The sequence below is a fragment of the Nonomuraea basaltis genome (assembly GCF_005893125.1).
Classification (GTDB): Bacteria; Actinomycetota; Actinomycetes; order Streptosporangiales; family Streptosporangiaceae; genus Nonomuraea; species Nonomuraea basaltis.
The window spans coordinates 1-57,042 of sequence record NZ_VCJS01000015.1 but is presented as its reverse complement, the minus strand read 5'-3'; the positions used below and the strand labels follow the sequence as shown (position 1 = coordinate 57,042).

The 57,042-nt window shown below is 70.3% G+C and carries 50 protein-coding genes (1 of these 50 only partly in view); 21 read left to right on the top strand and 29 right to left on the bottom strand.

The window, feature by feature from the left end; translation table 11 throughout:
* The 6 genes from EJK15_RS09645 to EJK15_RS76210 all read right to left on the bottom strand — a co-directional run.
* Positions 1-567: the 5' portion of a hypothetical protein gene (locus EJK15_RS09645; protein WP_138710033.1), read on the bottom strand. The gene continues 606 nt to the left of window position 1, outside the view; the window shows 567 of its 1,173 coding nt (coding positions 1-567); the start codon lies at positions 565-567; the stop codon falls past the left edge of the window.
* 172 nt (positions 568-739) lie between these two features.
* Positions 740-2,113: a glycoside hydrolase family 16 protein gene (locus EJK15_RS09640; RefSeq protein WP_138710032.1), complete on the bottom strand. Its 1,374-nt coding sequence runs from the start codon at positions 2,111-2,113 to the stop codon at positions 740-742.
* A 216-nt stretch (positions 2,114-2,329) separates the two neighbouring features.
* Positions 2,330-3,040: a hypothetical protein gene (locus EJK15_RS09635; protein ID WP_138710031.1), complete on the bottom strand. Its 711-nt coding sequence runs from the start codon at positions 3,038-3,040 to the stop codon at positions 2,330-2,332.
* 119 nt (positions 3,041-3,159) lie between these two features.
* Positions 3,160-4,101: a hypothetical protein gene (locus tag EJK15_RS09630; RefSeq protein ID WP_138710030.1), complete on the bottom strand. Its 942-nt coding sequence runs from the start codon at positions 4,099-4,101 to the stop codon at positions 3,160-3,162.
* A gap of 321 nt (positions 4,102-4,422) precedes the next feature.
* Entirely contained in the window at positions 4,423-5,142 is a 720-nt protein-coding gene (locus tag EJK15_RS76215; protein WP_138710029.1) for a DUF5941 domain-containing protein, read from the bottom strand.
* Positions 5,139-6,650, bottom strand: a complete 1,512-nt coding sequence (locus tag EJK15_RS76210) for a CDP-alcohol phosphatidyltransferase family protein (RefSeq protein WP_138710028.1) — start codon at positions 6,648-6,650, stop codon at positions 5,139-5,141. The genes EJK15_RS76215 and EJK15_RS76210 overlap by 4 nt, the downstream gene beginning before the upstream one ends.
* 151 nt (positions 6,651-6,801) lie before the next feature.
* Between EJK15_RS76210 and recO the strand changes: the two genes are divergently transcribed.
* Both recO and EJK15_RS09610 read left to right on the top strand, forming a co-directional pair.
* Entirely contained in the window at positions 6,802-7,536 is a 735-nt protein-coding gene (recO, locus tag EJK15_RS09615) for a DNA repair protein RecO (protein ID WP_138710027.1), read from the top strand.
* Positions 7,479-8,306: an isoprenyl transferase gene (locus tag EJK15_RS09610; protein ID WP_240776866.1), complete on the top strand. Its 828-nt coding sequence runs from the start codon at positions 7,479-7,481 to the stop codon at positions 8,304-8,306. Before recO ends, EJK15_RS09610 begins: the two co-directional genes overlap by 58 nt.
* Before the next feature lie 109 nt (positions 8,307-8,415).
* Here EJK15_RS09610 and EJK15_RS09605 read toward each other — a convergent pair whose 3' ends face one another.
* The 8 genes from EJK15_RS09605 to EJK15_RS09570 form a co-directional block, all read right to left on the bottom strand.
* Positions 8,416-10,167 carry a type I restriction enzyme HsdR N-terminal domain-containing protein gene (locus tag EJK15_RS09605; RefSeq protein WP_138710025.1) on the bottom strand — a complete coding sequence of 584 codons (1,752 nt, stop codon included), beginning with the start codon at positions 10,165-10,167 and terminating at the stop codon, positions 8,416-8,418.
* Positions 10,168-10,440: 273 nt separating this feature from the next.
* A complete protein-coding gene (locus tag EJK15_RS09600) occupies positions 10,441-11,187 on the bottom strand; it encodes an SDR family NAD(P)-dependent oxidoreductase (protein ID WP_138710024.1) in 747 nt (248 codons plus the stop codon).
* Positions 11,184-12,143 (bottom strand): fumarylacetoacetate hydrolase family protein, encoded by a 960-nt coding sequence (locus EJK15_RS09595; protein ID WP_138710023.1) that lies wholly within the window; start codon positions 12,141-12,143, stop codon positions 11,184-11,186. Before EJK15_RS09595 ends, EJK15_RS09600 begins: the two co-directional genes overlap by 4 nt.
* Before the next feature lie 26 nt (positions 12,144-12,169).
* Entirely contained in the window at positions 12,170-13,108 is a 939-nt protein-coding gene (locus EJK15_RS09590; RefSeq protein ID WP_138710022.1) for a VOC family protein, read from the bottom strand.
* Positions 13,109-13,123: 15 nt separating this feature from the next.
* A complete protein-coding gene (locus tag EJK15_RS09585; RefSeq protein WP_240776865.1) occupies positions 13,124-14,128 on the bottom strand; it encodes an amidohydrolase family protein in 1,005 nt (334 codons plus the stop codon).
* The gene (locus tag EJK15_RS09580; RefSeq protein WP_138710021.1) at positions 14,125-15,249 is read right to left on the bottom strand and encodes an FAD-dependent oxidoreductase; all 1,125 of its coding nucleotides are present in this window, start codon (positions 15,247-15,249) and stop codon (positions 14,125-14,127) included. The genes EJK15_RS09585 and EJK15_RS09580 overlap by 4 nt, the downstream gene beginning before the upstream one ends.
* Positions 15,250-15,272: 23 nt before the next feature.
* On the bottom strand, positions 15,273-16,235 hold the full coding sequence (locus EJK15_RS09575; protein WP_138710020.1) for a cyclase family protein: 963 nt from the start codon (positions 16,233-16,235) through the stop codon (positions 15,273-15,275).
* On the bottom strand, positions 16,232-17,224 hold the full coding sequence (locus EJK15_RS09570; protein WP_138710019.1) for a fumarylacetoacetate hydrolase family protein: 993 nt from the start codon (positions 17,222-17,224) through the stop codon (positions 16,232-16,234). Before EJK15_RS09570 ends, EJK15_RS09575 begins: the two co-directional genes overlap by 4 nt.
* A 134-nt stretch (positions 17,225-17,358) precedes the next feature.
* Between EJK15_RS09570 and EJK15_RS09565 the strand changes: the two genes are divergently transcribed.
* Both EJK15_RS09565 and EJK15_RS09560 read left to right on the top strand, forming a co-directional pair.
* Positions 17,359-18,282, top strand: coding sequence for a LysR family transcriptional regulator (locus EJK15_RS09565; protein ID WP_138710018.1), 924 nt, complete (start codon positions 17,359-17,361; stop codon positions 18,280-18,282).
* Positions 18,283-18,538: 256 nt separating this feature from the next.
* Positions 18,539-19,798 (top strand): MFS transporter, encoded by a 1,260-nt coding sequence (locus EJK15_RS09560; protein WP_138710017.1) that lies wholly within the window; start codon positions 18,539-18,541, stop codon positions 19,796-19,798.
* Positions 19,799-19,817: 19 nt separating this feature from the next.
* Here the strand turns inward: EJK15_RS09560 and EJK15_RS09555 are convergent, their stop codons facing one another.
* Entirely contained in the window at positions 19,818-20,366 is a 549-nt protein-coding gene (locus EJK15_RS09555) for a CGNR zinc finger domain-containing protein (protein WP_171074200.1), read from the bottom strand.
* Between the two features lie 92 nt (positions 20,367-20,458).
* Here EJK15_RS09555 and EJK15_RS09550 point away from each other — a divergent pair, with 92 nt between their 5' ends.
* Positions 20,459-21,358 carry a DMT family transporter gene (locus EJK15_RS09550; protein WP_240776864.1) on the top strand — a complete coding sequence of 300 codons (900 nt, stop codon included), beginning with the start codon at positions 20,459-20,461 and terminating at the stop codon, positions 21,356-21,358.
* Here EJK15_RS09550 and EJK15_RS09545 read toward each other — a convergent pair.
* From EJK15_RS09545 to EJK15_RS09505, 9 genes are all read right to left on the bottom strand, one after another.
* On the bottom strand, positions 21,295-21,687 hold the full coding sequence (locus EJK15_RS09545; RefSeq protein WP_138710015.1) for a Fur family transcriptional regulator: 393 nt from the start codon (positions 21,685-21,687) through the stop codon (positions 21,295-21,297). The genes EJK15_RS09550 and EJK15_RS09545 overlap by 64 nt on opposite strands.
* A complete protein-coding gene (locus EJK15_RS09540) occupies positions 21,684-22,556 on the bottom strand; it encodes a metal ABC transporter permease (RefSeq protein ID WP_240776869.1) in 873 nt (290 codons plus the stop codon). Before EJK15_RS09540 ends, EJK15_RS09545 begins: the two co-directional genes overlap by 4 nt.
* A complete protein-coding gene (locus EJK15_RS09535; protein ID WP_138710013.1) occupies positions 22,556-23,335 on the bottom strand; it encodes a metal ABC transporter ATP-binding protein in 780 nt (259 codons plus the stop codon). Before EJK15_RS09535 ends, EJK15_RS09540 begins: the two co-directional genes overlap by 1 nt.
* A complete protein-coding gene (locus EJK15_RS09530; protein ID WP_240776863.1) occupies positions 23,332-24,285 on the bottom strand; it encodes a metal ABC transporter substrate-binding protein in 954 nt (317 codons plus the stop codon). The genes EJK15_RS09535 and EJK15_RS09530 overlap by 4 nt, the downstream gene beginning before the upstream one ends.
* A 166-nt stretch (positions 24,286-24,451) precedes the next feature.
* Positions 24,452-25,318 carry a formate dehydrogenase accessory sulfurtransferase FdhD gene (gene fdhD / locus EJK15_RS09525; RefSeq protein ID WP_138710012.1) on the bottom strand — a complete coding sequence of 289 codons (867 nt, stop codon included), beginning with the start codon at positions 25,316-25,318 and terminating at the stop codon, positions 24,452-24,454.
* Positions 25,311-26,153, bottom strand: a complete 843-nt coding sequence (locus EJK15_RS09520; RefSeq protein ID WP_138710011.1) for a 2Fe-2S iron-sulfur cluster-binding protein — start codon at positions 26,151-26,153, stop codon at positions 25,311-25,313. Before EJK15_RS09520 ends, fdhD begins: the two co-directional genes overlap by 8 nt.
* The gene (locus EJK15_RS09515) at positions 26,150-27,979 is read right to left on the bottom strand and encodes an NAD(P)H-dependent oxidoreductase subunit E (protein ID WP_138710010.1); all 1,830 of its coding nucleotides are present in this window, start codon (positions 27,977-27,979) and stop codon (positions 26,150-26,152) included. Before EJK15_RS09515 ends, EJK15_RS09520 begins: the two co-directional genes overlap by 4 nt.
* A gap of 4 nt (positions 27,980-27,983) precedes the next feature.
* The gene (locus EJK15_RS09510) at positions 27,984-29,885 is read right to left on the bottom strand and encodes a molybdopterin oxidoreductase family protein (RefSeq protein WP_138710009.1); all 1,902 of its coding nucleotides are present in this window, start codon (positions 29,883-29,885) and stop codon (positions 27,984-27,986) included.
* Between the two features lie 38 nt (positions 29,886-29,923).
* On the bottom strand, positions 29,924-30,901 hold the full coding sequence (locus EJK15_RS09505) for a 2-dehydropantoate 2-reductase (RefSeq protein ID WP_138710008.1): 978 nt from the start codon (positions 30,899-30,901) through the stop codon (positions 29,924-29,926).
* 171 nt (positions 30,902-31,072) lie between these two features.
* On the opposite strand from EJK15_RS09505, the gene EJK15_RS09500 reads away from it, so the two are divergent.
* From EJK15_RS09500 to EJK15_RS09470, 7 genes are all read left to right on the top strand, one after another.
* Positions 31,073-32,413 (top strand): molybdopterin molybdotransferase MoeA, encoded by a 1,341-nt coding sequence (locus tag EJK15_RS09500; protein WP_138710007.1) that lies wholly within the window; start codon positions 31,073-31,075, stop codon positions 32,411-32,413.
* A gap of 79 nt (positions 32,414-32,492) precedes the next feature.
* Positions 32,493-34,166 carry a thiamine pyrophosphate-binding protein gene (locus EJK15_RS09495; protein WP_138710006.1) on the top strand — a complete coding sequence of 558 codons (1,674 nt, stop codon included), beginning with the start codon at positions 32,493-32,495 and terminating at the stop codon, positions 34,164-34,166.
* A gap of 12 nt (positions 34,167-34,178) precedes the next feature.
* Entirely contained in the window at positions 34,179-35,402 is a 1,224-nt protein-coding gene (gene frc / locus EJK15_RS09490; protein WP_138710005.1) for a formyl-CoA transferase, read from the top strand.
* Positions 35,403-35,470: 68 nt separating this feature from the next.
* Positions 35,471-37,588, top strand: a complete 2,118-nt coding sequence (locus tag EJK15_RS09485) for an acetate--CoA ligase family protein (protein WP_138710004.1) — start codon at positions 35,471-35,473, stop codon at positions 37,586-37,588.
* Between the two features lie 219 nt (positions 37,589-37,807).
* Complete coding sequence (locus tag EJK15_RS09480; protein WP_206060747.1) at positions 37,808-39,307, top strand: Nramp family divalent metal transporter; 1,500 nt, start codon at positions 37,808-37,810, stop codon at positions 39,305-39,307.
* Entirely contained in the window at positions 39,307-39,795 is a 489-nt protein-coding gene (locus EJK15_RS09475; RefSeq protein ID WP_138710003.1) for a hypothetical protein, read from the top strand. Before EJK15_RS09480 ends, EJK15_RS09475 begins: the two co-directional genes overlap by 1 nt.
* Positions 39,792-40,769 carry a TerC family protein gene (locus tag EJK15_RS09470; RefSeq protein WP_138710002.1) on the top strand — a complete coding sequence of 326 codons (978 nt, stop codon included), beginning with the start codon at positions 39,792-39,794 and terminating at the stop codon, positions 40,767-40,769. The genes EJK15_RS09475 and EJK15_RS09470 overlap by 4 nt, the downstream gene beginning before the upstream one ends.
* A gap of 125 nt (positions 40,770-40,894) precedes the next feature.
* Here the strand turns inward: EJK15_RS09470 and EJK15_RS70355 are convergent, their stop codons facing one another.
* The 3 genes from EJK15_RS70355 to EJK15_RS09460 all read right to left on the bottom strand — a co-directional run bounded on the left by EJK15_RS70355 (position 40,895) and on the right by EJK15_RS09460 (position 43,458).
* A complete protein-coding gene (locus EJK15_RS70355; RefSeq protein WP_171074199.1) occupies positions 40,895-41,071 on the bottom strand; it encodes a hypothetical protein in 177 nt (58 codons plus the stop codon).
* A gap of 90 nt (positions 41,072-41,161) precedes the next feature.
* Positions 41,162-41,905, bottom strand: coding sequence for a GntR family transcriptional regulator (locus EJK15_RS09465; protein WP_138710001.1), 744 nt, complete (start codon positions 41,903-41,905; stop codon positions 41,162-41,164).
* 89 nt (positions 41,906-41,994) lie between these two features.
* Positions 41,995-43,458, bottom strand: coding sequence for an MFS transporter (locus EJK15_RS09460; RefSeq protein WP_138710000.1), 1,464 nt, complete (start codon positions 43,456-43,458; stop codon positions 41,995-41,997).
* An 89-nt stretch (positions 43,459-43,547) separates the two neighbouring features.
* On the opposite strand from EJK15_RS09460, the gene sucC reads away from it, so the two are divergent.
* Genes sucC through EJK15_RS09430 form a run of 6 tightly spaced genes read left to right on the top strand, consistent with a single transcriptional unit; the run spans position 43,548 to position 50,465 of the window.
* Entirely contained in the window at positions 43,548-44,696 is a 1,149-nt protein-coding gene (sucC, locus tag EJK15_RS09455) for an ADP-forming succinate--CoA ligase subunit beta (RefSeq protein WP_138709999.1), read from the top strand.
* Position 44,697: 1 nt separating this feature from the next.
* The gene (gene sucD, locus EJK15_RS09450) at positions 44,698-45,585 is read left to right on the top strand and encodes a succinate--CoA ligase subunit alpha (protein ID WP_138709998.1); all 888 of its coding nucleotides are present in this window, start codon (positions 44,698-44,700) and stop codon (positions 45,583-45,585) included.
* A complete protein-coding gene (locus EJK15_RS09445; RefSeq protein ID WP_138709997.1) occupies positions 45,582-46,349 on the top strand; it encodes a hydroxypyruvate isomerase family protein in 768 nt (255 codons plus the stop codon). The genes sucD and EJK15_RS09445 overlap by 4 nt, the downstream gene beginning before the upstream one ends.
* On the top strand, positions 46,346-47,206 hold the full coding sequence (locus tag EJK15_RS09440; protein WP_138709996.1) for an NAD(P)-dependent oxidoreductase: 861 nt from the start codon (positions 46,346-46,348) through the stop codon (positions 47,204-47,206). The genes EJK15_RS09445 and EJK15_RS09440 overlap by 4 nt, the downstream gene beginning before the upstream one ends.
* The gene (gcl, locus tag EJK15_RS09435; protein WP_138709995.1) at positions 47,203-48,924 is read left to right on the top strand and encodes a glyoxylate carboligase; all 1,722 of its coding nucleotides are present in this window, start codon (positions 47,203-47,205) and stop codon (positions 48,922-48,924) included. Before EJK15_RS09440 ends, gcl begins: the two co-directional genes overlap by 4 nt.
* An 11-nt stretch (positions 48,925-48,935) precedes the next feature.
* On the top strand, positions 48,936-50,465 hold the full coding sequence (locus EJK15_RS09430; RefSeq protein WP_138709994.1) for an aldehyde dehydrogenase family protein: 1,530 nt from the start codon (positions 48,936-48,938) through the stop codon (positions 50,463-50,465).
* Here the strand turns inward: EJK15_RS09430 and EJK15_RS09425 are convergent.
* The gene (locus EJK15_RS09425) at positions 50,462-50,806 is read right to left on the bottom strand and encodes a DUF6703 family protein (protein ID WP_138709993.1); all 345 of its coding nucleotides are present in this window, start codon (positions 50,804-50,806) and stop codon (positions 50,462-50,464) included. The two genes, EJK15_RS09430 and EJK15_RS09425, sit on opposite strands and share 4 nt — an antisense overlap.
* A gap of 58 nt (positions 50,807-50,864) precedes the next feature.
* Here EJK15_RS09425 and EJK15_RS09420 point away from each other — a divergent pair, with 58 nt between their 5' ends.
* From EJK15_RS09420 to EJK15_RS09410, 3 genes are all read left to right on the top strand, one after another.
* Positions 50,865-51,152, top strand: coding sequence for an antibiotic biosynthesis monooxygenase family protein (locus tag EJK15_RS09420; protein WP_138709992.1), 288 nt, complete (start codon positions 50,865-50,867; stop codon positions 51,150-51,152).
* Positions 51,153-51,251: 99 nt separating this feature from the next.
* The gene (locus EJK15_RS09415; RefSeq protein ID WP_138709991.1) at positions 51,252-52,637 is read left to right on the top strand and encodes a glycine--tRNA ligase; all 1,386 of its coding nucleotides are present in this window, start codon (positions 51,252-51,254) and stop codon (positions 52,635-52,637) included.
* 420 nt (positions 52,638-53,057) lie between these two features.
* Positions 53,058-56,171, top strand: coding sequence for a M14 family metallopeptidase (locus tag EJK15_RS09410; protein WP_138709990.1), 3,114 nt, complete (start codon positions 53,058-53,060; stop codon positions 56,169-56,171).
* Between the two features lie 132 nt (positions 56,172-56,303).
* On the opposite strand, the gene EJK15_RS09405 is transcribed toward EJK15_RS09410, so the two are convergent.
* The coding region (locus EJK15_RS09405) for a dienelactone hydrolase family protein (protein WP_138709989.1) at positions 56,304-57,042 on the bottom strand (739 nt) is incomplete at its 5' end.

The following is a 57,042-nucleotide window of genomic DNA, read 5'->3' as shown; positions in this document are numbered from 1 at the left end:
GGTCATCGCGACGCTGTCGCCCCAGCTCAGGATCACCTGGTAGAGGATCGGGACCTCGACGATCAGCAGGAGCAGCAGGAGGAGCGCGGCGGGCAGCCAGCGGCGGATGAGCGGCCAGTGGCTGCCGGAGATCGCGATCGAGCTGGGCCGGCCGTCGCCGGGCCGCTTGCTCGGCTGCTCCAGCTCCGTGACGCGGCGCTGGCTGTCATCGAGGGCCTTGCGCGCCTCCCCGAACGCGCGCTGCGACTCCGCGAGCCTGATCTTCTGGGCCTCGAACTCGGCCCGCGCCTGCTGGATCTCCTGCTCGGTACGCTCGTCCAGCTCGGCTAACTCGGCCAGCCGCTCGTCCTCCAGCTCGTGGAAGCGCGGCACGCTGCCGGTCTGGAGCGTCAGCGTGTCGATCTGCCCGTCGGCCGCGTGCGCGCGGCCCAGCTCGCGCTCCTCACGGCGCCGACGCGGCCAGTCGGGCAGGTGGTAGAGGTCGCCGTCGTACGCGACGGCAGGCGTGATGCGGGTGACCTGGCCAGGCTCGAGAGGTTCGTCCTGCTTCCGGCGAATGAAGCGCATCCGGCCTCCAACGAGGGTCCTGCCTTCGATGCTAAACGCCTGGATGCTCCGACGGCCCGCTGCACGGCCCCAACCTGTTCCCGGTCGAGGTTCCCCGAGCCTCTTCGAGACCCTCTGACCGGAGTCCCGCTCGGTGCGGGACGGGACTCCGGCGGGCTCAGGAGGTCGAGCCTCAGGAGAAGGAGAACCAGTTGACGTTGACGAAGTCGGCGGGCTGGCCGCTGCTGAAGGTCAGGTACACCGTGTGCGTGCCGGTCACCCCCAAGATGTTGGCGGGCACCGTGCGCCAGCTCTGCCACCCGCCCGTGTTGGCGACGGCGAAGTCGCCGATGGGCGCGGCAGTGGGGCTGTCCAGCCTGACCTGCACCAGACCGCTCACGCCGGCCGCCGCCCCGGAGGCCACCCTGGCCCTGAACTGCGTGGCCGCCGCCGTGCCGAAGTTCACCCCGTCGTAGCGGAGCCAGTCGCCGTTGGAGATGGCGCCGACGTTCTGCCCGCCGCCCGTGTCGGTGGTCGTCTCGACGATGGTGCCCGACTGGGCCTGGTGGCGCTCGGCCTGGATGGTGGAGCGGGCGTCGACGCCACCAGGGGGATTGGTGGGGCCGGTGCCGCTCTGCCACACCGCCACGTAGTCCACCATCATGGGTCGTCCGGGCACGGTCGCCGCCGTCGGCGTCGGGCCGGCCAGGGCGTCGGGGAACGCGCCGCCCATCGCCACGTTCAGCAGCAGGAAGTAGCCGGCGTGGCCGGTCATGTTGTTCCAGGTGGTGGCGTCGAACTGGGACTGGTTCACGCCGTGGAACTGCTGGCCGTCCACGTACCACCGCAACTGGTTGGGGCTCACGCTGCGGTCCCACTCGAAGCGGTACGTGTGGTAGGCCGACTGGCAGGTGGAGCCGGGGCAGGCGCGGCTGGCGCCGAGGCCGGTCGTCTCGTTGCACGGCCCACCCGGGTTGACGCCGCAGTGCAGCACGCCCCAGACGGAGTTGATGCCGTTGACGTTCTCCATGATGTCGAACTCGCCGATGCCCGGCCAGTTCCAGTAGTTCCCCCGGTACGGCGAGCCGAGCGCCCAGAACGCCGGCCAGTAGCCCAGCGCCGCGTTGCCGGTCACGTTCGGCATCTGGATGCGGCCCTCGATGCGCAGGATGCGCCCGTCGGCGGGCTTGAAGTCGGCGCGCCTGGTCTCGATGCGGGCCGAGGTCCACTCTCCCGAGCCGCTGCGCAGGGGCGTGATGCGCAGGTTGCCCGAGCCGTCGAGGCTGAGGTTGGAGGTGCTGGAGGTGTAGTTCTGGACCTCGCCGGTGCCCCAGTTGGCCGGGCCGCCCGGGTACGAGTGCCCCGTGTCGATGATCCAGTTGGCCGACGAAGGAAGGGCGCCCGCGCCGCCGTTGAAGTCGTCGGACCAGACCAGCGACCATCCGGACGGGGTGGGCGGGACGGCGGCCGAGGCGCTGACGGCCGCCTTGACCAGCAGGCCCGTGAGTGCCATGAGCACCACGGCCACTGCCGCCAGGCGGCGCCGGTGCCGGATCGTTGTCGTCATTCGTCGCTCCAGGGGGGTGCGGGAGGCGTCGTTTTGAAGAGAGCGCTCTCTCACGTGATGTGAACACGGCGCTTACTTCCTGTCAATATTGCGCACGACGCGCTTGACGCGGCAGTGAGGCCGCCGGTAGGCGGAGTGAGAGAGCGCTCTCGAACTGGGCTGCGGCGGCATGACCGTGGTGGCGCCGCGCGACGTGGCCGCCGCCGTGCCCGCTTCCTACAGCAGGTCAACCGTGGCCGCACCCGCTGACTCGAAGGCCTCCCGCCAGAAGCCTTCGAGCAGGGGGAACCGGTCGGGGCTCGACGTCTTCTCCCGCAGGAAGCCATGGACGACCACCGAGTACCCGGTCATGTCGGGCAGGAGCCGTGCGTCCCGCAGCTCCTTGATCTTCTGCTTGCGGGCGCCCTCGCTCAGGTCCAGCTTGTTGATGTTCAGGTCGCCCCGGTTGTTGATCAGGTCGCTGAACACGATGATCTGGTGCGCCTTGTCCGGCTGCCGCTGCGCGCTGAGCTGCTTGACCAGGTAGCGCAGGGCGCCCAGCACGTCCGAGCCCTCGCCTTCCGCCGGGCAGTCGAACAGCTGGAGCGCTCGCGGCAGCACCTCCGTGATGCGGTGGGCCCTGACGCGGTCCTCGACGACGGGGTTGTCGTTGGGGTTCTCGGCCTGGGTGGCGGCGATGGACACCGGGTCCTGGCGGCACGCGCTGCTCTCCGAGCTGCCCGTGACGGCCGCGAAACCGATCCAGTCACAGCCCTGGGCGAAGGCGGGCAGCTTGGAGGTGACGTCGTTCCTGGAGGTGGCGGGGTCGGCGTAGCTGGTCGAGTCCACGATCACGCCGCAGACGCCCCTGGCCTCCGTGCCACACGCCGTCACACCGGCGATGACCAGGAGGAGCGCCGCCACGACGGCCAATGCCCGGCGGGCCATCCCCGGCCGCCTCCATGCGCCTGAGGTCTCCCGCCTTCGTGCGCCCAAGGCCTGCCGACTCCGCGCGCCCGAGGCCGCGCGCCGCCCATGAGCGCCCTCGCCGCCACCGTCCTCTGTCATCACGCGTCCTCCTGTCCGCGGCCCGAGCTGGGACCGTCCGAGCCATGACCGTTCGCGGGGCCAGGCTCACCGTCCGGCGCGGTGCCAGGCGTGTCGTTCAGGCCGGGGGCGTCGTGTGAGGAGGGAGGGTCGTTCTGCGCATCATCGGGCGCATGGTCGTCCGATGCGTCGTCGGGGGCGGGGGAGAGCTGGCGGCGGGACTCGCTCGTCAGCTGGCGCGGCATGACCTCCGCGCGCCACACCTCAATGCGATCCTCCACCTCGCGCAGGATCCGCCCGATCTCTTCCCGTCCCGAGATCGCCGTGGACGTGTCGCCGGTGGCCGTAATCGCGATGACCTCGCCCTTCCACAGGGACGGGATCTCCTCCTTGCGCGGATGGGCCTGCAGCACGCCGCCCTTGTACGCGGCGATGAGCTGCTCGGCCCTGGCGTGCACCGCCTCCACCTCGTGATCGCGCTCGATCAGCGCGCTCTCCCACTCCTGGGTGAGGTGCTCGATGCGGGCCCTGGCCCGCTGCACGTTGGTGTTGGCCTCCTCGACCACGCCCCGCCGCCGCGCCTCCGCCCGGCGCGCCCTGGACTCCGCGATCGAGATGAACGCGTCCGGTGACCGGCCGTCCTCCCCGGGGGGGACGTGCCCGTTCGCCTGGGCGGCCGACTCCGGCCGGGTGTCGATCCTGCCTAATTCCCGCAGGATCAGCTCCCGCGCCCCCGCGGCCTGCTCCAGCAGCGCCGTACGGGTGACCGCGAGCCGCCGGTCGACCTCGGTGATCTGCTCGCGGGCCCGGGCACGGATCTCCGTCACGTACGCGGGCTGAAACTCCGGATCCGTGAACTCGCCCAGGGGGTGCTGGCGGGCGTCCCGCATTCCCTGCCGGCGCGCCTCCTCCCGCTCGGCCAGCGGATCGCCCCGCTTGAACAGCCGCGACAAGAACGCCATCCGCGTGTCTCCTGGCTCCGGCCGGACCGGAACCCGGCCCGAGTCTCCCTGAACCCCAGACTAATCGGCCTCTTCCGCTTGTGGCGGTCATGCCGGGTCAGGATGACCCGGGCTGTCAGGGCCGCCCGTCCGACCACGTCGCCGGCCCACGGGGCGCCGTGACGGCGGCCCACCGGTGAAGGGTCAGACAGCGTCTCCCTGGAGGGCCGTCAGCCCGTACGGCGGGTGGCGGTTCGCCGGCGGAGCCGTACAGGATGGGCTGGAAACACGTGCGGCGCCGCACGAAAGGCGGCGCCGCACAATGCAATGAGAAAAGAAGGGTCAGCCCTTTTCCGCCTCGCCCGTGGCTTGTTCGAGCGCGTCCTCGGGGGATGCCTCGAGGTCCTGCTCGGCGTCGGCGCCCGCCTGGGCGGAGGCCTTGTCGAGGCGGACCCAGCTGGTCACGCTCTCCACCGCGAACAGCACGAACAGGTACGCCGTCAGCACCGCCAGCACGGGTGTCACGATGCCGAGCGCCGCGCCGACGCCGATGATCAGCAGTCGCAACTCCCAGCCGAGCCCCGCCTGGAACACCCAGGCGGGCGGCCAGACGCTCTGCCGCGTCCGGTAAACGGTGTCGTAGGTGTGGTAGCCCACGACGTACACCAGCACGAACAGCAGCCACTTCGGCGCGCCGGCCGCGAGGCCGATCGCGATCATGGTGAGGAACTCGGTGGCGCGCAGCAGCGGCGGAGTCAGCCAGTCGAAGCGGCCGAGGTGATTGCGGGGCCCTGTGGGCAGGATGAGCAGCACCGCGATCGCCACGGGCAGGAGCAGGAGCAGACCGCGATCGGGTAGCCCGATGGCCGTGACGGCGATGACGCCCAGGAGGGCGGCGAGCGTGGCGGGCATGGGCGGCAGGCCCGGGCCCAGCCGGCCGGCCAGCACGTGGGCGAGTGGGCCGTCGTCGCGGTAGGCGAGCAGGCGGGCGGTCTGGATGCGGCGGCGTTCCTCGTCGGGGTCCGGCGTGGGGGTGGCCATGGCCTGCGGTTGCGTGATCATACGAGCGACCTCATGAGGCGTCCGGTGAGGGTGTAGGCGGCGGCGACGGAGCCCCAGATCACCAGCGTGAGGAAGGTGATCCGGGCGTCGAAGAGGGCGGCGGTGATCGCGATGGCCGCGAACCGCTCGCCGATGGGGAAGACGATCATCTTGCGCGCCCAGTGGACGGCACGGAACCTGCCCGCCCTGGTCCACATCTTGAGCAGGCCGCGAACGCCCTGGCTGCGCTCCACCTTGCGGCGGACGAGCGCCTGGCGCAGATCGCGGTCGTCGGGCGCGTCCAGTGGCAGCGTGGGCAGCTGCGCCGGCGGCTTGCGGCGGTTGGCGACGCCGAAGGAGAAGTCGAGCAGGTGACGCACCGACTGCAGGCCGAGCGCCGCGAGCGCCAGGATCCAGATGTCGTCGCCGTTGCCGGAGACCACCCAGCCGACGGCCAGGCCGGCGAAGACCACGTATTCCTTGAACCGGTCGAACGTGGCGTCCAGCCAGGCGCCCAGCACTCCGAACTTGCGGGCATAGCGGGCGACCTGCCCGTCGACGCAGTCGAAGACGAAGGCGAAGTAGATCAGCACGCCGCCCAGCACCATCCACGGACGGTCGCCGGTGGCGAAGCAGGCGGCGGCGGCCACGCCCAGCGCGATCGAGATCAGCGTCACCTGGTTGGGCGTCAGCCCGCGCCGGGCCGCCCAGCGGGCGATGAAGCGGGAGTAGGTGGAGACGAAGTATGTGGTGAAGAAGCCGTCGGCGCCCTTGACCGCGTTGTTGAGCCGGGCGCGGTCCTCGTCCATGCCGGCCATCTCGGCGCCCGCCTCGTTGGCCTCCTCCTGGGTGGTGACCCGGCGGTAGAACAGGTCGCGGCGGCCCCGGATGCCGACCGACACGCCGCCCCGCACCAGGCCGAACACGATGAGCTGAACGAGGTCGTCGTCCTCGCCGAACGTGTCGGCCATGGCGGCCAGCTCGCGGCAGGTCTGCGCCAGCACGGGCGCGTTGCGCGCGCTGAGGTGCAGCGGGCCGAGCAGCACCGCGTTGGGCTTGGTCACGGCGTGCCGCGCGGTGCCCACCGACACCACACGCGACTTGCCGGCGCGGGCGCGTACGGGCAGTCCCTCTAGCCGGTTGCCGCCGATCTCGGGATCGGCCTCGTCGATCGGGACGCTGTCCTCCTGAGCCTCCTCGGTCGTCGTCTCCGGACGCGGCTCCTTCGCGATGAGCCCCAGCGCACCGCGCTTGGTCTTGGTGATCTGGTAGATCAGCTCGTCGTGAACGACCGAGTTCTCCGGGATGATGAGCAGGCTCTCCGTTGCGGAATCTGCGACGTCGGCCAGGGATCGTAGAGCGGTGGCCACGTCGCCTGACGCGATCGTGGCGGGCCGTGGATCCAGGGAAGTGAGCTGGCTGCGCAGCCGCTCGGCCACGGAGGGCTCGCCGGGTAGCGCGGCCAGCTTCAGGCCGGTCGGAGAGGTGTCGGGGCCGGGCGACGCGCCCAGCAGGACCACGCGGGTCATGACTCCCTTTCGAGGCGGTAGCGGGGGGTTGAACAACGGGTAATGCGGGGACAGACCGCAAAGTCTAGTGAGGATCACGCAAAGTCGCGTCAACAGAGCATGCCCGTAACGCCGATCCCGCTGGTATACAACGTGGCCGTAAGATGTCCTAGTGAGTCTCTACCGTGACGAAGGCGTAGTTCTGCGTACGCAGAAGCTCGGCGAGGCCGACCGCATCGTCACCGTCCTGGCCAAGCGCACCGGCAAGGTGCGGGCCGTCGCGAAGGGCGTGCGCAGGACCACGTCGCGCTTCGGGGCCAGGCTGGAGCCGTTCACGCACGTCGACCTGCAGTTCCACGCCGGCCGCACGCTCGACGTCGTCACGCAGGCGGAGACGATCAGGCCCTACGGCGAGGCGCTGGCCGCCGACTATCCCCGCTACACGGCGGGCAGTGCGATGCTGGAGACGGCCGACCGGCTGACGCACGGGGAGAAGGAGCCGGCGCTGCGGCAGTTCCTGCTGCTGGTGGGCGGGTTGCGCACGCTCGCCGACCGGGGTCACGAGGCCAGGCTGGTGCTGGACGCCTACTTCCTGCGCTCGCTGGCCGTGGCCGGCTACGCGCCCGCGCTGGACACGTGCGCCAAGTGCCAGGCGCCGGCGATCAGGGCGTTCGCCATCGTCGCCGGAGGCGTGGTGTGCGGGGCGTGCAAGCCGGCGGGCTCGGCGGTGCCGGCGGGGGAGACGATCGGGCTCATGACGGCGCTGCTGCGCGGCGACTGGGCCGTCGCCGACGCCTCGGAGCCGCGCCATCGCAACGAGTGCAGCGGGCTCGTCGCGGCGTATCTCCAATGGCACCTCGAACACGGAATACGCTCTCTCCGACACGTCGAAAGGGAGCCCGTGTGAACGTACGACCTCCGTCCCCGCATCCGTCCGGCGCGACGCCGCCGCCGATCCCGCGCGATCTGGTGCCCCGGCACGTGGCCGTCATCATGGACGGCAACGGCCGCTGGGCCAAGGCCCGCGGCCTGCCGCGCACCGAGGGGCACAAGGCAGGCGAGTCGTCGCTGTTCGACGTCATCGAAGGGGCGCTGGAACTGGGCGTCCCCTATCTGAGCGCGTACGCGTTCTCGACGGAGAACTGGAAGCGCTCGCCCGACGAGGTGCGCTTTCTCATGGGGTTCAACCGCGACGTGATCAGGCGGCGGCGCGACGAGCTCAACGCCATGGGCGTGCGGGTGCGCTGGGCGGGCAAGCCGGGGCGGCTGTGGAAGAGCGTCATCTCGGAGCTGCAGACCGCCGAGGAGATGACCGTCTCCAACCGCAAGCTGACGCTGCAGTTCTGCGTCAACTACGGCGGGCAGGCCGAGATCGTCCAGGCGGCGGTCAGGCTGGCCGAGGACATCGCGGCCGGCCGGGTCAAGCCGTCCAAGGTCAACGAGAAGGTGTTCGCCCGCTACCTGGACGAGCCGGAGATCCCTGAGGTCGACCTGTTCGTGCGGTCGTCGGGGGAGCAGCGGTTCTCGAACTTCCTGCTGTGGCAGTCGGCCTACGCGGAGATGGTGTTCCTGGACCGGCTGTGGCCGGACTTCGACCGCAGGGACCTGTGGGAGGCGTGCGAGATCTACGCCAAGCGCGACAGGCGCTACGGCGGGGCGATCCCGAACAAGGTATAGCCGCCCACCGCTGCTCACCAGCCGGGGACGATCCAGTTGCCGGCCTGGCATTTCACGGTCAAAGGAGTGGGGGAGAAGTTCGCTTGGGTGGCCGTGGACCCCGGCTAGTTCAGACCACCACCGCGGCTGCCGGGGCGACAGTTCCGTGCACTCGCCGGAGGTATTCCACGGCGTGTTCCGTGGCGGGGTCGTGGTTCACCCGATCCCGGTAGAAGTGCAGACGGTCCTCGCAGTCGTCGATGATCTCGCACCAAGTGCGTGCCCAAATGCGGACGCCGCCTTCCCATTCCGCGATGCACCCGGGCGGGCGGTTGGGCGCCTTGGCGTCACGCCTGACGATTTCGTCCATCTCCGTGGAGACGACCCAGAAGTCCCAGGAAACGCGAGCATCCCGAAACTGGGGATCGCTGACAATCGCTTCTGCGTAGCTCTTGATCTGGGCGACCTCTGTTTGACCGATCCTTACCTTGGGAGCCTTGAGCTCGACCACCAGATGCTCCCGGCCGGAGTTTCCTCGGTGAGCGCGTCCCATCAGCAAATCGACGATTCCCTTCCGGCCGTCCTCGCGGCGTACTGGATTGAGCCGACCGTTGTCCGGCACACGGCCCAGCTCTTCGAGATGACGGATTAGCACCGTATCCAGGCTCTGATCGCTGACCATCAGCGCGTAAGCGTCGCCGAAGATCCACGTCTCCTGCTCAAGAATCTTGTGCAGTTCGCTCCGCTCCTTCACCGTCTGGCTGATCTCCGGTTCGAAGACGAGCTTCTTCAGTGCGGCGAGGAAATCGAGTCGATCGCTGACCTGCCCCGTAGCTTTGATCCCCTCGGAAAGGCTGGTTCGCTGAAGGATGCGTTTCAGCTCCTCCTGCTCCGATTGAGGCAGCCGGAACAACTCGTCCAGCACCGGGTACAGCCCGCTCGGATCGTGCGAGATGATCTCCCGGAGCAGCCGCAGGGTCGTCTTCTTACTTTGCGGCACGCCGGGAAGCCGCCGGGCGATGGTCGTGGCTACCTCGTCGAACATCTGACGTTCTACGGCGTGCGCAGGCAGGATAGGTTCGCCGGGATAGGGATAGACGCCTTCGCTCTTCCATTCCTGGATCAGCCTGGCTCGGCGTTCTTGGTCACGTCTCTTGAAATGCCCGCGCAGCGCTTCCCGTGCTGACTCCAGGAGCTCCGCGGTCTCGTCCATTTCCACCAACGGCAGGTTGCCCCGCTGCTCAACGAACCCGTCCCACAGCAGGTACGCGGTGAAGTGGTAACCAGGTGCCTGTATGCCAGGGGACGCTTCGTCCAGGACCACACCGTTCGCATCGCAGAGAGCCAGCACGCGGCCAACGTTCTTGGGCCATTCGATGACACGCAGCAGTGGCTCTGCGAGCCCTGTCGGGTCCGGCCAGCGCACGATGTATTCGGCCATGTCCGTCCATACGGTGGCTGGGTCGAGGGCTATCCCCTGATAAACGATCTGCACATCGGGATTGGCCGCCAGGAATGGCGCGAATATCGAGGCGAGTTGTTGGGCGGTGTCGTCATGGACGAGGCGGCCGACGAAATCAGCCGGTACCGATGCCTCGACCCGAGTGCCGCTCGGCTCGGTCACGTACTCGGGATCGGAGATGTCAAAATCAGCGGGCCGGTCCACCGCTCCGCTGATGACCGTGCGCTCGGCCCGCTCGTCGATCGCCTCAGCGACCGTGATCCAGCGAACCTGCTCTCCCAGCGCGAAAGCGCGAAGCCTGCCCTGCCCGCTGCGGCCGTGCAGACCGCGCTTCAGGTGCGGCGAGAACTTGGCGGTGGTCTTCCACGAGCCCCCCAGGCCACCGAAGAAGCCCGGGCACGAGGCCACGCGCGATGTCATGGTTTTCAGCCTTTATTGCTGTATTGATAGTTAGGGTTCTTGACCGCTCTCCGCTTCCATGGCGCCGGATCCCCAACGCGTGACCCTCGGATCAGAAGAACGTCACTGGACGGTCGATCAGGCGGTGCCAGGGGTGACGGCCGTCACCGTCCTGGGACTCACGTACGCCCCGAAGTGATGACAGGGCGATGAGTTCCGTGGTGCGGCGGAGTCTTCATCGTGACGATGCCATGCGGCTCCGCCGACCTCACGGCGGCGCGGCCGCGAGCCGTCTTATGAGGGCTCCGGACGCAGCGCGTCGGAGACGGACTTGACGCCGCCGTGCGCGGTGAGGCCGCCGTCCACCGGGATCTCGGCTCCGGTGATGAAGGACGCCTCGTCGGAGAGAAGGAAGACGACGAGCGGGACGACCTCGTCCACCGTGCCCGTGCGGCTGAGCGGGGTCTCGCGGACGTTCGCCGCGCGGAAGGCGGGGTGGGCGGAAGCGGTCATCTCGGTCTCGATGAAGCCGGGATGAATCGTGTTCACGCGGATGCCGCGCCGGCCCAGCTCCGTGGCCGCGCTCTTGGACAGGCCGCGCAGCGCCCATTTGCTGGCCGTGTACGCCACCGGGTAGTGGCCGGTGAGCGCGGCGGACGAGCCGACGTTCACGATGGACGAGCCGGGCGGCATCAGCGGGACGAGGTGCTGGATGCCGAGGAGGGGGCCGGTGACGTTCACGGCATGGACGCGGTCGAAGTCCTCCGCCCGTACGTCGCCGAGACGGGCGCGCCAGGTGATGCCCGCGTTGTTGACCAGGCCGTGAACCTGGCCGTACGACTCCCGCAGTTCGGCGGCCAGCCCGGCCCAGTCCTCCTCTCTGGTGACGTCCAGTCGGCGGCAGGCGCCCTGCGGTTCCACGTCGGTGGCGATCACGTGCGCCCCCTCGCGGATCAGGGCCGCGGCCTCGGCGGCACCCTGACCGCGGGCCGCACCGGTGACGACCACGACCTTGCCGAGCAGCCTCTTCGGGGCGCTCATGGCCGCTCCCGGGTCCGGCGGCGGGCCGGTGGGATCGGAACCGGGGCGGCACCCGGGACCACGGTGTTGGACGTGGTGCCGATGCCCTCGACGGTGAGGGTGACCGTGTCGCCGGGTTTCAGCGGCGGGAGGCCTTCGCGCCCGCGTACGCCCCACAGCTCCGCCAGGCACCCGCCGTTGCCGCACGTGCCAGAACCGAGCACGTCACCGGGACGCACCCAGGTGCCCCGTGAGGCGTACGCGGTCATCTCCTCGAATGTCCAGCTCATGTTGGACAGCAGGTCCTCGCCGACCACCTCGCCGTTGATCGAGGCGGTGAGCGCCAGCCGCAGGAAGCCGTCGGCGTCGCGGTACGGCTCCAGCTCGTCGGCGGTGACGAAGTACGGGCCGAGGGTGGTCGCGGTGTCCTTGCCCTTGCACGGGCCGAGGTTGACCCGCATCTCGCGGGACTGCAGGTCGCGCGCGGACCAGTCGTTGAAGATCGTGTAGCCGGCGATGTAGTCGCGGGCCTGCCCGGGGGTGAGGTCGCGACCCTCGCGGCCGATGACGGCGGCGACTTCGAGCTCGAAGTCGAGGACCTGGCTGCCCGGCGGGACGGGCACGTCGTCGTACGGGCCTATGACCGCGTACGGGTTGGTGAAGTAGTAGGTCGGGGCGTCGTACCAGGCCTCGGGCACCTCGGCGGACTTGTCGATCGAGCGGCGAACGCCCTCGACGTGCTCCTCGAAGGTGACGAAGTCCCGGATCGTCGGCGGGTCCAGCGGCGGCAGCAGCCGCACGCCGGCGACGGCAGGACCGCGGGGCGCGTCGAGCGCGCCGGTGGCGGCCTCGTGCAGGTGGCCGGTGTGGAGCAGGTCGACGAGCGAGTCCTCGCCCGGGATCGGGTACAGGTGTCCGTCGTCCGCGACGACGGCGACCTGCCGGCGTCCGTGGTGTGTGTAACGGGCGATGCGCATGGCGGGGCTCCAGGTTGCCGAGGGAATCAGACCGGCGGAGCGACGAACACACCGCGGTCGACGTCGTTGAAGGACTCCTTGGCGACCAGTTCGTTCATCGGGTTGGCGGTGCCCCACTGGTCGGTGACCTCGGGCTGGGAGAAGTCGTAGACGTGCGGGTGCCAGGTGTCCTCGTCGAGCACTTCCAGCTCCGTCGTGTACTCGACGGTGTTGCCGTGCGGGTCGAGGAAGTACGTGAAGGTGTTGTCGCCCGCCAGATGACGGCCGGGGCCCCAGATCTTGCGGTAACCGGCGCGGATGACGCGGCCGGAGCCGCGCATGTACTCGTCGATGCCGCGCATCTCGAACGAGACGTGGTGCAGGGCGGTGTGCGGTCCCTTGGCGATCGCCATCGAGTGATGCTGGTCGCTGATGCGCATGAAGTGCATCGCCTCGCCCATCCTGGGATGCATGAGGGTGTCGGAGAGGCGGAAGCCGAGGTGACGCTCGTACCACTCCCGGGTGCGGTTGAGATCGGGGGAGTTGAGCACGACGTGCGAAAGCTTGACCGGGATCGACTCCTTCTCCTCGATCTTGCGGTGCCGCCGGACCTCGACGTCCGCGGAGACCTCGATGGTGCGGCCGTCGACGTCGAAGAAGCGGAAGCCGTAGCCGCCGCCTGGGGTGTCCATCTTGCCCGGTCGCGAGATCAGCTGGACGCCGTCCGAGAGGAGCCGATCGGCGAGGGTGTCCACGTCGGCCGGGCTCGCGGCCCCGTACGACACCAGGTCGAGGCGCTTCTCGTCCGCCCTGCGCAGCCGCACGACGTACTGCTCCGGTGAGCCCTCGGCGGCCAGGAACGCGATGCCGGAGTCCTCGGCGACCTTCGTCAGGCCCCAGACGCCGCCGTAGAAGCCGAGCTGCTTGTCGTAGTCGGGCACGGCGAGGTCCACGTGGCGGAGATGGGTGAGCAGGCGTTCGGACATGGTGGGAGATCCTTGTCAGGTGAGGCGCAGCAACGTCGTCGCGTTGCCGCCGCGTACGGCGTGGAAGTCGGCATCGGACAGGCCCGCGGCGCGCAGCGCGCCCAGCGGGTCGTCGGTGCCCATGTCGAAGGGGAAGTCGGAGCCCAGTAGCACCCGCTGGGGGCCCGCGACGCGCAGCAGCTCGCGCAGGACGTGCGGGTCGTGGACGAGCGAGTCGAACCACAGGCGCGTCAGGTAGCTGCTGGGCAGGTGCGCGCAGCCGGCGCGGGCGTCGGTGCGCGACCGCCAGGCGTGGTCGGAGCGGCCGATGTGGGTGGGCAGATAGCCGCCGCCGTGCGCGGCGACGATCCTCAGCCCCGGGTGGCGGTCCAGCACTCCGGAGAAGATCAGCTGGGAGAGTGCCACCGCGTTCTCAGCCGGCTGGCCGACCGTGTTGGACAGGTACCAGCGGTCGAGCCGTTCGTCGAGGGTGCAGCCGAAGGGGTGCAGGAAGACGATCGCACCGGTCTCCTCGGCGTGCGTCCAGAAGGGTTCGTACGCCGGGTCGGACAGCTCCCTGCCGGGCGCGTGGCTGGAGATCTCGACACCCCGCAGTCCGAGGCCGAGGGCGTGGTCCAAGGCCTTGACCGCGAGTCCCGGATGCTGGAGAGGAACCAGGCCGAGGCCGAGCAGCCGGTCGGGGGCTTCGGCGGTGTGCGCGGCGGTCCCGGCGTTGGCCAGTTCCCAAATCGAGCGGGCCAGGTCCTCGTCGGCCCAGTAGTGGTAGTGCGACGGCGAGGGGGAGATCAGCTGGACGTCCACCCCGGCCGCGTCCATCGCGGCGAGCCGGGCTTGCGCGTCGATGAGCCGCGGGATGCGCTCGCGGATCATCACGGCGTTGACCGCCAGCGCGTCGGGTCCGTTGCGGCGCGCGTCCAGCGCGCGGGCGGCGGCCAGTCCCGGCCGGTCGGCGACCGCCTGGTCGACCTCGGGCAGCAGGACATGTGCGTGCACGTCGACCGTGGGGGCGTCCAGGGTCACGGCAACTCCTTGAGCGCGGCCATGGTGGCGCCCATGAGCCCGGGCACGTCACCGCGTACCCCGTCGAGCAGCCACTGCCCGAGTTGGACGGAGGCGTCGACCACCATCCGGACCCGGTCGATCCGCCGCGCGTGGTAGCTCAGGAACAGCTCCTCGTCCCAGGCGGTCCCGCTGCTCAGCAACTGGGCCAGCACCCACGCGTCCTCCAGGGACATCGCCGCGCCCTGGGCGAGGGTGGGCGGGCAGCAGTGCGCGGCGTCCCCGACGAGCACGACCCGGCCCCGATGCCAGGGTCCCTCGACCAGCATCCGGGTGAACCGGGTGTAGTTCACCTGAGCCGGGTCGTCGATCGACTCCCGGATCTCGTTCCAGGCGCCGCCGTAGCCCTCGGCGAGGGTCCGCATCTCCTTGGCGTAGCGGTCGGGCGGGATGCCGGCGCGGTCGCGGTCGGGCTCGACCAGGTAGGCGTACAACGTGTCCTTGCTGGTCGGCGTGTAGCCGGCGATGAAGCAGGAGCCGCCGTAGGCGAGGTCGCTGCGCTCCACGCCGGCCGGGCGGGGCGCGGGGATCCGCCAGATGGACATGCCGGTCGGCTCGGGCTTGCCGCCGATGCCGAGGGCGGCGCGGGTCGCGGAGTTCACCCCGTCGGCGGCCACCACGAGGTCGTAGCGGCCCTGCGTGCCGTCGCTGAAGCCGACGACGACCCCGGTGCCGTCCTGGGTGAAGGTGCCTGCGGTGGTGCCGAGCCGGATGTGCGCGCCGGACGCCTGGACCGCGTCGGTGAGGATCTGCTGCAGCATCGGGCGTCGCATGCCCAAGGTGGCCGGCAGGTCGTCCCCGCCGGTGCGCAGGTCCTCGTGAACGTGGAGCACGGTGCCGTCTGGCGAGGTAAGCCCCAGCGCGTCGAAGGCGTAGCCGTGCGCGTGGATCTCGTCCCACACGCCGACCTCGCGCAGCACGCGCAGGGCGTTGCCCTGCAGGGTGATGCCGGAGCCGCGGACGTTCCAGTCCGGCTTGATCTCGACGAGATCCACCGCGATGCCCGACTGCCGCAGCAGGACGGTCATGGCGTTGCCGGAGGTGCCTCCTCCGACAATGAGGACAGTGGGTTGCCTGGCCATGGCCGACCCCTTCGTTGACGTGTTCACTTGACGGCGAGCGGGTTGACGGGGGAGCCGACTGCTCCGGTGATGGGCAGGGGAGCGGCGGTGAGCCAGAACTCGTACACGCCGTCGGCGGCGCAGTCGGCGGCGAGGGCGTCCAGGTCCCACATCTCCCCGATGAGCAGGCCCATGTTGGGGATGACGACCTGGTGCAACGGCTGGAAGGCGCCGTCGAACTCGTTGGGCCGCACCTCGAAACCCCAGGTGTCGGTGGCGATCGCGGCGATCTCGGTGCGATGGAGCCAGCCGGCGGCGGTGAAGGACAGCCCGGGCGCGGGGCCGCCGGCGTAGTCGCCCCACCCTTCGCGCCGGGTCCGGGTGAGCTGGCCGGTCCGTACGACGACGATGTCGCCCCGGCCGACCGCCACGCCGTGCGCGTCGGCAGTGGCCGCCAGGTGCTCCTCGATGATCGGGAAGCCATCCGGCAGTTCGCCGTCGTTCCCGATGATCCGGCCGACGTCGAGCAGCACACCGCGCCCGGCGACATGCGAGGCCATGTGCTCGACGCCGGTGACCAGGTCGCCGTCCGAGGTGACGACCCGCTCGGCCGGTCGGCCGTTCCACGCCTTGCCGTGGTCGAAGATGTGGCCCAGCCCGTCCCACTGGGTGGAGCACTGCAGCGGCATCGCGATCACGTCGTCGGCGCCGCCGATGCCGTGCGGGAAGCCCTGGTTGCCGAGAGCTGCGTCCGTGCCCGTGTCCAGCATGGTGTGGACGGGGTTGGTGCGGCGCCGCCAGCCCTTCTGCGGACCGTTCATGTCGAACCGCTGGGACAGCGAGAAGCTCACCCCCCGCCGGACGAGCGCGGCTCCCTCCCGGCGCTTGGCCTCGTCCAGGAAGTTCAGGGTGCCGAGGACGTCGTCCTCGCCCCAGCGGCCCCAGTTGGAGTACGCCTTGGCGGCCTCGGCGATCGCGCCCTCGGGGTCGCGGCGGTTCAGGCTCATGACCGCTCCGCGACACAGCGGGTGCGCTGGGCACCGAGCCCGGTGATCGATCCCTCCATGACGTCGCCGTCGCGCAGCAGCCGCCCCCAGTGCAGACCGTTGCCGGCCGGGCTGCCGGTCAGGACCACGTCGCCGGGCAGGAGCCGGGCGCTCTGGGAGATGTACGACACCAACCGCGCCACGCCGAAGATCATGTCCTTGGTGGACTCGTCCTGCATGACCTCGCCGTTGAGCTTCAGCGTCACCTGCAGATCGCCGGGGTCGGCGACGAACTCGGCCGGGACGATGTACGGGCCCAGCGGGGTGAAGCCGGGGGCGTTCTTGCAGCGCAGCCAGTCGGTGCCGATGGCCGGCATGTCCCGCCGGAAGACGGTGGACCGGTCGGTCAGATCGTTGGCGATGGTGTAGCCGGCGACGTGGTCGAGAGCCTGCGCCCGCGTCACCCGGTAGGCGGGCCGGCCGATCACCGCGGCCAGCTCCAGCTCCCAGTCCGGCTTCTCCGCCCAGGACGGCAGCACCACGTCGTCGTACGGGCCGGTGATCGCGGATGGCAGCCCGGTGAAGACGTACGGCAGGTCCTCCGCCGCCCGCCGGTCCATGACCGCCGCGATCTCGGCCCTGGCCTCGGCCTCGCTGCGCGGGTCGTCCGGCCCACGGTGTGCGGCCTCCAGGTCGATCACGTGCTGCCGGTAGTTGGCGCCCGACTGGAGCAGCTGCCGGGGCTCGACCGGGGCGTGCACCCGCAGGTCGTCCAGCGGCCGCCGGCCGTGGCCGCGGTCTTCGGCGTACCGGCGCAGGAACGACAGCCGCCCGCCGCATGCCTCCAGCAGCGTGCGTACGGTCAGGCTCGGATCACCCAGGGCGGCGCGCAGGTCGAGCACCTGTCCGTCCGGGGTCACCAGGCCGGGGAAGGCGGAGGCGGGATCAGCGGCGGAGAAGGTGCCAAGACCGAAGGGTGCGGAGAAGAACGGCGAGGCTGAGGGTTTCACGGGTGTTTCCTCCGGGTTGCGGTGGCACTAATCTGACTGACCGGATCGCAATCACGGAAATCGATTCTTTTAATGCGATTCATCCATGCGGTAAATGCCCCAGTCCCGGGGCGGTCTCCTGATTGGGGGGCGTCTTGAACCTGTCCGGCCTCGACCTCAACCTCGTTCTGTCCCTGCGCGCCCTGCTGGAGGAGCGCAACGTCACCCGCGCCGGCCAGCGCATCGGGCTGAGCCAGCCCGCGATGAGCGCGGCCTTGGCCCGCCTGCGCCGCCACTTCGATGACGAGCTGCTCTCCCGCGTCGGCGGCCAGTACGAGCTGACCGCCCTCGGCCGCGCCCTGCTGGACCGCACCGCCACCGCCTGCGACCTGCTGGAACGGGTCTTCAGCAGCCGGGCCGACTTCACCGCGGGCCGGGAGGAGCACGAATTCACCCTGCTCGCCTCCGACTACGCCGCCGCCGTGTTCGGCGCCGGGCTCGTCCGCATCGCGCACGCCGAAGCCCCGCGGGTACGACTGCATTTCCGGCGGCTCCCGGCCGACGTCACGGAGGACACCGCGACGGTGCTCAGCACGGCGGACGGGCTGCTGATGCCGCACGGCGTCATCACCGGCTTCCCCGCCGTCGAGCTGTTCACCGACCGCTGGGTCGTGCTGGTCGCCGAGGCCAATGACGAGGTCGGCGACCGGCTGACCATGGACGACCTGGCCCGGCTGCCATGGGTCATCTACCAGCGCACCTACGACGCTCCGGCCGCCCGGCAGCTGAGCATGCTCGGCATCGACCCCCACGTGGAGATCTCCGTCGACAGCTTCCAGGTTCTGCCCTACCTGGTCGCGGGCACCCGCCGGATCGCCCTGATACAGCAGCGCCTGGCCGAACGGCTGAGCGGTGTGGCCGCCGTACGCGTCATGGAGGCCCCCTACGAGGCGGTCCCTGTGCAGATGGCGCTGTGGTGGCACCCGGGCCACACCCACGACGCGGCCCACATCTGGCTGCGCGAGACCGCCGCCCGCGTCGGCGCGGAACTGTCGCCGCGGCATCCAGGACAAGGATGATCACGATCGCTTTTCTCGATGGTGCGGGGTCTAGGCAGGACGTGGCAGGTGGTCCATAGTCATGTCAACCCGGTGCCGGAGCCGTCCCACTCCTGGTCGGCGTAGGTGTCCGGCACACCACCCACCGCGGAGCCACGGCCGCCGTCGGGGCCCCTGCTCCGACACCGGCTCGTGTTTCGCACGGTCTCGCACGCGGTGCCGTGCCACCCCTGTCCTCGCCTGTCCTCCGCTCGACATGCCACGTGGGAGTTCCCGCATGCCTCCGTCCGTGCCTCCGTCCCCGCCCGCCGCCGAAGACCCGCCGGAGCAGATCGTGTCCGGCCCCGGGCACCGGCTTCGGATCACGCTGCTGATGGCCGGCAGTTGCCTGCCCATCCTGGGCGCCGTGCTTATCGCCCCCGTCCTGCCGCAGATGCAGGACCACTTCGCCGCCGTGCCGGGCGCCGCGGCGCTGGTCCCCATGGCCCTGACGATCCCCGCGCTGTTCCTGGCACTGCTGGCTCCCTTCGCCGGTGTCATCGTCGACCGGCTCGGCCGCAAACGCCTGCTCGTCACCGCCACCGTGCTGTACGCGCTCGTTGGCACCGCCCCGCTGTGGTTGGACTCCCTCGGCGCGATCGTGGCCAGCCGCGCGCTCGTCGGCGTCGTCGAGGCCGCCATCATGACCTGCTGCACCACGCTGATCGGCGACTACTACACCGGCCGGCAACGCGACCGCTACCTCGCCCTCCAGACCATGTGTGCCGCGATCTCAGCGACGGCCTTCTTCGCCCTGGGCGGCGCGGCCGGGGCGGCCGGCTGGCGCGCACCGTTCTGGGCCTATGCCGTGAGCCTGCTGCTCGCCCCAGCCATGGCCGCCTTCCTGCCCCAGCCTCGACAGGCCGCTGCCGCTGCTGACACCGGCCCGGAGCCGGCCAAGCGTCCCTTCCCCTGGCGGCCGCTGGCCGCGACGTGTGCTCTGACCGTCTTCGGCAGCGTCGTCTTCTACACCGTCCAGGTGCATATGTCCTATCTCCTGGATGACATGGGCGTGACCGGCTCCGGCATGATCGGGCTGGCCATCGCCGTCGCCAGCGCTGCGACTGTGGCCGGCGCCGTCACCTTCATCAAGCTCGGTCGCAGCCCGGACGTCTGGATGCCCGCCGTTCTCGCCGTGTGCGCCATCGGCTTCGCGGTGATCTGGTTCGCCTCCAGCCCCGCCGTGCTGATCGTCGGCGCCGTGATCAACAGCTTTGGCGCCGGCGTCATGCTGCCGAGCCTGCTCACCCTCGCCATGTCCAAGCTCGAGTACGCCGACCGCGGTCGCGGCACCGGATTGTGGACGGGGACCTTCTTCATCGGTCAGTTCATCTGCCCGCTCGTGGTGCTCGCGCTCGCGTCCGCCGCCGGGGGCCGGGTCAACGCCGTCGGCCTGCTCGCACTCGCCACGTCAGTCGTCGCCCTCGGACTCGGCCTTTCCGCCTGGCGACGCCGCGCAGCCGGCGCAGCAGAACTGCACAAGCAGATGGCGGGCTGAACGGCCGCCTGTGAACCTGCTAGGCGCGGCGCCTGGCGCGGTAGGCGGCGACGTGCATGCGGTTCCCGCAGGTCCGGCTGTCGCAGTAGACGCGGGACCGGTTGCGGGACTCGTCGACGAAGACGCGGTCGCAGTCGGGGGCCGAGCAAGTGCGCAGGCGTTCGGCCTCGCCCTCCACCAGCAGGTGCGCCAGCGCCACCCCGCAGTCGGCCGCCACGTGCTCGGCGAGCGACGCGTCCGTGGCGAAGTAGTGGACGTGCAGCGGGTGGCCGTCGTGTTCGGTGAGCCGGGGCGTGATCCGGGTCTCCGACAGCAGCGCGTTCAGGGTGCGTACGGCCGTCGGCTGGTCGGGGGCGGTGAAGACGCGGTGGAACGCCTCCCGCACCATCCGCACCTGGCCGAGGTCGCGGGGCGTGAGTTTGCCCACGCCGCTGATCTGGCGGGACTGCACGAACACCTGCAGTTCGGCCAGGCCGGCCAGGCCCTCGTCACCGCCTGCGGAGGGCGAGGTGTTGACCAGCTCGACAACGGTGGCCAGTGAATGCACCATGTCATGGCCAAACGGCATGTTGACTCCTGTACGCGCCGGGTTCTAGCGTGGTGGAACTGTATCTCCTACGTGGGCCTGCGGGGGTTTCTGTGAGTGCACATCGCCGTATCGTGCTCATCGCGATCGTCGGTGCGCTCATCATCTCCACCTCCGCGCCCCTGGTCCGGCTCTCTGATGTAGCGCCGGCCACGTCCGCGTTGTTCCGCTGCGCGTACGCCGTGCCGCCGCTGCTCGTGCTGGCCTGGCTGGAGCGGCGCAGGCTCGGCCCGCTGCCGCACAAGGCGCTGCTTCTCGCCTGGCCCGCGGGCGTGGTGTTCGCGTTCAACCTGCTGTTCTGGCATCACGCCATCGACTATGTGGGCGCGGGGCTGGCGACCGTGCTGGGGAACCTGCAGGTGTTCATCGTGGCGCTCGCCGCCTGGGCGCTGTTCAGGGAGCGGCCGGCCACGCGGCTGATGGTGGCGGCGCCCGTGGTGTTCGGCGGGGTGGTGCTGATCTCCGGGGTGTTCGACAGCGCCGCCTACGGGAGCGATCCGGTCATGGGGGTGCTCGCCGGGATGGCCACGTCCGTCTCCTACGCGGCGTTCCTGCTGCTGATGAAGGGCGGGTCCAGCAGGGCCGCCGGACCGCTTGCGCACGCGACCGTCGTCGCCACCGTGACGATCGCGGTGCTCAGCCCCCTGTTCGGGGGCGCCGACTTCGTGCCGAGCTGGCCGGCGCACGGGTGGCTGGTGGTGCTCGCGCTGGGCCCGCAGGTGCTCGGATGGTCGCTGATCTCGTTCTCGCTGCCCAGGCAGCCGGCCGCGCTCACCGCGTTGCTGCTGCTCATCCAGCCCATGACGACCGTGGCGCTCTCCGCGGTGGCGCTCGGCGAGCGGCCCTCTCCGTTGCAGCTCGCCGGATGCGCGGTGATCGTCCTCGGAGTCCTGTACGGCTCCCGCCGCCCTCAGCCCGTCTTGGCCGACGCCGACGAGCAGGAGGAGCAGGTGCCGAAGACCTCCACCGTGTGAGTGATCTCGGTGAACCCGTGCTCGCTGCCGACCGCCTCGGCCCAGCGCTCGACCGCGGGCCCGGCCACCTCGACGGTACGTCCGCAGCGGCGGCACACCAGGTGATGATGATGGGCCTCACTGGCGCACGCCCGGTAGACCGACTCGCCGTCGTCGGTCCGCAGCACGTCGACCTCGCCCTGGTCGGCGAGCGCCTGCAGGGCACGGTAGACGGTGGTCAAGCCGATCTTGGCGCCGTGCAGGCGCATCTCGGCATAGACGTCCTGCGCGCTACGGAACCCCGCGCTCTTGCGGAGGGTGTCGTGCACGGCATCGCGTCTCGTCGTCATGCGACCCCCTTGACGCGCATTTCCGGTCGCTCGCTCACTATGGACTCCTCGGTACGGCCTCGCCGTACGAATTTACCGACACCGAGGGCCAGGACGAAGCCGGCGAGGGCAAGAAGCACGATCGCGGCCCCCGGCGGCACCTTAGCCGACACGGTCGAGGCCAGCAGCCCGCCCACCGAGGCGAGCACGCCGAACAGCATGGCCAGCCCCATCGTCGTACGGAACCCACGCGTGAGCTGCTGGCTGGTGGCCACCGGGATCACCATCAGCGCGCTGACCAGCAGCAGGCCGACCACGCGCATGGCGATGACGACGGTGAGCGCGGCGGTGACGGCGATCAGCAGGCTGAGGAAGCGCACCGGCAGGCCGCTGGCTCTGGCCATCTCCTCGTCCTGGCAGAGCACGAACAGCTCCCTGCCGAAGATCACGACCACCCCGATCACGGCGGCGGCCAGCGCGCCGATGACCCAGATGTCCAGGGGCGTGACGCTGGCGATGGCGCCGAACAGGTAGGAGTTGAGCTTGGCGTTGCTGCCGCCGGGCGCGATGGCCATGAGCATGACGCCGCCCGCGATCCCCCCGTAGAACAGCAGCGCCAGGGCCACGTCGCCGCTGGTCCGCCCGCGCGCCCTGACCAGCTCGATGGCCACGGCCCCCGCGACGGCCACGATCACGGCGGTGAGGACCGGCGCGGAGCCGGTCAGGAAGCCCAGGGCCACGCCGGTCAGCGCCACGTGCCCGATGCCGTCGCCGAGCAGCGCCAGCCGGCGCTGCACGATGAACGTGCCCACGGCCGGCGCGCACAGCCCCACCAGCAGCGCCGCGACGAGCGCGAGCTGGAAGAGCTGCTCCTGCAGAAGTTCGATGATCACCTTGGTTCCCCCTGCCACCCGGTGAGCGGCCCCACCACGGCCTGCGGCGCGTGCCGGTGCTGGTGGTCGTGCCCGGGCCGGGCGCACTCGCCCTCGGGGCGCGGCGGCCGGCCGTCGTGCGCCACGAGGCCCTCGCGGATCACCACGCCGCGCGTGATGAGCGGCTCCAGCGGGCCGAGCTCGTGCGCGACCAGCACCACCGTCTTGCCGCCGAGCACCAGCCCGGACAGCGTGCCGGCGAGCAGTTGCTGGGTGTCGGCGTCCACGCCGGCGGTCGGCTCGTCCATCACGTACGTGTCCGGCTCCCCGGCCAGGGCGCGGGCGATGAGCACCCGCTGCTGCTGGCCGCCGGACAGCGACTGGACGGGGTCGTTCGCGCGGCCGGTCAGTCTGACGGCCTCCAGCGCCTCTGCCACGGCCACTTTGTCGGCCGCACTGGTCCTGCGGAGCCTGCGCTGCCTGGCGACGCGGCCTGAGGCCACGACCTCCCGCACGGTGGCGGGCACGCCGCCGCCGACGTGGAGCCGCTGCGGCACGTAGCCGATGCGCCACCAGTCACGGAACCTGCCGGGCGGCGTGCCGTACACCAGAGTCGTGCCGCCGGTCAGCGGCGTGAGGCCGAGCAGCGCGCGGACCAGCGTCGACTTGCCCGAGCCGTTGGCGCCCAGAAGGGCGACGACCTCCCCGGAACAGACGGTCAGGTCGATCCCCCGAAGGACGGGCTTGCCATCGAAGGAGACCCGGCCGCCGGTCATCGCGAAGGCCGTTTCACTCATGCCATACACCCCAGTGCTGTTTGTAGGGTTTTGAGATTATCGCGCATGGCGGACAGGTAATCCCCGGAGGGCTTGCTCTCCAGCGGGTCGAGCACGGCCGTCTTGGCGCCGACCTGGCTCGCGAGCACCTCGGCCACCTTCGGGCTGACCAGGGACTCGGTGAAGATCGTGGTCACGCCCTCGGCCTTGGCGAGCTTGGCGACCTCGGAGATGCGCGCGGGCGACGGCTCGGTCTCCGGGTCGAGCGTGATGCCGACCTGCTTGAGCTTGTAGCGATCGGCCAGGTAGCCGAACGCCTCGTGCGCGGTGACCAGCGTCTTGGTCTTGCACGAGGTCAGGCCCTGGGTGAACTCCTGGTCGAGGGCGCCGAGCGCGGCGGCCGCCTTGGCGGCGCGGTCCTTGTACGCCTGCGCGTGCGCGGCGTCGGCGGTGGCGAGGCGGTCGCCGAGCTTGGTGGCGACGGTGGCCAGGCGGGAGGGGTCGAGCCAGATGTGCGGGTCGTACGAGATCTCTTCCTCGTGCGCGTGCCCCTCTTCCTCCTCCTCGGAGTGCTCACCGGCAGGGAGCGTCGTGACGGCGGTGGCCGCGTCGAAGCTCTTGTCCGGGGTCACCGCGTCGTCCACGGCCGGCTGGACGCCCTTGATGTAGACGGTGAGCGCGGCGTTCTGGAGGTCGGTCACCTGCTTGATGCCGAGCTCCAGGTCATGTGGCTCGACGCCGGGCGCGGTGAGCACGGTCAGCTGCACGTCGGATCCCCCGACCTGCTCTGTCAGCCACTGCAGTGGGTAGAAGGCGGCGACCACGTTGGGCTTGGCACTTGCGGTGGTCTGCGCCGAATCGGTGCCGCTCGCGGCGGTCCCCGCGGAGTCGGCGCCGCACGCGGCGGTGGTGAGCAGCGTGGCTCCGGCCAGCAAACCGGCAGCACACGACCGGGAAAATCCTGACATCATGTGAGTCAGTATGCGCCAAAATGAAAACGGTTGTCAAAATCCCGCGAGGGAGTGCCAGCGGCGTATGGCGACCGAGCCGCCGAACGGAGTGAGGCCATGAGCGCAGTGTGCAGTGGGATGCCGGACGACGCACGGGGGCTAGGCGACGTCGTACGGCATCCCGCCGTCACCCCGATGGACGCGCGCCGGCAGAGCCATTGCCGGCGCCAGGGGTGACGCTTAGCAGCAGCCGCCGCTCGCCCGCGTATACGTTCATCGAATTCCCGCGCAGGAATCCGATCAGCGTCAGCCCTTCCTCGGCGGCCAGCTCGGCCGCCAGCGAGGACGGCGCGGAGACGGCGGCGAGCACCGGCACCCCGCCCATGACCGCCTTCTGCACCAGCTCGAACGACGCCCGCCCGGACACCATCAGCACGGTGCCGCGCAGCGGCAGCCGCCCGTTCCTGAGCGCCCAGCCGAGCAGCTTGTCCACGGCGTTGTGCCGGCCCACGTCCTCACGCACGCACAGCGGCTCGCCGTCGGCGGTGAACAGACCGGCGGCGTGCAGGCCGCCGGTCCTGTCGAACACCCGCTGGGCCGCACGCAGCCGGTCCGGCAGGGTGGCCACCGTGGGCTGCCGGAGCGTCACGGGGTCGTCGGCGGCGCTCCAGCGTGCCACGGTGCGCACCGCCTCCAGCGACGCCTTGCCGCAGACGCCGCAGGAGGAGGTGGTGTAGAAGTTGCGCGGCGCCGGCGCCGCCACGCCGGGCGCGAGGCGCACGTCGAGCACGTTGTACGTGTTCCCGCCGTCCACGGTCGCGCCCGCGCAGTAGCGGATCGTGGCGATGTCGTCCGCCGAGCCCACGGCCCCCTCGCTGACCAGGAAACCGGCGGCCAGGTCGAAGTCGTCGCCCGGGGTCCGCATGGTGACGGTCAGCGGGGTCCCGCCGAGCCGGATCTCCAGCGGCTCCTCGGCGGCCAGCGAGTCGATCCTGCGCGTCCGGACGGTGTCCTTGACCCGCAGGATGCGGCGCTTGACGGCGACTCTAGACATAGCCGTACCCGAAGCGGCCCTTGACGCACAGGTTGCCCTTCGTGACCGGGTTGTCGTGCGGCGAGGTCACCTTGACGATCTTGTTGTCCTGCACGTGCAGGGTCAGGTTGCAGCCCACACCGCAGTAGCTGCAGATCGTCGTGGTCTCGGTCTGCTTCGACTCGTCCCAGGTGCCCTCGGCCCGCATGTCGAACTCGGTCTTGAACGACAGCGCGCCGGTGGGGCACACCTCGACGCAGTTGCCGCAGTAGACGCAGGCCGAGTCGGTGAGCGGGGCGTCGAACTCCGTGGAGATCGTCGCGTCGAAGCCCCGGCCCGCGACGCCGATGGCGAAGGTGTTCTGCCACTGGTCGCCGCAGGCGTCCACGCACTTGTAGCACAGGATGCACTTGTTGTAGTCGCGGACGTAGAGATCGTTGTCCACCTTGGCGGGCTGCTCGACCGTGGCCGCGTCCGAGCCGAACCTGGCGGGGTCGGCGCCGTACTCCTCGGCCCACTCGGCCGCCCGCGGGGTGGTCGACATGTCGACCGACGAGCCGAGCAGCTCCAGCACGACCTTCCGGCTCTGCCGGGCCCGCTCGGTGTCGGTGCCGACCTTCATGCCTTTCTCCGCCTTCCTGGAGCAGGCCGGCGCCAGCGTCCTGGCGCCCTCCACCTCCACGACGCAGACGCGGCAGGCGTTCTTCGGGGTGAGCGTGTCGCCGTAGCAGAGGGTCGGGATGTCCTTGCCCGCCGCGGCGCACGCGTCGAGGATCGTCGAGCCCTCCGGCACCCGTACGTCCTCGCCGTCGATCTCGACGTCGATGAGCCGCCGGGGCGGCTGGAGCGGGATCATCTGAACACTCCCAGGCGGTCGATGGCCGATTCGACGGCGTTCCAGGCGGTCTGTCCCAGGCCGCAGATCGAGGCGTCGCGCATGGTCTGGCCGACCTCGCGCAGCAGCACGAGATCGGGGTCGTCGTCCCGGCGCGAAAGGCTGGGGTCGACCCGGCGCGACAGCCGGTGCAGGGCCTCCTCCTGGCGTACGGTGCCCACCCGGCAGGGCACGCACTGCCCGCAGGACTCGTCGCGGAAGAACTCCGCGATGCGCAGCAGGAGCCGTTTCAGGTCCACGGTGTCGTCGATGACGAGCACCACGCCGGAGCCGAGCGTCGCGCCCGCGTTCCTGGTGCCCTCGAAGGTGAGCGGGATGTCAAGCTCGGTGACGAACGCCCCGGCCGCGCCACCGAGCAGCACCGCCCTGGTCGTGCCGGTCGTCCCGGCCAGCTCCAGCAGTTCCCTCAAGGTCGCCCCGAAGGTGAGCTCGTACACGCCGGGCCGCTCGACCGCGCCCGAGACGCAGAACAGCTTGGGCTCGGCCGCCGCGTACGCCTGCGCCCCGCGCTCCAGGATCGGCAGCACGTTGACCAGCGTCTCGACGTTGTTGACCACGGTCGGCTTGCCGAACAGGCCCTTCTCGACCGGGAACGGCGGCTTGCTGCGCGGCTCGCCGCGCTGTCCCTCGATCGAGTTGAAGATCGCGGTCTCCTCGCCGCAGATGTACGCGCCCGCGCCCCTGCGCAGCTCGATGTCGAAGGACAGGCCCTTGCCGAGGATGTCGTCGCCGAGCAGCCCACGGGCGCGGGCGGTCGCGATCGCGTGCTGGAGGCGTGCGGTCGCCCTGGGATATTCGCCCCTGATGTACAGGTATCCCTTGGCGCAGCCGGTCGCGTAGGCGGCGATCGTCATGGCCTCCACCAGTGCGTACGGGTCGCCCTCCATGACGACCCGGTCCTTGAACGTGCCCGGCTCGCTCTCGTCGGCGTTGCACACCAGGTAGTGCGGGTGGTCGGGCTGGCGGGCGGCGGCGTCCCACTTGCGGCCGGTCGGGAAGGCCGCGCCGCCCCTGCCGACCAGGCCGGACTCCAGCACCTCGCGGATCACCCCGGCCGGGCCCAGCTCGAACGCCCTCCTGAGCGCGGTGTACCCGCCGGTCGCCCGGTAGTCGTCCAGGCTGGCGGGATCGACCAGGCCGACCCGCTTGAGCAGGAGCAGGTCCGGGTCCCCGGACTGGGGCACGGCCGCCTTCACCGGGGTCTCGCCGGTGACGGTGACGCTCGGCGCGCTGCCGTTGGAGCTCGGCGGGGCCTCGGTGACGACGGTGATCGTGTCGGGGGTCGCCGGGGCGTACACCTGGGCGCAAGGCGGCTGTCCGGCCTCCAGGGCGAGCGCGGCCGGGGCCCGCTCGCACATGCCCAGGCAGGGGCTCTCGTGCCATGACGTCCCCGGCGGGCCGAGCCGCTCCAGCGCCCGCTTGCGCACGTCCTCCGCGCCCTTGGCCTGGCAGGCCAGGTCGGTGCAGACGTGCAGCGCCCGCTTGGGCCGCTCCTTCATCGAGAACAGCGAGTAGAACGTCGCCACCCCGTACGCCTCGGCCGGCGGCACGGTGAGCCGGCGGCAGACGTACTCGAGCGCGCCCTCGCTGATCCACCCCACCCGGTCGTTGACTGCGTGCAACGCCGGCAGCAGCAGGTCGCGCCGGGGCTCGGCGCGGGTGGCGAAGCGCAGGTCGGCCTCGCTCCTCGCGCCGCCCTCCCAGGCGGTGGCGGGCGGCCCGAGCAGGGCGTCGACGGCCGCGCGCTCCTCCTCGGACGGCTCGGCGCCGCGGAATCTCAGATCCATCTGATCACCCGGCCTTGACGAGCTTCTCGATGCGTACGGCGGCCGCCTTGAACTCGGCCGTCCCCGCGACCGGGCAGGTGGCTTCGATGGTCAGCGCGTTGGTGTCCACCTCGTCCGGGAAGTGCATGGTCATGAACACCAGCCCGGGCCGCAGCGCGGGATCGATGTACACCGGCGCGACCACCGAGCCGCGCCGCGAGCTGATCCGCACCTCCTCGCCCGCGATCACGCCGAGCCGCTCGGCGTCCTCCGGGCACAGCTCGATCGTCTCGCCCCGGCGCAGCGGAGAGGCGTACCCGGACGACTGCACCCCGGTGTTGTAGGAGTCGAGGCGGCGCCCCGTGGTCAGCCGCAGCGGGTACTCCTCGTCCAGCAGGTCCACCGGCGGCGAGTGGCGCAGCACCGCGAACGGCGCCGGCATGCCCCGCCTGACCGGGTCGCTTTCCCACAGCCGCCCGTGCAGGTACGGCGGCTCCAGCGAGTCCTCCGACGGGCACGGCCACTGGATGCCCTGCAGCTCCGCCAGCCGCTGGTAGGACATGCCCGCGTGCTGCGGCGACATCGCGCGCAGCTCGTTCCACACCTCCTCGGCGCCGTCGTAGTGCCAGTCGTGGCCCAGCCTGCGGGCGATCTCGCAGATGATCCAGATGTCGTCGCGGGCCTCGCCCGGTGGGTCGAGGGCCTTGCGCACCCGCTGCACCCGCCGCTCGCTGTTGGTGAACGTGCCGTCCGCCTCGCACCAGGCGGCGCTGGCCGGCAGCACGACGTCGGCCATCTGGGCGGTCTTGGTGAGGAAGATGTCCTGCACGACCAGGTGGTCGAGCATGGACAGGCGCTTGATGCAGGCCAGCGAGTCGGCCTCGGACTGCACCGGGTTCTCACCGATCAGGTAGCAGGTGGTCACCTCGCCGTCGGCCATCGCCTCCAGCATCTGGGTGAGGTTGAGGCCGTAGCGGGGCTGGATGTCCCGCCCCCAGGCGCTCTCGAAGCGCGCTCTGGTCTTCGGGTCCAGGATGTCCTGGAAGCCCGGCAGGCGGTTGGGGATGGCGCCCATGTCGCCGCCGCCCTGCACGTTGTTCTGGCCGCGCAGCGGCGACAGGCCCGAGCCGTAGCGGCCGACGTGGCCGGTCAGCAGGGCCAGGTTGATCAGCGCCCGTACGTTGTCCGTCGCGTTGTGGTGCTCGGTGATGCCGAGCGTCCAGCACAGCTGGGCGCGGTCGGCGCGGGCGTACGTGTGGGCCAGCTCCCTGATCGCGTCGGCCGGCACGCCGGTGACCTGCTCGGCGGCGCTGAGCGTCCACGGCTCGACCGACTCCTTGAACTCCTCGAACCCGACCGTGGCCCGCTCGATGAACGCCTCGTTGTGCAGCCCGGCGTGGATGATCTCCCTGGCGATCGCGTGGGCGAGCGGGATGTCGGTGCCCACGTTGAGCCCCAGCCACAGGTCGGCCCATTGGGCGGTGCCGGTGCGCCGCGGGTCGACGGCGAACATCCGGGCGCCGTTGTGGATGCCCTTGAGCACATGCTGGAAGAAGATGGGGTGGGCGTTGCGGGCCGCCGAGCCCCACATCACTATCACGTCGGTGTCCTCCACCTCCTGGTAGGAGGAGGTGCCGCCGCCGCTGCCGAACGCCGCTGACAGCCCCGCGACGCTGGGGGCGTGGCAGGTGCGGTTGCAGGAGTCCACATTGTTGGTGCCGATCACCACGCGGGTGAACTTCTGCCCGACGTAGTTCATCTCGTTGGTGGAGCGGGCGCACGACAGCATCGCGAAGCAGTCGGGCCCGTGCTTGGTGACGTTGCGGCGGAAGCCTTCGGCCGCACGCTCCAGCGCCTCTTCCCATGTCGCTTCGCGCAGCACGCCGTTCTCGCGCACCAGTGGATGGGTCAGGCGGTCATAGCTCATGATCCCTCCATTCTGTATACCATCTACCGTATTCCGAGCTAGACCGCACGGACAAGGTTCTCGTTGAGCAGGTCGCTCACCGCGTGGATCGCCCGCAGGGTCGGGACCTCGGCGCCGGTCAGGTCGGCCAGCTCGACCACCGCCGCCAGCAGCACGTCCAGCTCCAGTGGCTTGCCCTTCTCCAGGTCCTGGAGCGTGGACGTCTTGTGCTCGCCCGCCTTCTCCGCGCCCCTCAGCCGGCGCTCGATCGAGATCCCCGGATCGCAGCCCACCCGGCTGGCCACGTCCACCGTCTCCCGCATCATGGCCACGACCAGCTCCCTGGTGCCGTCGTGGCGGCAGATCCCGGCCATCGTCGCCCTGGCCAGCGCGCTGATGGGGTTGAAGGCGATGTTTCCCATGAGTTTGATCCACACGTCGCGGCGCAGGTCGCGCTCGACCGGGCACTTCAGGCCGCCCTCCACCGCGGCCCGGCTGAAGGCCAGGCACCGCTCGCTCAGCTCGCCGCTCGGCTCGCCGATGGAGAAGCGGGTGCCCTCCAGGTGGCGGATCACGCCTGGACGCTCGATCTCGGTGGCGGCGTACACGACGCAGCCGATCGCCCGGTGCAGCGGCAGCGCGGTCGTCACCGCGCCGCCCGGGTCGACGCTCTCGATGCGGTAGCCCTCGTAGGGGCCCTTGAGCCCGTGGAAGTACCACCACGGGATGCCGTTCTGCGCGGCGATGATGCTCGTGGTCCCGTGCAGGAGCGGCTCGATCATGGGGCCCGCCGAAGCGTAGCTGTTCGCCTTGAGGCCCAGGAAGACGTGGTCCACCGGGCCGACCTGGGTGGGGTCGTCGGTGGCATGGGGGTGGGCGGTGAAGTCGCCCCTGGGGGTGAGCACCCGCACACCGGCGCGGCGTATCGCCTGCAGATGCTCGCCTCTCGCGATGAGGTGCACCTCGACTTCCGCCCGGTGGAGGGCGGCACCCACGTATGCGCCGATGGCGCCGGCGCCAAGAACAGCGACCTTCATGCTGCGCTCCGTTCTCGCGTCGGATCGTATGGACGAGCCCGTCACATGCGGTGAGCCGCTGAACGCGGCCCACCGTAGGCGCGGAATCCGCTGCCCGCGATGGGCCGCTGGATGCGGGCCATCGTGCATTCGGTATACAGTATGGAAAAACACGGGTCAAGGAGCGCGCCGATGACCGTTGTGCGGCATGGACCAGTGGTGGAAGCGACGTCATGGGGGTCTGCGCGGGCCGTGGCGGCGGGCGCGGCCCGCCCGCTAGGGCCTTTGCCGATGCCGTTGTCAGAGGCGCTCGGGTGTCGCCTGGCCGGTCCTTTGACGGCGCTGGTGGCGGTGCCGGGCGTCGACGTGGCGGCGATGGACGGATACGCGGTCGCGGGCGCCGGCCCGTGGCGCGTGGCCGGGCACGTCCTGGCCGGAGGTGCCTTTTACGAGGGCGAGTTGCGGGCGGGGGAGGCGGTGGAGATCGCCACCGGCGCTCCGGTGCCGGTGGGGGCGGAGTCGGTGCTGCCCTATGAGCAGGCGGCTGTAGTGCCGGTGCCCCGGATGCGGGGCGACGCGGGGCGCGGTGCGGTGGAGCCGGTGTGGGTGGCGGGCCCCGCCGAGCCGGGGCGCCACATCCGGCGGCGCGGCGAGGACATCGCCGAGGGCACGGTGGTCCTGGGCGCGGGCGCGGTGGTGACGCCGGTGGCGCTCGGCCTGGCCGCCGCCCTCGGCCACGACGAGCTGCTGGTACGGCCCAGGCCGCGCGTGACGGTGCTGGTCACGGGCGACGAGGTGGTGCACGAGGGCGTCCCTGCGCCGGGCCGGGTGCGCGACGCGATCGGCCCGTTCCTGCCAGGCTTGGTGGAGTGGGCAGGAGGCCGCGTCACAGGCACCGCCCGCCTCCCCGACGGTGCCGCCCCGCTCCGCTGCAGGCTCGCTTCACTGATCGCCGCGCCGCCCGCCGCTGTGTCGAGCGACGGCGGTGGTGGTGCCGTCGACAGGGATGGGCCGGGTGATGTCGGTTGTCACGCCGGGGCGGGCGGTGTCGGTGGGCGTGCCGCTGTGGTCGACGTGGTCGTGGTGTGCGGTGCCTCCTCCAAAGGCCCCGCCGATCACCTCCGTGCCGTGCTCGGCGACCTCGACGCCGAAGTCCTCATCGACGGCGTCGCCGTACGTCCCGGGCACCCGCAGCTGCTCGCTCGCCTCCCCGGCGGGCCGCTGGTCGTCGGACTGCCCGGGAACCCGTTCGCGGCCCTGGCCGCGTCGCTCACCCTGCTCGTCCCGATGCTGCGCGAGCCGGCCGGAACCCCGGCGGGCAAAGAGACGAGTGCGCTGGCCGGAGCCGTGCGGGCGCACGAGCGGGACACGCGGCTGGTGCCGGTCAGGAGAACCGGCCGGGGAGCCGTGCCCGTGGGGCATGACCGGCCCGGATCGCTCTGGGGAGCGGCCTTGGCGGACGCCCTGGCCGTGGTCCCTCCGGGGTGGGCCGGCGAGCAGGTCGAGCTGATCGAGTTGCCCCCGGGGGTCTAGACAGGCCGTTCACGACGGAGTAACCATTGCCTTCATACGGTATGCAGTATGCGGAAGACAGTCGCCGGGAAAGGGTGGCATGATGTCGGAAACGATCTCTGGCGGACATCTCGTAGCCAAGGCACTCAAGGCCGAGGGCGTGGACGTGATCTACACGCTCTGCGGCGGCCACATCATCGATATCTACGACGGCTGTGTCGATGAGGGCATCGAGGTCATCGACGTACGCCACGAACAGGTGGCCGCGCATGCCGCCGACGGGTACGCCCGCATCACCGGCAAGCCCGGTTGCGCGGTCGTCACCGCCGGACCCGGCACGACGGACGCGGTGACCGGCGTGGCCAACGCGTTCCGCGCGGAGAGCCCGATGCTGCTCATCGGCGGCCAGGGCGCGCTGAGCCAGCACAAGATGGGCTCACTTCAAGACCTGCCCCACGTGGACATGATGACCCCGATCACCAAGTTCGCCGCCACGGTGCCCAGCACGGAGCGGGTGGCCGACCTCGTGTCGATGGCCTTCCGCGAGTGCTACCACGGCGCGCCAGGCCCGTCCTTCCTGGAGATCCCGCGCGACGTGCTCGACGCGAAGGTCCCCTTGGAGAAGGCGCGCATCCCCAAGGCCGGGCACTACCGCGCCTCCACCCGCCAGCAGGGCGACCCCGAGGCGATCGAGCGGCTGGCGGACCTGCTGGCGCACGCCGAGAAGCCGGCCATCCTGCTCGGCAGCCAGGTATGGACGTGCCGGGCGACCGACGCGGCCATCGACTTCGTCCGCTCCCTGAACGTGCCCGCGTACATGAACGGCTCGGGCCGGGGCACGCTCCCGCCCGGCGATCCGCACCACTTCCAGCTCAGCCGCAGATACGCCTTCACCGAGGCCGACCTGATCATCATCGTCGGCACCCCGTTCGACTTCAGGATGGGCTACGGCAAGCGGCTCTCCCCGGCCGCGACCGTGGTCCAGATCGACCTCGACTACCGCACCGTCGGCAAGAACCGGGACATCGACCTGGGGATCGTGGGCGACGCCGGCCTCATCCTCGCCGCCGCGGCCCAGGCCGCCAGCGGCCGCATCGGGGACGCCGCCGCCAAGCGCAAGGCATGGATGGACGAGCTACGCGCCGTCGAGACCCAGGCGTACGAGAAGCGGCTGCCCCGCCAGCACTCCGGTGCCCAGCCCATCGACCCGTACCGCCTCGTCCACGAGATCAACGAGTTCCTGACCGAGGACACCATCTACATCGGCGACGGCGGCGACATCGTCACCTTCTCCGGCCAGGTCGTGCAGCCCAAATCGCCCGGCCACTGGATGGACCCCGGACCGCTCGGCACCCTCGGCGTCGGCATGGCGTTCGCGATGGCCGCCAAGCAGGCGCGGCGCGACAAGGAGGTGCTGTGCCTGTTCGGCGACGGCGCCTTCAGCCTGACCGGCTGGGACTTCGAGACCATGGTCCGCTTCGACCTGCCGTTCATCGGCGTCATCGGCAACAACTCGTCCATGAACCAGATCAGGTACGGCCAGGCCGCCAAGTACGGCGAGGACCGCGCCCGCGTCGGCAACACCCTCGGAGACATCCGCTACGGCGACTTCGCCAAGCTCCTCGGCGGCCACGGCGAGGAGGTGCGCGACCCGGCGGAGATCCGGCCCGCGCTGGAGCGGGCGAGGGAGTCGGGCAAGCCCTCGCTGATCAACGTCTGGGTCGACCCAGAGGTCTACGCCCCCGGAACCATGAACCAAACCATGTACAAGTAGGGGAATTTCGACATGAAGGCACTCGAAGGTGTCCGCGTCCTCGACATGACCCACGTCCAGTCCGGCCCGTCCGCCACCCAGCTGCTCGCCTGGCTGGGCGCCGACGTGGTCAAGCTGGAGGCCCCGCACGGGGACATCACCCGGCAGCAGCTGCGCGACGTGCCCGGCGTCGACAGCCTCTACTTCACGATGCTCAACTGCAACAAGCGCAGCATCACGCTCAACATGAAGAGCGACCGCGGCAAGGAGATCTTCACCGAGCTGGTGAAGAGCGCCGACATCATGGTGGAGAACTTCGGCCCGGGCGCCGTCGATCGCATGGGCTTCTCTTGGGAGCGCCTGCAGGAACTCAACCCGCGCCTGATCTACGCCTCGATCAAGGGCTTCGGCGCCGGCCGGTACGCCAAGTTCAAGGCGTACGAGGTGATCGCGCAGGCGATGGGCGGCTCGATGAGCACCACCGGCTTCGAGGAGGGCCCGCCGCTGGCCACCGGCGCGCAGATCGGCGACTCGGGCACCGGCATCCACGCGGTCGCCGGCATCCTGGCCGCCCTCTACCAGCGCGAGCAGACCGGGCGCGGCCAGCGGGTGCAGGTGGCCATGCAGCACGCCGTCCTGAACCTGTGCCGGGTCAAGCTCCGTGACCAGCAGCGGCTGGCGCACGGCCCGCTGCGCGAATACCCGAACAAGACGTTCAACGACGAGGTGCCCCGCTCCGGCAACGCCAGCGGCGGCGGCCAGCCCGGCTGGGCGGTGCGCTGCGCTCCCGGCGGCCCGAACGACTACATCTACGTGATCGTCCAGCCGCCCGGCTGGAAGCCGATCTCGAACATCATCGGCCGGCCCGAGCTGGCCGAGGACCCCGAGTGGGCGACGCCGGAGGCGCGGCTGCCGAAGCTGGACAAGATGTTCCAGCTCATCGAGGAGTGGACGATCCGCCACGACAAGTGGACGGTCCTGGACCGGCTCAACGCCGAGAACATCCCCTGCGGGCCGATCCTGTCGACCAAGGAGCTGGTCGAGGACGAGTCGCTGCGCGACGAGGGCATCGTCGTCACGGTCGACCACCCGGAGCGCGGCGAGTTCGTGACCGTCGGCAGCCCGTTGCAGCTCTCGGACTCGCCGGTCGACGTCCGCACCCCGCCCCTGCTCGGCGAGCACAACCAGGAGATCTACGGCGAGTTCGGCGTGAGCGCGGACGAGCTCGCGGAACTCAAGTCGAACGGAGTCATCTAGTGGAGCGGCGAGTAGGGCCCGGCAGCGGCAGCCTGCGTAACCAGGGAGTGCCCGTAGGGAGCGCGACCATGAGCACAGTCAGGGAAGTACTGGACAAGGCGCTCGCCGAGGGCCGTACGGCCCTGACCGCCCCTGAGGGGCGCCTGCTGTGCGAGGCGTACGGGATCGCCACCCCCGGCGAAGGGCTGGCCGCCTCGGCCGCCGAGGCGGTGGAGATCGCCGAGAAGATCGGGCTCCCGGTCGTGCTGAAGATCGTCTCGCCCGACATCCTGCACAAGACCGACGCCGGCGGCGTGCTCGTCGGGCTGAAGACCGCCGACGAGGTACGCCAGGGCTACGACACGATCCTCGCCAACGCCCGCGCCTACGATCCCGACGCCAAGATCGACGGCATCCAGGTGCAGCAGCTCGTCGGCGGCGGCCACGAGGTCATCGTCGGCGCCGTCACCGACCCGACCTTCGGCAAGGTCGTCGCCTTCGGCCTGGGCGGCGTCCTGGTTGAAGTACTTAAGGATGTGACCTTCCGGCTTGCCCCGGTTTTGGGTGATGATGCGCTTGGGATGCTCGACGACATCAGGGCAGCAGAGGTGCTCCGTGGTGCCCGTGGCGCCAAGCCGGCCGACCGGGCGGCACTGGCGGGGCTGATCGAGCGCGTCGGCAGGCTGGTGACCGACTTCCCCGAGATCGTCGAGGTGGACCTCAACCCCGTCTTCGCCGACGCGAACGGCGCGGTGGCCGCCGACGTGCGCATCCTCATCGGTGACAAGCCCGCGGAGGTCCAGAGGCTGTCGCGCGAGGAGATCCTGCGGCAGATGACGCGGATATTCAAGCCGCGCTCGGTCGCCGTGATCGGCGCCTCCGCCGAGAGCGGCAAGATCGGCAACTCGGTCATGCGGAACCTCATCAACGGCGGCTACAAGGGCCAGATCTTCCCGATCAACCCGAAGGCCGACGAGATCATGGGGCTGCCCGCGTACAAGAGCGTCTCCGACGTCCCCGGCGACGTGGACGTGGCCGTCTTCGCCATCCCCGCCAAGTTCGTCGCGGCGGCGCTGGAGGAGGTGGGGGAGAAGGGCGTGGCCGGCGCCATCATGATCCCGTCCGGGTTCGCCGAGACGGGCAACGTCGAGGGCCAGCAGGAGATCGTCGAGATCGCGCGCAGGCACGGCGTGCGCATGCTCGGCCCGAACATCTACGGCTACTACTACACGCCGGAGAATCTCTGCGCGACGTTCTGCACCCCGTACGACGTCAAGGGCAGCGTGGCGCTGACCTCGCAGAGCGGCGGCATCGGCATGGCCATCCTGGGCTTCAGCCGCACCACCAAGATGGGCGTCTCGGCCATCGTCGGCGTCGGCAACAAGGCCGACGTGGACGAGGACGACCTGCTCACGTTCTTCGAGCAGGACGACAACACCAGGGCCGTGGCCATGCACCTGGAGGACCTCAAGGACGGGCGCGGCTTCGTCGAGGCGGCCCGCCGGGTCGTCAAGGAGAAGCCGGTCATCGTGCTCAAGGCCGGGCGCACCGCGATGGGCGCGCGGGCGGCCGGATCCCACACCGGGGCGCTGGCCGGCGACGACAAGGTGTACGACGACATCCTCCGCCAGGCCGGCGTCGTGCGGGCGCCCGGGCTCAACGACATGCTGGAGTACGCCCGCGCGCTGCCGCTCATGCCCGCGCCGAAGGGCGAGAACGTCGTCATCATCACCGGGGCGGGCGGCTCGGGCGTGCTGCTCTCCGACGCCTGCGTGGACGCGGGCCTGACGCTCATGGACATCCCGCCCGACCTGGACGCCGCGTTCCGCGCCTACATCCCGCCGTTCGGCGCGGCCGGCAACCCGATCGACATCACCGGCGGTGAACCGCCGGCGACGTACGGGAACACGGTCCGCCTCGGCCTGGCCGACGAGCGCATCCACGCGCTCGTCCTGGGCTACTGGCACACGATCGTGACGCCGCCGATGGTGTTCGCCGAGCTGATCGCCCGCGTGGTGGCGGAGGAGCGGGAGAAGGGGAACGTCAAGCCGGTCGTGGCGTCGCTGGCCGGCGACACCGAGGTTGAGGAGGCCTGCGAGTACCTGTTCGAGCACGGCGTGGTCGCGTACCCGTACACGACGGAGAAGCCCGTGGCGGTCCTCGGTGCGAAGTACCGCTGGGCCAGGGCGGCCGGACTGTTGCGCTAGAGCCAGGCGCGGCACCAATAAGAAATCTGCAAAGTGGACTGCCGCTACGGCCTCCACCAGGCACGACAGTAGGGCGGCAGTCCAACGAGCAGGTTTCTTATTGGCCAGTCACGGGGGCTATTCGGGGCAGCGCAGGGTGGGCCGCGTCCAGCGGTCCATCGCAGGCAGCAGATTCTCTGCGCCTACGAGGAAGGCAACAACCCCCCAGGAGGTCCGTAGGTGGACACATCGAAAACACCACCGGTGACACCGGCGACAGCCGTGCCGCCGGTCGAGGACGAACGAGTATGGAAAGCGGGCCGGCTCGAGCCGATGCCCATCAGAAAGCTCCCCGACGCGCCCCCTTCGGTGCACATTCTCGGGCCGACGGTCTTCCTCGTCGCACTGGGCGTGGGCATGGGCGAGTCGTACATGTGGCCCAGGCTGGTGCTGCTGTTCGGGCCGGAGATCAGGTGGCTGTTCCTGATCGGCGTGACGCTGCAGGCCGTGGTCATGCTGGAGATGGCCAGGTACGCCATGGCGACGGGGGAGAGCATCTTCTCCGGCGCGGCCCGGGTGTTCAAGCCGATCATGTGGTTCTTCTTCATCGTCGCGATCGCCGTCTACATGTGGCCGGGACACCTGTCCGCGGGCGCGGCGGCGTTCGAGGAGATAACCGGGATCCCCTGGTTGGTGACAGCCATCATCGGCCTGATCCTGGTCGGCGTGGTCTTCAGCCTGGCCAAGGTGATCTACAACCTGCTCGAGAACGTGCTGTCGCTGCTCATCGGCGCGCTCGTGCTCGGCACGGCCGTGATCGCGGCCATGGTGGGCTCCTGGAGCGACGTGGTCTCCACGATCACCGGCATGTTCGCGATCGGCTACCTGCCGGCCGAGGCCATGTCGGCGGCCTGGTTCCCGGTGATCGTGGGCGCGTGCGCGTTCGCCGGTCCCTCGGGCATGCAGCAGATGTGGTACACGCTGCACCTGCGTGACTCCGGGGCAGGCATGGGCGCGCACATCCCGAAGGTCCGCGGGCTGCGGCACGCGGGCGAGGAAGAGGCCATGCCCGCGCGCGGCTTCATGTTCGACACCGAGGACCCGGCCGAGATGGCCAAGTGGCGGGGCTGGCGGCGCTGGGTCACCTTCGACGCCCTGCTGCTGTTCTGGGGCATCACCATGCTGGTCACGATCTCCTTCACGGTGATCGCGCAGGCGGCGGTGCGGCAGAACCCGGCCGTGCAGGACATCATCAGGAACGAGGACCGGGAGGTCGCGCTCAGCGCCATGGCCGACGCCGTCTCCTCGGCAGGCAGCTCCGTGCTCGGCGTGGTCTTCCTCGGGTTCATCGCGCTGATCGGCCTGAACGCGACGCTGGGGCTGTTCGACTCCTTCTCGCGCGGCCAGGCTGACATGACCTACAACTTCGTGCCAGGGGCGAAGAAGATGCGCATGTCGCATCTGTACGCGTTCTTCCTCTGGGGCGTGATCATATTCGGCATCCTGATCCTGCTGTTCGGCCCGGCCGACGGACCGAGCGGGATCCTGGACACGCTGGCGTTCCTGTCGACGTTCGCGATGGGCGCGTACTGCGTGACGCTGCTGCTGGTGAACAACCGGATGCTGCCCAAACCGATCAGGCCGAAGTGGTGGACCAACCTGATCATCGGGTTCGGCGCGGTGTTCTATCTCGGGATGCTGTTCTACAGCCTCTTCGCCTTCGGCGTGGTCGTGGGCTGATGGACGGACGGCACAGCCTCGAGATCGCCCTGCCAGGGGCGTCCATCGGAGCCGTCGCCGGTGCCATGGCCGGTGGGCTGACCCTGATCGCGGGGGCGCCCACCGGTATGGCCGCGCTGTCGGCCCTGACGCTCACCGTGCCGCTCGCCCTGTTCGGCGGGCTCTACGGCGTGCTGCTCGGCCACGGCGTGTTCCGGCCGGGGACCTTCGGGCCCGCGGGCCTGTACTGGATGGCGGCCTTCCCCGTGTCCCGGCTGGTGCAGGAGAGCCTGACCGGGATCGGCCTGGCCGACGGCGTGTTCGGCTTCCTGGCCTACCAGGCCATGGTGGCTCTCGGATTCGCGATCGGCTTCATCTGGCTGCACGAGCGGCTCATTCCGTACTGGCTGATGCGCCGCGCGGACGCCAACCCGCGCGCCGAGGCGCTGCTCGGCCTCTACGTTCAGCACGCCGAGGCTCTGCGCGTGAGGAAGGGAGCGCGACGTTGAACCTGCCCGTCTGGGTCTGGCTGGCCACGATAGGCGGCTTCGGTGTCGTCCTCGCGTTCGACTTCTGGCTGGTGGCGCGCAACCCGCGCGAGCCCTCCTTCAGGGAGTGCGTGGGCTGGGTGGCCTTCTACGTCGGCCTGGCCGTGGCCTTCGGCGCCGGCCTGCTCCTGGTGTCGGGCCCCGCGTACGGAGGGGAGTTCTTCGCCGGCTGGATCACCGAGTACTCGCTCAGCGTGGACAACCTCTTCGTCTTCCTGCTGATCATGAGCCGATTCCAGGTGCCCCGGCAGTATCGCCAGAAGGTGCTGCTCGTCGGCATCATCGTGGCGCTGCTCATGCGGGGTGCGTTCATCGCGGCGGGCGCGGAGGCGGTCGCCAGGTTCGACTGGCTGTTCTACGTGTTCGGCGCGTTCCTCGTCTACACCGCGTGGAAGCTGATCGGGCACGAGGACGAGGAGGCGGAGTTCTCCGAGAACATCGCCCTGCGCACGGTGCGCCGGGTGCTCCCGACCACGGACACCTATCACGGAGCCCGCCTCACCGTGCATCTCGGGCGCAGGATGGTCACCCCGATGCTGATCGTGATGGTCGCCATCGGGACCACCGACCTGCTGTTCGCGCTCGACTCCATCCCGGCCATTTTCGGGCTCACCAAGGAGCCCTATCTGGTGTTCACCGCGAACGCCTTCGCCCTCATGGGGCTGCGGCAGCTCTTCTTCCTCATCGGCGGGCTGCTGGACCGGCTCGTCTATCTGAGCAAGGGGCTGTCGGTGGTGCTGGCCTTCATCGGGGTGAAGCTGATCATGGAGGCGCTGCACCACGACGGCGTGTCATGGGCGCCGGAGATCCCGATCCTGGTGTCTCTCGGCGTCATCGTCGGCACCCTCGCCGTCACCACGGTGCTGAGCCTGCTCAAATCGGCCCGCGACGCCGAGAAGGCGAAGGTGGAGGAACCAGAGCCTGCGGAGCGCTGACCATGCCGCGGTGGGGTGCTGGAACATCCCTGCCGCGGCTCAGTGCGGGGGGTGCGGCTGCGCGCTCGCGGGTGCTCGCGTGGGGGTGTGGCTGCTCGCGCCGCCGTCGCGTGCGGCGCGGTCGTTCAGTGCCGCGGAGTCTTGCGTACGTCGTGCTCGGCGGCCCATTCCCGTAGGTAGCGATCGGCGTCGTCGGCCGAGTAGTGCTTCTTGAGCGCCGCGCTCAGGCCGACGCCGATGGCTCTGCCGTCTCCTGCCTGGCCCAGGGGATCACCAAGAAGAAAGCGGAAAAACGCCTTCATGGTCATGCACCTCCTCACTGTGCTGCTCCAGCCTCTACCCGAGGTGTTTCGGAGCATGTGCTCTTCTGTGAACGCTAGATCAACCCGTCGTCATCCCGCGTGCGGCGTGCGCGGGCGGCGCCGGCGCACCAGCTTCGGGGCGGGCTGGACGGGCTCGTTCTCGCGCTGCTCCATGTAGGAGGCGCGGGTGTGCTCGGTGTGCTCGCGCATGATCTTCGCCGCCCGGCGCTCGTCGCCGGCCTCGATGGCGTCGATCAGCGCCGTGTGCTCCTCCCACGAGGCCATGCCGCGCTGGCGGGCCACCGGCGTGTGGTACCACCGCACCCGCCTGGCCACCTGGCTGGCCAGCTCGGCGAGCACCTTGTTGCCCGATAGCGCCGTCACCAGGGCGTGCAGGTCGGAGTTGATCGCCACAGCGGCCTCGACGTCGTCGGACTCCACCGCCGCGATGCCGCGCCCGCACAAGGCGCGCAGCCGCTTCACGCCGTCCTCGCCCGCGTGCTTGGCGGCGAGCCTGGCGGATTCGGTCTCCAGCAGCGCGCGCACGGCGAGCAGCTGGTCGGCCTCCTCTACGGTGGGTACGTGCACGAACGCGCCCTGGCCCGGGTGCAGGTCGACCCAGCCCTCACCGCTGAGCTGCTGCAGCGCCTCGCGAACCGGCTGCCTCGACACACCGAGCAGATCGGCCAGCTCGCTCTCGACCAGGTGCTGGCCGGGCTTGAGCTGGCCGGAGACGATGTGCTCCTGGATGGCCTCGATGACGCTCTCCCGGAGCGTGGCAGGGCGGGGAATCTTGGTGGCCGCCGCCTGACCGGCCTGATCCGACAGCAACATGGTCACGTCTCCAGGGACTGCGTTTAACGGTTTTTCGTCGACTGCCTACAGCATACCGTTCACTCGGTGAACTCGGCTGGTGAACCTCGTCACAGGGGGATTGTGGCGGGCAGGCCGGGGAGGCGCAGCCGCGGCGTGGCCAAAGCGGGGAGCGCCGCGAGCGCGGCGGCGGCCAGCAGGGCTGCCACGGGGGTGGTGAGCGCGATCAGGGCCAGCGTGACGGCGACGACTCCGGCGACGGCCTTCGCGCTGTAGACGACCGCATGGATCTCCCCCGCCCGCTCGCTGCCGAAGAACTCGCGAACGAGGCTGGCGAGGAGGGGATAGAAGGCCCCGCCGCCCAGCCCGGCGGCGATGACTCCGAGCCACAGCAACGCCCCGCCACCCGCCATGCCGCCGGCCGGCACCGCGCCGTCCGGTGGCGGCGCCCCGCCGATCGGTGCGGGCGCCGATACCAGCGACCCGCCGGCGGATGCGGCCTCCAAGACGGCGGCCGCCAACAGCACCTGGCCTATCGCGAGCGCGCCCAGGACGGCGGCGAGCACCCGTCTGCGGCCGAACAGCTCCGAGCACCGCATGGCCACCGACCGGCTCGTGCCGTTGAGCGCCACCAGGACCGCCAGCGCGCCCCATGACCCCGCCCCCGCGACCACGATCACGTCGAACACCGACACCGCGCCCGCGCACGTCAGGATCAGGGCGAGCGCCGGCAGCGTCCGCGTGCGCAGCGCCTGGGGGAGTCTGAACTGCTTGGCGGCCTCCGGGGTGATGCGCAGCCGCGCCGCGTCGAGCGCGTGCGAGCGCGGGTCCACGTCGTCGGGCCACCACAGCGCCGGGGGCAGTCGCAGGTAGCGGGCCGCGGCCCCGATGACGGCCACCGCGACGACCGCGGCGACCAGGAAGGCGGCCATAACGGTCTCAGAAGTCGGCATGAGATCGCCATGACGCGTCGCGTCCGGGGCGATCCCGGCCCAGACCAGCAGGGGCACGGCACCGTAGCCGAAGGCGCCGGTGATCAGCCCGACCTGGGCGGCGGGCCGCTCCGGATACCAGGAGGAGACGACCTCGCCGCACACCCCGTAGACGAGGCCCGCGCCGAGCCCGCCGAGCAGCGCGTAACCCACGAAGGCGACCAGGCCGAGCCCGCCGCCCGCGAGCAGCGATGACACTTCGCCGCCGCCGAGCGCGGACGACGCACCGCCCAACGCGGACGACGCGGCGCCCTCGGCGGTGAGGCCCGGGCCGGTCAGCGTGGCCGTGGCCAGCCCCAGGCCGCTCAGCGCGGCCCCGGCGGCCAGCGCGGCGCGCACGCTCAGGCGGCCACGCCGTACCAGGTGGAGGGCGGGAAGCGCGCCCGCGGCCTGGCAGGCGATCCAGACGGCCAGGAGGGTCAGCCCTGCGGCCTGCTGGGCGAGGAGCGCGGCGTAGCCGTACTGGAGCGGGCTGATCGCCGCCATCGCGGCCCAGGCCAGCCAGAACATGCGGGTGCGGTCGGCGGGGACGGGTCCTGGGAGGTACGCGCGCCCCCGCCAGTCCCTGATTGCATTCTCCATACTGTATGGAATATCCAGAAGTCCGGCCTCTGTCGAGACCCTAGACTGAGGATACTCCATACGGTATACCGTAGACAAAGGAGGCTCGAATGGACCTGTACGAGTACCAGGCGAAGGAGCTCTTCGGGCGTCACGGGATCCCGGTCCCGGCAGGCAGGATCGCGGCCACCCCGGCCGAGGCCCGCGAGATCGCGGCCGAGCTGAAGGCGCCCGTTGTCATCAAGGCCCAGGTGAAGACCGGTGGACGAGGCAAGGCAGGCGGGATCAGACCGGCGGCGGGGCCGGTCTCGGCCGAGCAGGAGGCCGCCCGTGTGCTCGGGATGGACATCAAGGGGCACCTCGCGCGCCGCGTGCTGGTCGAGGCCGCGACCGTGCCGTTCGAGGAGTACTACGCGGCCTTCCTCGTGGACCGCGCCGAGGGCGGTTTCCTGGCGATGGTGTCCGGCCAGGGCGGCGTGGAGATCGAGGAGCTGGCGGCCACCGACCCAGACGCCATCGTGAAACTGCCGATCGACCCGGTGGCGGGGGTGGACGCGGACACCGCGCGGCTGCTGGCGGCCAAGGCGGGCCTGCCCGAGCAGGCGGCCGGCGTACTGGAGACGCTGTGGCGGGTGCTGGTCGCAGAGGACGCGCTGCTCGTCGAGGTCAACCCGCTGATCTGCACCACCGACCAGCGGATCGTGGCGCTCGACGGCAAGGTCACCCTCGACGACAACGCCGGCTTCCGGCACACGTGGGAGTACGCGGAGCCCGGTGACAGCTTGGAGGACCGGGCCAGGGCCAAGGGACTGAACTACGTCAAGCTGGACGGGTCGTCTTCGCCGGCCAAGCGGGTCGGCGTCATCGGCAACGGCGCGGGCCTGGTCATGAGCACGCTCGACGTGGTCGCCGGCGCGGGCGCGGCCCCGGCCAATTTCCTGGACATCGGCGGCGGCGCGTCCGCCAAGATCATGGCTGACGGGCTGGAGATCATCCTGGCCGACCCCGACGTGCGCTCGGTGCTGGTCAACGTCTTCGGCGGCATCACGGCCTGCGACGCGGTGGCGAACGGCATCGTCACCGCGCTCGAACTCCTCGGCGAGCGCGGCCACGGCAGGCCCATCGTCGTACGGCTGGACGGCAACAACGCCGAGGTGGGGCGGCGCATCCTCAGCGACGCCCGGCACCCGGCCGTCCGCCAGGTCTCCACCATGGACGGCGCCGCCGAGATGGCGGCCAGACTCGCGGCAGGTGCGTGAGATGGCGATCTTTCTGACCAAGGACAGCCGGGTGCTCGTGCAGGGCATGACCGGCGCGGAAGGCACCAGGCACACGGCCCGCATGCTGGCCGCGGGGACCGACGTCGTGGCCGGGGTGACCCCGGGCAAGGGCGGGCGGTCGGTGGACTTCGGCGAGCGCACGGTGCCGGTGTTCGGCTCCGTGGCCGAGGCGATGACGGAGACCGGGGCGGACGTCTCGGTGGTGTTCGTGCCGCCGCGGTTCACCGGCGGCGCCGTGGAGGAGGCGGTGGCGGCGGGCGTGCCGCTGTGCGTGGTGATCACTGAGGGCGTTCCCGTCCACGACGCGGTACGCTTCCGCGCCCTCGCGAACGGCCGTACCAGGATCATCGGGCCGAACTGCCCCGGACTGATCAGCCCCGGGCAGTCCTCGGCCGGGATCATCCCCGCCGACATCACCTCGGCCGGGCGCATCGGGCTGGTGTCGAAGTCGGGGACGCTGACGTACCAGCTCATGTACGAGCTGCGGGACCTCGGCTTCTCCACCGCCGTCGGCATCGGCGGCGACCCGGTCGTCGGGACCACCCACATCGATTGCCTGCGGGCGTTCCAGGACGACCCGGGCACCGACGCGATCGTGATGATCGGCGAGATCGGCGGCGACGCCGAGGAGCGGGCCGCCGCCTACATCGCCGGGAACGTCACCAAGCCGGTCGTGGCCTACGTGGCCGGGTTCACCGCCCCAGAGGGCAAGACGATGGGGCACGCGGGCGCCATCGTGTCCGGCTCGTCCGGGACCGCCCAGGCCAAGAAGGAGGCCCTGGAGGCGGTCGGGGTCAGGGTCGGGCGGACCCCGTCCGAGACGGCCCGCCTCATGCGCTCGGCGCTGGCCGCGGCGGGTGTGTCGTGAGGTTCGACGTCAACCTCTCCATCCTGTTCACCGACCTGCCGCTGCTGGAGCGCCCGGCCGCGGCGGCCAAGCACGGGTTCGACGCCGTGGAGCTGTGGTGGCCGTTCGGCACGCCGGACCCGTCGGGCGCTGAGCTGGCGGCGCTGCGGCAGGCCATCGAGGACGCCGGGGTGCGCCTGGCCGGGCTGAACTTCGACGCGGGCGACATGGCGGCGGGTGAGCGCGGCCTGCTGGCCAGGCCGGACGGCTCTGCCCGGTTCCAGGCGAACATCGACGCCGCGGTCCGGCTGGCCGGAGAGCTGGGCTGCGGGGTGCTGAACGCCCTGTACGGCAACGGCCCGGACACCGACCGGGACCTGGCCGTGGCGAACCTGAGGAGGGCGGCGGACGCGGCGGCCGGCATCGGCGCGACCGTGGTCGTCGAGGCCCTCAACTCCCACGAGAACCCGAAATATCCGATCACGTCGTCGGAGGCGGCGTTCGAGCTGATCGACGAGGTGGACCGGGAGAACGTGGCCTTCCTGGCCGACCTCTACCACCTGAACCGGATGGGCGAGGACCTCCTGGCCCTCATCGACCGGCACTGCGCGCGATTCGGCCATGTGCAGATCGCCGACGACCCCGGCAGAGGGCGGCCCGGGAGCGGGCGCATGCCGTATCTCACGGAGATCCTCCCTCGCCTGGAGGCCGCGGGCTACCGAGGGCACGTCGGCCTGGAGTACCGGCACCAGGGGCCGGGCGCGTTCGACTGGAGGCACGGATGAACATCGGGTTCGTCGGCTTGGGGATCATGGGCAGCCCGATGGCGGCCAACCTCCTCAAAGCCGGATATGTCGTGACCGGGTATGACATGAGTGCCGAGCGGGTGGACCAGCTCGTCGCCCTGGGCGGCAAGGGCGCCTCCAGCGTGGTCGAGGCGGTCGGCGGCGCCGACGCGGTGGTCACCATGCTGCCCGACTCGCCGCAGGTGGAGGAGGTCGCGCCGCTGGTCGTCGAGTACGGCCGGCCGAGCCTCCTCTACATCGACATGAGCACGATCAAGCCGGAGACCTCCCGGTGGGTGGCGCGGGAGGCGGCGGCCGCCGGCGTACGGGCACTGGACGCCCCGGTCAGCGGCGGCGAGCGCGGCGCCGTCGACGGCACCCTCTCGATCATGGTGGGCGGCGCGGCCGAGGACGTCGAGGCGGCCCTGCCGATCCTGGGGGTGCTCGGCACCACCGTCGTGCACGTCGGCCCCGCGGGCGCCGGGCAGACGGTGAAGGCGGCCAACCAGCTCGTCGTCGGCGGCATCTACGGGCTGGTGTCGGAGGCGATCGTGCTGCTCGAGGCGTCCGGCGTGGACCCGGCGCCCGGGCTCGACGTGCTCGCGGGCGGACTGGCGGGCTCCCGGATCCTCGAGCTCAAGCGGCACACCATGGTCAAGCGGGAGTTCGCCCCAGGGTTCCGCATCGACCTGCACCACAAGGACATGGGCATCGCCGTCGCCGCCGCCCGCGAGGCCGGGGTCAGCCTGCCGCTCACCGGGCAGGTCGCCCAGCTCGTGGCCGCGGCCAGGGCGCAGGGCCACGGCTCGCTCGACCACTCCGCCCTGCTCAAGGTCATCGAAAGGCTGAATGGATGAAGCGCGTCCCCTGCATGGAGGCCGTGGTCGCAGTGCTGGAGTCGGAGGGGGTGGACACCGTCTTCGGCATCCCCGGAGCGGCCATCCTGCCGCTCTACGCCGCGCTTCAGCACAGCTCGATCAGGCACATCACGGTACGCCACGAGGAGGGCGGCACCCACGCGGCCGACGGCTGGGCCAGGGTGACCGGGAACGTCGGCGTCTGCATCGGCACGTCGGGCCCGGCCGGCACCAATATGATCACCGGCCTCTACACCGCGCTGGCCGACTCGATCCCGATGATCTGCGTCACCGGCCAGGCCATGACCTCCAAGCTGCACCAGGAGGCGTTCCAGGCGGTCGACATCGTGGAGATCGCCCGGCCGGTGACCAAGTGGGCGGTGCAGCTCAAGGAGCCCGCCCAGGCGCCGTGGGTGTTCCGGGAGGCGTTCCGGATCGCCCGCTCGGGGCGGCCGGGGCCGGTGCTCATCGACCTGCCGATCGACGTGCAGCGCGGCACCTGCCTCTACGACCGCGACCTGGACGCGCCGCTGCCCGTCGAGGCGCCGGGGCCGCTGCCCAGGGCCGTGCGCAGGGCCGTGGACCTGCTGGCGGAGGCCCGGCGGCCGATCATCCTGGCCGGCGGCGGCGTGATCATCGCCGACGCCTGCGAGGAGCTGCGCGCGCTCGCCGAGTACCTCCAGGTGCCCGTGCAGGTGACGCTCATGGGCAAGGGCGCCTTCCCCGAGGACCACCCGCTGTTCGCCGGCATGGCCGGCATCCAGACGCAGACCCGCTGGGGCAACGCCGCGTTCCTGGAGAGCGACCTGGTGCTGGCCGTGGGGGCGCGGTTCGGCGACCGGCACACCGGCGACCTGGACGTCTACCGCCGGGGCCGCACGTTCATTCACGTGGACATCGAGCCGACGCAGATCGGCCGGGTCTTCGAGCCCGAGCTCGGGATCGTCGGCCATGCCCGGCCGGTGCTGGCGGAGCTGCTGGAGGAGGCGCGCGGCCGTACCGGGGCGCAGGAGCCCGGCAAATGGGTGCGCAAGGTCGCCGACCTGCGCCGCACGATGGCCCGTCGCGACGACTTCGACGACGTGCCGATCAAGCCGCCGCGGGTGTTCAAGGAGATCAACGAGTTCTTCGACCGGGACACCACGTTCGTCACCGCCATCGGGCTCTACCAGATCTGGTCGGGCCAGTTCCAGACGACGTACCTGCCGCGCCGCTACCTGGTGTGCGGACAGGCCGGGCCGCTGGGCTGGGAGGTGCCCGCCGCCATGGGCGTCAAGTGCGCCCATCCCGAGCGGCAGGTCGTGGCCGTGGTCGGGGACTACTCCTTCCAGTTCCTGATGGAGGAGATCGCGGTGGCGGCGCAATATCGGATCCCGTTCGTCATCGTCATGATCAACAACGAGTACCTGGGGCTGATCAGGCAGGCCGAGATCCCGTACGGCATGAACTACGCCGTGGACCTGCACTACGGGGAGGGCGGCATCGATCATGTCAAGGCCATGGAGGCGTTCGGCTGCCCGGCGCGCCGGGTGGAGCTGCCCGGCGACATCCGCGACGCGCTGTCCTGGGCGTCGGCCGAGGCGGCGCGCGAGCGGCTGCCGGTGCTGGTGGAGGTGATGGTGGAGCGCGAGGCCAACGCCGCCATGGGGCCATCGCTGGAAGCGATCAAGGAGTTCGAGCCGCTGCCCGAGCTCATCACCGCCGACTGGTCCGACTGAGGAGGACGCGCATGCTGCTCAAGCCGGGTACGGCCTGGCAGGACGCCTACGACCGCTGCTGTTCGGCGGCGCCCGAGGCCTTCCACGACGACCGGGTGCTCAACCACTGGGGCGGCATCTGGCACCGCGACGGGCGTCCGGTGCCCGGGTTCTCGCCACTGGACGGCACCGCCATCGCCGGGCCGCCCAGGCTCGACCGGGCGGGCGCCGGCCGGGCGGTGGCGGGCGCCGTCGAGGAGCACCGGCGCTGGCGGCACCTTTCGCTCGCCGAGCGCAAGACCATGGTCTCCGCGGCCGTGGAGTCCATGGCCGCCCACCGCGACCTGCTGGCCCTGCTGCTGGTCTGGGAGATCGGCAAGCCGTGGAAGGCGGCCCGCGCCGACGTCGACCGCTGCCTGGACGGGGTCCGGTGGTACGTGGCGGAGATCGACCGCATGGTGGCCGGACGGACGCCGCTGCCCGGCCCGGTCAGCAACATCGCGAGCTGGAACTATCCGATGAGCGTGCTCATGCACGCCATGCTCGTGCAGGCGCTGGCCGGCAACGCGGTGATCGCCAAGACCCCCACGGACGGCGGCCTGTGCTGCCTCACCCTCGCCAGTGCGCTCGCCGTACGCGAAGGGCTGCCGTTCACACTGGTCAGCGGGGGAGGGGCGGAGCTGTCGCCGGTGCTGGTCGCGGGCCGCGCGCTGGGCTGCGTGTCGTTCGTGGGCGGCCGGGGCGCCGGGGCGAAGGTCGCCATGTCGCTGGCCGACCTCGGGCGGCGGCACGTGCTGGAGCAGGAAGGGCTCAACTGCTGGGGCGTGTGGGAGTACGGCGACTGGGACCTGCTCACCCGGCAGATCCGCGCGTCGTTCGACTACGGCAAGCAGCGCTGCACGGCCTACCCGCGGTTCGTGGTGCAGCGCTCGCTGTTCGACCGGTTCCTCAGGGCCTATCTGGCGGCGGTGGAGTCGCTGCGGTACGGCCATCCGCTCGCCGTCGCCGACCCCGGCGACCCGCTGCCGGAGCTGGACTTCGGCCCGCTGATCAACGCCTCGAAGGCCAAGGAACTGGCCGACCAGGTGGACGAGGCGATCACGCGCGGCGGCGTACCGGTGCACCGGGCGACGCTCGAAGCCGGACATTTCCTGCCAGGGCAAGATATTTCCGCCTACTTTCCTCCGACGGCTCTCCTCAGCCCGCCCCGCTCCTCACCCCTCCACCACGCCGAGCCCTTCGGCCCGGTCGACACGATCGTGCTGGTGGACACGGAGGCGGAGCTGCTGGCCGCCATGAACGCCAGCAACGGCGCCCTGGTCGCCACCCTCTCCTGCGACGAGGAGGACACCTTCCACCGGCTGGCACCCGAGGTGCGGGCCTTCAAGGTCGGCCACAACCGGCCCCGCTCGCGCGGCGACCGCGAGGAGCTGTTCGGCGGCCTCGGCGCCTCCTGGCGCGGCGCCTTCGTCGGCGGCGAGCTCCTGGTCAGAGCCGCCACGGCGGGCCCGGACGGCGAACGCCTCCCGGGCAACTTCCCGTACTACACGCTGCTGCCCTAGAAGGCCCCGAAGCGGGTCGCCACGAGAAGCACGAGGAAGACCATCGTGGCGACCCGCAGCAGCTTCCCGCCGATCTGTAGCGACGGCCACGACAGGTACGCCAGCCACACCACGAAGGCCAGCACGACCAGCGCCGCCACCCCGCCCAGCGGATTGGCCACCGCGAACCCGGTCAGCAGCAGGATCACCAGCACCACGGCCGGCACCCACCGGGGCACCTGCGTGAACAGGTAAGCCATCGGCACCGCGCTGCGCTGCTCCACGGCCTTGCGCAGGCCGGTCGCACCCGGCGTGAAGAACCGCTCACCCTGGGGGAGCGGACGCTTGTTGTTCGAGGCCACGCCCAGAGCCTACGGGAGTCCGGGCACCATGTGCTCGAAGCGCCTCTAGGCTGGTCGCGTGCTCGCCGTGATCCGATACACCGTCCCAGAGTCCCAGTCTCAAGACTTCATCAAGCAGGGCCACACCATCCTCGACACATTCGCCGCCCAGCCCGGCTACCAGCGGGGCAGGCTGGCGCGATCGGTCGATGAGCCCAATCTGTGGGCGCTGGTCACGGAATGGGAGGGCGCCGGCTTCTACCGCAGAGCGCTCTCCGCCGCCCGGATGGAGATGTATCCGCTGATGATCCTCATGGTCAACGAACCCAGCGCGTACGAGGACGTCTACACGCAGGACGGGGCATAGCAATACTCGCGCGCGAGAGCGTGCGAGCGTCCCCTAAGCTGGGATCTCATCAATTCGATTTCACTCGCCGACCTCCAGCCGGAAAGAGAACCAACCAAAATGGCACGACGCACCGACGTCATGGACACCATCGTCAGCCTCGCCAAACGCCGCGGGCTCGTCTACCCGTCGAGCGAGATCTACGGCGGACTGCGCGCGTCGTGGGACTACGGTCCACTGGGCGTCGAGCTGAAGAACAACGTCAAGCGGCAGTGGTGGCTGTCAACGGTCCAGGCCCGCGAGGACATCGTCGGCCTCGACTCCTGCGTCATCCTGGCGCCCGAGGTGTGGCGGGCCAGCGGCCACGTCGACACGTTCACCGACCCGCTGACCGAGTGCCTGTCCTGTCACAAGCGCTTCCGGGCCGACCACCTCACCGAGGCCTACGAGGAGAAGAACGGCAGGCCGCCCGAGGGCGGCCTGGCCGACATCACCTGCCCCAACTGCGGCAACAAGGGCACCTTCACCGAGCCCAGGCAGTTCAGCGGCCTGCTCAAGACCTACCTCGGCCCGGTCGAGGACGAGTCGGGCCTGGCCTGGCTGCGTCCCGAGACGGCGCAGGGCATCTTCATCAACTACCTCAACGTGCAGCAGTCCGCGCGCAAGAAGATCCCGTTCGGCATCGGCCAGATCGGCAAGTCGTTCCGCAACGAGATCACGCCGGGCAACTTCATCTTCCGCACCCGTGAGTTCGAGCAGATGGAGATGGAGTTCTTCGTCAAGCCGGGCACGGACGAGGAGTGGCACCAATACTGGATCGACGAGCGCTTCCGCTGGTATTCCGACCTGGGCATCAACAAGGACAACCTGCGGCTCTACGAGCACCCCAAGGACAAACTGTCCCACTACTCCAAGCGCACCGTCGACGTCGAATACCGCTTCAACTTCGTCGGCTCGGAGTGGGGTGAGCTGGAGGGCATCGCCAACCGCACCGACTTCGACCTCAACTCCCACTCCAAGGCGTCGGGCGTCGACCTCAGTTTCTTCGAGCAGGACACCGGGGAGCGCTACATCCCCTACGTCATCGAGCCGGCGGCCGGCGTCGACCGTGCCGCGCTGACGTTCCTGCTGGACGCCTACAGCGAGGACGAGGCGCCCAACGCCAAGGGCGTCATGGAGAAGCGCACGGTCATGCGGCTCGACCACCGGCTCGCCCCGGTCAAGGCCGCGGTGCTGCCGCTGTCGCGCAACGCCGACCTGTCGCCGAAGGCCCGCGACCTGGCCGCGCAGCTGCGCCGCAGGTGGAATGTCGAGTTCGACGACGCGGGCGCGATCGGCCGCCGCTACCGGCGCCAGGACGAGATCGGCACGCCGTTCTGCATCACGGTCGACTTCGACACGCTGGACGATCAGGCGGTGACGATTCGCGAGCGCGACAGCATGGCTCAGGAGCGCATTTCCATCGACGGCGTGGAGTCGTATCTCCGCCAGTATCTCAACGACTGATCTTTTTGGTCAGGAAAGGCCGTCCGCCGTTCTTCGGCGGGCGGCTTTTCGCTGTTCATCCGCCTGTGCGGGGCGAATGGCCGTTCGCCGTTATCCGGCGGGGGCCATTTGCTTTCATCCGCCTGTGGGGGGCTGAGACCCAGCAGTTTTACGGCGCTGCCGACTGGGCTCCTCCCGTCGCAACGGGCTGATGGCCCTCCAAGGGACGCTCCTCCGCCTCACCGGCGCGCCACCGTGACGCGCGCCCGCTTCACCGGCACCGTGGTTTCACACGAGGCCATTCGCAGGGTCATACAGATCCGGATGCCGCCCGGATCAGTTTTGACCACATGTGGCCGTCGTGATTGACAACCGTCCGGCATACACCGACATTGCGGGCATCCCTAGCGGCATTCGGGGGCTGAATTTCTCGGAGGCGCGATGAAGCGCACGTTCACCATGCTTGCAGGCATGCTCCTGCTCATCGGCTCGATAACCGCTCCCCCGGCCTCGGCGACGCCGGAACCGGCGGCGGGCCCCGACGGTGTCTTCGTCTACACCGGCGAGCTCACCGCGGACCAGATGGCCAGGCTCGTCGCGGCAGGAGTGGACCGCGAGGAGATGAGGATCGTCAAACGGGCGGACGGCAAGGTCACCATCGAGGTGATCCTGGCCTCCGCGCTGGCGGACACGCTGGCCAAGCAGGGCGTCAACCTCAAGACGGCACAGGTCGCGAACAGCGCGAAGCTGGCGCAGAAGGGCGACGGGGTCTTCAAGCGCTACGGCGGCGATGGAGGCATCCGTGAGGAGATCATCGCCGCGGCCGACGCCAAGTCCGGGATCGCGAAGGTCGTCAACATCGGCAACAGCCTCAACGGCACGCCGATCACGGCGATCAAGGTGACCAAGGACGCGCGCAAGCTGCGCGACGGCACCCGCCCGGCCATGCTGTACCTGGGTGCGCAGCACGCCCGTGAGTGGATCACGCCCGAGATGGTGCGGCGGCTGCTGCACCACTTCCTCAACGGCTACGGGACCAACGCCGAGCTGACCAAGCTCGTGAACACCACCGAGCTGTGGTTCCTGCCGGTGGCCAACCCCGACGGCTACGACCACACCTTCACCCCGGACAACCGGCTGTGGCGCAAGAACCTGCGTGACAACGACGGCGACGGGCAGATCACCAGCGCCGACGGCGTGGACCCTAACCGCAACTTCGCCTACAAGTGGGGCTACGACGACGAGGGCTCGTCGAGCAACTTCACCAGCCAGACCTACCGCGGCAAGGCGGCGCAGTCCGAGCCGGAGACCGTGGCGCTGGACAACCTGAGCAAGCGCGTCCCGTTCAAGTACCTGCTGAACTACCACTCCGCGGCCATGCTGCTGCTGTACGGCGTCGGCTGGCAGCAGGCCACCCCGTCGCCCGACGACCAGATCTTCGAGGCCATGCTGGGCGACGACACGAACTCCGCCGTGCCGACGTACGACCCGGACATCGGCGCCGAGTTGTACACCACCAACGGCGAGACCGACGGCCACATGACCAACCTGCGCGGCGTCATGTCGATCACGCCCGAGATGACCACGTGCGAGGCGGCGGCCGAGCGCAATCCCAACGACGAGTGGACGCTCGAGGACTGCGCCGGCGGGCTGGGGTTCACCTTCCCCGACGACGAGGAACTGATCCAGGCCGAGTTCGAGATGAACATCCCGCTGGCGCTGGCCGCGGCCAAGACCGTGCACACGCCGGACAAGCCGGTCTCGGTGATCGGGCGCACTGCGCCCGACTTCGCGCCGGACTCCTTCAGCGTCTCGTACGGCGACCCGCAGCCCGTGGCCGTCACCGCCCGCCGGTCGCTGCCGGCCAAGGTGCTGCGCTTCCGCATCAACGGCGGCCCGGCGCAGACCAGGCTGCTGAGCGAGTGGAAGGGCGGCGAGCGGTACGGCGGCGAGAACGACCTGTACTACGCCGAATACCGGGCGAACGTGAGCGGGGCGAAACCGGGTGACAAGGTCGAGGTCTGGTTCCAAGGCCTCAAACCGGGCGCCGGCGTCGTCTCCAGCCCGCACTTCACCTACACGCTGGCCAAGGACTCCGGGGCCAAGGTCCTGGTGGTGGCCAACGAGGACTACACGGGCTTCAACCCGGACTATCCGGCGGCGGTGACCGCGCCGAAGTACGCCACCAAGTACCAGCAGGCCCTCAAGGCCGCCGGGTACGCGTCGGAGACGTGGGACGTGGACTCCCAGGGCGTGCCGCACCACTTGGGCGTGCTGTCGCACTTCAAGGGCATCGTGTGGGAGCTGGGCGACAACCGGCTGTCCATGGACCAGCAGGACCTGGTCACGGTCACCCCCCTCGGCAACCTGCCGGACGCCGATGTCAAGCGGTCGCAGCAGGACCTGACCATCGCCATTCGCGACTACCTCAACGAGGGAGGCAAGCTTCTCTACACCGGCGAGACGGCCGCGTATTACGGCATTCTCGACACGATCGTCGGCGGCATCTACTACGGCATCGACGGCAACCCGGACGGCGACTGCGTGGTCACCACCATCCAGGGCCTGTTCGACGAGTGCCTGCTGCTGGCCGACGACTTCACCCAGTACTACTTGGGCCTCGCCGGCCGCATCCCGCGCGACAACCCGAGCGGGTTCACCGGCACAGGTCCGGTTGCGGGAGTGAGCGGCACGTTCGGTGGGCCGGCCACGGCCGGCAACCCGGTGGACGAGGCCGGGGTGCTGCAGCCCATGGGCACAGACTTCCCGCGCTTCACCGGCACGGCAGCGGCGGACTACCAGCTCGGCACACCCGGGCCGTTCGACCCGGTCGAGGGCCAGTGGTTCATGAGGGGAGCGCACGCCGACGACTCCTACATGCGGCTGACCAGGACGATCGACCTGGGCTCCGTGACGGCGGCGCAGCAGCCGCAGCTGGCGTTCCAGCTGTCCTTCAACACCGAGCCCGGCTACGACAACGTCATCGTCGAGGCCCACACCGCCGGCCAGGACAACTGGACGACGCTGCCGGACCTCAACGGCGGCACCGACACCGGGGTCCCGACGGAGTGCGAGGCCGGGTTCTACCTGGATGAGCACCCCTGGCTGCTGCGCTACCTGACCCCGGGCAACCCGTGCACGCCGACCGGCACCAGCGGCTCCTGGAACCGGTTCACCGGGAACTCGGGCGGCTGGCAGCAGGTGGCCTTCGACCTGTCCGCGTACGCGGGGCAGCAGGTCGAGGTGTCGATCAGTTACGTGACCGACCCCAGCACCGGCGGTGTGGGCGCGTTCGTCGACGACACCAGGGTCACCACCACCGGTGGCACGCTCGATGCCGAGGGCTTCGAGTCCGGGCTCGGCCCGTGGGCGACCCCAGGGCCTCCGGCGGGCAGCCCGACCGGCGGCGGCGACTTCGCCAGGGCTCAGGCCGACAAGACGGCGGCCGTGACCACCAAGGACACGGTGCTGCTCGGCTTCGGGCTGGAGCAGCTGGCCAACGACAACGAGCGGAACGCGACCTTGAAGAAGGTGATGAAGTATCTGATCGACTGATCCCTGCATGAAAGGACGGCCACCCCTCCGCGGGTGGCCGTCCTTTTGCGCCGTGGCCGTCCTGTCAGGTCAAGGCCCGGCCGGGGGCCTGGCAGGCAGGCGGTTCGGTCGGGGCAATGGGCATGGTGAGGGTCAGGACAGGTGGCGGCCGAACCAGGTCAGGACGCGTTCGTACGCCTGGGCCGCCGCCTCCGCGTTGTACCGCTGGCCCGTGTCGTTGAAGAACGCGTGACCCACCCCGGGGAACGTCGCCAGCTCGTGCGTCAGCCCCGCCTTCTCCAGCGCGGCCTTGGCGGCGTCCCTGGTGGCGTTGACCCGGTCGTCCTGCTCGGCGTACACCCCGAGGACGGCGGCCTTGGTGCCGGTCATGTCGGCGTTGTCCGGCAGCGGCCCGTAGAACGGGACGGCGGCGGCCAGGCGTGGCTCCGACGACGACAGCAGCAGCCACGTCATCCCGCCGCCGAAGCAGAAGCCCATCATGCCCAGCTTCGCCCCCTCGGCGCGCTTGCCCAGCTCGCCCACCGCCGCCTTCATGTCGGCCACGAACCGCTCCGGCGTGATCTCCCCGAGCTTGGCGGTGGCCTGCGCGGTGTCGGTGAACGACGCGGTGCCGCCCTCGCGGGACAGCAGGTCGAGAGCCAGGGCGGAGTAGCCGCTGGCAGCCAGCCTGCCGGTGACCGAGCGGATGTGGTCGGTGAGTCCCCGGTTCTCGTGGATCACCAGGACCGCGCCCTTGGCGTCCCCGGCGGCGGCCGCCCACGCGGCCTGCAACGTCGTGCCCTCCGGTCCCGCGAACGTGATCGCCTCCGTCGGCAGCGGCGAGGGCCCCGCCGGGCTCGCCGACGTGGTGGCGGGGGCGGGTGAGGTCTGT

Excerpts from the sequence above, each read along its gene's own strand:
- sucD (WP_138709998.1), top strand. The coding sequence starts at position 44,698 with ATGGCGATCTTTCTGACCAAGGACAGCCGGGTGCTCGTGCAGGGCATG.
- EJK15_RS09635 (WP_138710031.1), bottom strand. The coding sequence starts at position 3,040 with ATGGCCCGCCGGGCATTGGCCGTCGTGGCGGCGCTCCTCCTGGTCATC.
- EJK15_RS09485 (WP_138710004.1), top strand. The coding sequence starts at position 35,471 with ATGAGCACAGTCAGGGAAGTACTGGACAAGGCGCTCGCCGAGGGCCGT.
- EJK15_RS09515 (WP_138710010.1), bottom strand. The coding sequence starts at position 27,979 with ATGGATCTGAGATTCCGCGGCGCCGAGCCGTCCGAGGAGGAGCGCGCG.
- EJK15_RS09500 (WP_138710007.1), top strand. The coding sequence starts at position 31,073 with ATGACCGTTGTGCGGCATGGACCAGTGGTGGAAGCGACGTCATGGGGG.
- EJK15_RS09545 (WP_138710015.1), bottom strand. The coding sequence starts at position 21,687 with ATGACGACGAGACGCGATGCCGTGCACGACACCCTCCGCAAGAGCGCG.
- EJK15_RS76210 (WP_138710028.1), bottom strand. The coding sequence starts at position 6,650 with ATGACCCGCGTGGTCCTGCTGGGCGCGTCGCCCGGCCCCGACACCTCT.
- EJK15_RS09560 (WP_138710017.1), top strand. The coding sequence starts at position 18,539 with ATGCCTCCGTCCGTGCCTCCGTCCCCGCCCGCCGCCGAAGACCCGCCG.
- EJK15_RS09610 (WP_240776866.1), top strand. The coding sequence starts at position 7,479 with ATGGCACCTCGAACACGGAATACGCTCTCTCCGACACGTCGAAAGGGA.
- gcl (WP_138709995.1), top strand. The coding sequence starts at position 47,203 with ATGAAGCGCGTCCCCTGCATGGAGGCCGTGGTCGCAGTGCTGGAGTCG.
- EJK15_RS09575 (WP_138710020.1), bottom strand. The coding sequence starts at position 16,235 with ATGAGCCTGAACCGCCGCGACCCCGAGGGCGCGATCGCCGAGGCCGCC.
- EJK15_RS09535 (WP_138710013.1), bottom strand. The coding sequence starts at position 23,335 with ATGAGTGAAACGGCCTTCGCGATGACCGGCGGCCGGGTCTCCTTCGAT.
- EJK15_RS09605 (WP_138710025.1), bottom strand. The coding sequence starts at position 10,167 with ATGACATCGCGCGTGGCCTCGTGCCCGGGCTTCTTCGGTGGCCTGGGG.
- EJK15_RS09555 (WP_171074200.1), bottom strand. The coding sequence starts at position 20,366 with ATGCCGTTTGGCCATGACATGGTGCATTCACTGGCCACCGTTGTCGAG.
- EJK15_RS09505 (WP_138710008.1), bottom strand. The coding sequence starts at position 30,901 with ATGAAGGTCGCTGTTCTTGGCGCCGGCGCCATCGGCGCATACGTGGGT.
- EJK15_RS09430 (WP_138709994.1), top strand. The coding sequence starts at position 48,936 with ATGCTGCTCAAGCCGGGTACGGCCTGGCAGGACGCCTACGACCGCTGC.
- EJK15_RS76215 (WP_138710029.1), bottom strand. The coding sequence starts at position 5,142 with ATGATCACGCAACCGCAGGCCATGGCCACCCCCACGCCGGACCCCGAC.
- EJK15_RS09530 (WP_240776863.1), bottom strand. The coding sequence starts at position 24,285 with ATGATGTCAGGATTTTCCCGGTCGTGTGCTGCCGGTTTGCTGGCCGGA.
- EJK15_RS09630 (WP_138710030.1), bottom strand. The coding sequence starts at position 4,101 with ATGGCGTTCTTGTCGCGGCTGTTCAAGCGGGGCGATCCGCTGGCCGAG.
- EJK15_RS09440 (WP_138709996.1), top strand. The coding sequence starts at position 46,346 with ATGAACATCGGGTTCGTCGGCTTGGGGATCATGGGCAGCCCGATGGCG.
- EJK15_RS09510 (WP_138710009.1), bottom strand. The coding sequence starts at position 29,885 with ATGAGCTATGACCGCCTGACCCATCCACTGGTGCGCGAGAACGGCGTG.
- EJK15_RS09495 (WP_138710006.1), top strand. The coding sequence starts at position 32,493 with ATGATGTCGGAAACGATCTCTGGCGGACATCTCGTAGCCAAGGCACTC.
- EJK15_RS09465 (WP_138710001.1), bottom strand. The coding sequence starts at position 41,905 with ATGTTGCTGTCGGATCAGGCCGGTCAGGCGGCGGCCACCAAGATTCCC.
- EJK15_RS09410 (WP_138709990.1), top strand. The coding sequence starts at position 53,058 with ATGAAGCGCACGTTCACCATGCTTGCAGGCATGCTCCTGCTCATCGGC.
- EJK15_RS09580 (WP_138710021.1), bottom strand. The coding sequence starts at position 15,249 with ATGGCCAGGCAACCCACTGTCCTCATTGTCGGAGGAGGCACCTCCGGC.
- EJK15_RS09415 (WP_138709991.1), top strand. The coding sequence starts at position 51,252 with ATGGCACGACGCACCGACGTCATGGACACCATCGTCAGCCTCGCCAAA.
- EJK15_RS09520 (WP_138710011.1), bottom strand. The coding sequence starts at position 26,153 with ATGATCCCGCTCCAGCCGCCCCGGCGGCTCATCGACGTCGAGATCGAC.
- EJK15_RS09590 (WP_138710022.1), bottom strand. The coding sequence starts at position 13,108 with ATGTCCGAACGCCTGCTCACCCATCTCCGCCACGTGGACCTCGCCGTG.
- EJK15_RS09475 (WP_138710003.1), top strand. The coding sequence starts at position 39,307 with ATGGACGGACGGCACAGCCTCGAGATCGCCCTGCCAGGGGCGTCCATC.
- EJK15_RS09460 (WP_138710000.1), bottom strand. The coding sequence starts at position 43,458 with ATGGAGAATGCAATCAGGGACTGGCGGGGGCGCGCGTACCTCCCAGGA.
- fdhD (WP_138710012.1), bottom strand. The coding sequence starts at position 25,318 with ATGTCTAGAGTCGCCGTCAAGCGCCGCATCCTGCGGGTCAAGGACACC.
- EJK15_RS09640 (WP_138710032.1), bottom strand. The coding sequence starts at position 2,113 with ATGACGACAACGATCCGGCACCGGCGCCGCCTGGCGGCAGTGGCCGTG.
- EJK15_RS09600 (WP_138710024.1), bottom strand. The coding sequence starts at position 11,187 with ATGAGCGCCCCGAAGAGGCTGCTCGGCAAGGTCGTGGTCGTCACCGGT.
- sucC (WP_138709999.1), top strand. The coding sequence starts at position 43,548 with ATGGACCTGTACGAGTACCAGGCGAAGGAGCTCTTCGGGCGTCACGGG.
- EJK15_RS09595 (WP_138710023.1), bottom strand. The coding sequence starts at position 12,143 with ATGCGCATCGCCCGTTACACACACCACGGACGCCGGCAGGTCGCCGTC.
- EJK15_RS70355 (WP_171074199.1), bottom strand. The coding sequence starts at position 41,071 with ATGAAGGCGTTTTTCCGCTTTCTTCTTGGTGATCCCCTGGGCCAGGCA.
- frc (WP_138710005.1), top strand. The coding sequence starts at position 34,179 with ATGAAGGCACTCGAAGGTGTCCGCGTCCTCGACATGACCCACGTCCAG.